The sequence below is a fragment of the Kitasatospora sp. NPDC058190 genome, assembly GCF_042883685.1.
Lineage (GTDB): Bacteria > Actinomycetota > Actinomycetes > Streptomycetales > Streptomycetaceae > Kitasatospora.
On sequence record NZ_JBHVVI010000080.1, the window covers coordinates 1 to 43,486 of the forward strand.

35 protein-coding genes and 1 pseudogene are annotated in these 43,486 nt (G+C 73.1%); 10 read left to right on the forward strand and 26 right to left on the reverse strand.

Annotated elements, in window-relative coordinates; genetic code table 11:
* Nucleotides 1–55: 55 nt before the first annotated feature.
* The 7 genes and pseudogenes from ACFVWU_RS30215 to nrdR all read right to left on the reverse strand — a co-directional run.
* A pseudogene (locus ACFVWU_RS30215) lies at nucleotides 56–196 on the reverse strand (roadblock/LC7 domain-containing protein); the annotation flags it as partial.
* On the reverse strand, nucleotides 196–1,977 hold the full coding sequence (locus ACFVWU_RS30220; RefSeq protein WP_387626877.1) for a sensor histidine kinase: 1,782 nt from the start codon (nucleotides 1,975–1,977) through the stop codon (nucleotides 196–198). The gene ACFVWU_RS30220 and the pseudogene ACFVWU_RS30215, both read right to left, overlap by 1 nt.
* A gap of 272 nt (nucleotides 1,978–2,249) precedes the next feature.
* Nucleotides 2,250–2,483, reverse strand: a complete 234-nt coding sequence (locus ACFVWU_RS30225; RefSeq protein ID WP_387626879.1) for a Clp protease N-terminal domain-containing protein — start codon at nucleotides 2,481–2,483, stop codon at nucleotides 2,250–2,252.
* A 39-nt stretch (nucleotides 2,484–2,522) separates the two neighbouring features.
* Nucleotides 2,523–2,759 carry an RNA polymerase subunit sigma-70 gene (locus ACFVWU_RS30230; protein ID WP_387626881.1) on the reverse strand — a complete coding sequence of 79 codons (237 nt, stop codon included), beginning with the start codon at nucleotides 2,757–2,759 and terminating at the stop codon, nucleotides 2,523–2,525.
* Between the two features lie 58 nt (nucleotides 2,760–2,817).
* A complete protein-coding gene (locus ACFVWU_RS30235; protein WP_387626883.1) occupies nucleotides 2,818–3,579 on the reverse strand; it encodes an SDR family oxidoreductase in 762 nt (253 codons plus the stop codon).
* Nucleotides 3,580–3,738: 159 nt separating this feature from the next.
* Entirely contained in the window at nucleotides 3,739–6,612 is a 2,874-nt protein-coding gene (locus ACFVWU_RS30240) for a vitamin B12-dependent ribonucleotide reductase (RefSeq protein WP_387626884.1), read from the reverse strand.
* Between the two features lie 204 nt (nucleotides 6,613–6,816).
* Nucleotides 6,817–7,314 carry a transcriptional regulator NrdR gene (gene nrdR, locus ACFVWU_RS30245; RefSeq protein ID WP_380611943.1) on the reverse strand — a complete coding sequence of 166 codons (498 nt, stop codon included), beginning with the start codon at nucleotides 7,312–7,314 and terminating at the stop codon, nucleotides 6,817–6,819.
* Nucleotides 7,315–7,842: 528 nt separating this feature from the next.
* On the opposite strand from nrdR, the gene lexA reads away from it, so the two are divergent.
* Nucleotides 7,843–8,538: a transcriptional repressor LexA gene (lexA, locus tag ACFVWU_RS30250; RefSeq protein WP_387626928.1), complete on the forward strand. Its 696-nt coding sequence runs from the start codon at nucleotides 7,843–7,845 to the stop codon at nucleotides 8,536–8,538.
* Nucleotides 8,539–8,629: 91 nt separating this feature from the next.
* Here lexA and ACFVWU_RS30255 read toward each other — a convergent pair whose 3' ends face one another.
* From ACFVWU_RS30255 to ACFVWU_RS30275, 5 genes are read right to left on the reverse strand one after another with little or no spacing between them, the layout of a single operon-like run.
* Complete coding sequence (locus ACFVWU_RS30255; RefSeq protein ID WP_387626885.1) at nucleotides 8,630–10,738, reverse strand: ATP-dependent DNA helicase; 2,109 nt, start codon at nucleotides 10,736–10,738, stop codon at nucleotides 8,630–8,632.
* Nucleotides 10,739–10,750: 12 nt separating this feature from the next.
* On the reverse strand, nucleotides 10,751–12,574 hold the full coding sequence (locus tag ACFVWU_RS30260) for an IucA/IucC family protein (protein ID WP_387626887.1): 1,824 nt from the start codon (nucleotides 12,572–12,574) through the stop codon (nucleotides 10,751–10,753).
* A complete protein-coding gene (locus tag ACFVWU_RS30265; protein ID WP_387626889.1) occupies nucleotides 12,552–13,946 on the reverse strand; it encodes a lysine N(6)-hydroxylase/L-ornithine N(5)-oxygenase family protein in 1,395 nt (464 codons plus the stop codon). The genes ACFVWU_RS30260 and ACFVWU_RS30265 overlap by 23 nt, the downstream gene beginning before the upstream one ends.
* Before the next feature lie 9 nt (nucleotides 13,947–13,955).
* Complete coding sequence (locus ACFVWU_RS30270) at nucleotides 13,956–14,627, reverse strand: GNAT family N-acetyltransferase (RefSeq protein WP_387626929.1); 672 nt, start codon at nucleotides 14,625–14,627, stop codon at nucleotides 13,956–13,958.
* Nucleotides 14,519–16,330: an IucA/IucC family protein gene (locus ACFVWU_RS30275; protein ID WP_387626891.1), complete on the reverse strand. Its 1,812-nt coding sequence runs from the start codon at nucleotides 16,328–16,330 to the stop codon at nucleotides 14,519–14,521. Before ACFVWU_RS30275 ends, ACFVWU_RS30270 begins: the two co-directional genes overlap by 109 nt.
* A 336-nt stretch (nucleotides 16,331–16,666) precedes the next feature.
* Here ACFVWU_RS30275 and ACFVWU_RS30280 point away from each other — a divergent pair, with 336 nt between their 5' ends.
* Together ACFVWU_RS30280 and ACFVWU_RS30285 are read left to right on the forward strand one after the other, a co-directional pair.
* Nucleotides 16,667–17,872: a trypsin-like serine peptidase gene (locus tag ACFVWU_RS30280; RefSeq protein WP_387626892.1), complete on the forward strand. Its 1,206-nt coding sequence runs from the start codon at nucleotides 16,667–16,669 to the stop codon at nucleotides 17,870–17,872.
* Nucleotides 17,873–17,900: 28 nt separating this feature from the next.
* A complete protein-coding gene (locus tag ACFVWU_RS30285) occupies nucleotides 17,901–19,019 on the forward strand; it encodes a trypsin-like serine peptidase (RefSeq protein ID WP_387626893.1) in 1,119 nt (372 codons plus the stop codon).
* Between the two features lie 63 nt (nucleotides 19,020–19,082).
* On the opposite strand, the gene hflX is transcribed toward ACFVWU_RS30285, so the two are convergent.
* The 5 genes from hflX to miaA form a co-directional block, all read right to left on the reverse strand.
* Complete coding sequence (hflX, locus tag ACFVWU_RS30290; protein WP_387626895.1) at nucleotides 19,083–20,585, reverse strand: GTPase HflX; 1,503 nt, start codon at nucleotides 20,583–20,585, stop codon at nucleotides 19,083–19,085.
* Nucleotides 20,582–22,921 carry a RelA/SpoT family protein gene (locus ACFVWU_RS30295; RefSeq protein ID WP_387626896.1) on the reverse strand — a complete coding sequence of 780 codons (2,340 nt, stop codon included), beginning with the start codon at nucleotides 22,919–22,921 and terminating at the stop codon, nucleotides 20,582–20,584. The genes hflX and ACFVWU_RS30295 overlap by 4 nt, the downstream gene beginning before the upstream one ends.
* A 196-nt stretch (nucleotides 22,922–23,117) precedes the next feature.
* Entirely contained in the window at nucleotides 23,118–24,029 is a 912-nt protein-coding gene (gene dapF, locus ACFVWU_RS30300) for a diaminopimelate epimerase (RefSeq protein WP_387626898.1), read from the reverse strand.
* Nucleotides 24,030–24,113: 84 nt separating this feature from the next.
* Nucleotides 24,114–24,626 carry a hypothetical protein gene (locus ACFVWU_RS30305; protein WP_387626900.1) on the reverse strand — a complete coding sequence of 171 codons (513 nt, stop codon included), beginning with the start codon at nucleotides 24,624–24,626 and terminating at the stop codon, nucleotides 24,114–24,116.
* Between the two features lie 230 nt (nucleotides 24,627–24,856).
* Complete coding sequence (gene miaA / locus ACFVWU_RS30310; RefSeq protein WP_387626901.1) at nucleotides 24,857–25,831, reverse strand: tRNA (adenosine(37)-N6)-dimethylallyltransferase MiaA; 975 nt, start codon at nucleotides 25,829–25,831, stop codon at nucleotides 24,857–24,859.
* Nucleotides 25,832–25,993: 162 nt separating this feature from the next.
* On the opposite strand from miaA, the gene ACFVWU_RS30315 reads away from it, so the two are divergent.
* Entirely contained in the window at nucleotides 25,994–26,239 is a 246-nt protein-coding gene (locus tag ACFVWU_RS30315) for an antitoxin (RefSeq protein WP_387626903.1), read from the forward strand.
* 3 nt (nucleotides 26,240–26,242) lie between these two features.
* On the opposite strand, the gene ACFVWU_RS30320 is transcribed toward ACFVWU_RS30315, so the two are convergent.
* Together ACFVWU_RS30320 and miaB are read right to left on the reverse strand one after the other, a co-directional pair.
* Nucleotides 26,243–26,941: a hypothetical protein gene (locus tag ACFVWU_RS30320; RefSeq protein WP_380611930.1), complete on the reverse strand. Its 699-nt coding sequence runs from the start codon at nucleotides 26,939–26,941 to the stop codon at nucleotides 26,243–26,245.
* 301 nt (nucleotides 26,942–27,242) lie between these two features.
* Nucleotides 27,243–28,745: a tRNA (N6-isopentenyl adenosine(37)-C2)-methylthiotransferase MiaB gene (gene miaB, locus ACFVWU_RS30325; RefSeq protein WP_387626905.1), complete on the reverse strand. Its 1,503-nt coding sequence runs from the start codon at nucleotides 28,743–28,745 to the stop codon at nucleotides 27,243–27,245.
* A gap of 153 nt (nucleotides 28,746–28,898) precedes the next feature.
* Here miaB and ACFVWU_RS30330 point away from each other — a divergent pair, with 153 nt between their 5' ends.
* Nucleotides 28,899–29,918, forward strand: a complete 1,020-nt coding sequence (locus ACFVWU_RS30330; RefSeq protein ID WP_387626907.1) for a TAXI family TRAP transporter solute-binding subunit — start codon at nucleotides 28,899–28,901, stop codon at nucleotides 29,916–29,918.
* 10 nt (nucleotides 29,919–29,928) lie between these two features.
* Here ACFVWU_RS30330 and ACFVWU_RS30335 read toward each other — a convergent pair whose 3' ends face one another.
* Nucleotides 29,929–31,365, reverse strand: a complete 1,437-nt coding sequence (locus ACFVWU_RS30335) for a sensor histidine kinase (RefSeq protein WP_387626909.1) — start codon at nucleotides 31,363–31,365, stop codon at nucleotides 29,929–29,931.
* A 6-nt stretch (nucleotides 31,366–31,371) separates the two neighbouring features.
* Nucleotides 31,372–32,130 (reverse strand): response regulator transcription factor, encoded by a 759-nt coding sequence (locus ACFVWU_RS30340; protein WP_387626911.1) that lies wholly within the window; start codon nucleotides 32,128–32,130, stop codon nucleotides 31,372–31,374.
* A 428-nt stretch (nucleotides 32,131–32,558) separates the two neighbouring features.
* On the opposite strand from ACFVWU_RS30340, the gene ACFVWU_RS30345 reads away from it, so the two are divergent.
* From ACFVWU_RS30345 to ACFVWU_RS30365, 5 genes are all read left to right on the forward strand, one after another.
* Nucleotides 32,559–33,287, forward strand: a complete 729-nt coding sequence (locus ACFVWU_RS30345; RefSeq protein WP_387626931.1) for an amino acid ABC transporter ATP-binding protein — start codon at nucleotides 32,559–32,561, stop codon at nucleotides 33,285–33,287.
* A gap of 119 nt (nucleotides 33,288–33,406) precedes the next feature.
* On the forward strand, nucleotides 33,407–34,312 hold the full coding sequence (locus ACFVWU_RS30350) for a glutamate ABC transporter substrate-binding protein (RefSeq protein WP_387626913.1): 906 nt from the start codon (nucleotides 33,407–33,409) through the stop codon (nucleotides 34,310–34,312).
* Nucleotides 34,313–34,368: 56 nt separating this feature from the next.
* Complete coding sequence (locus ACFVWU_RS30355) at nucleotides 34,369–35,019, forward strand: amino acid ABC transporter permease (RefSeq protein WP_387626915.1); 651 nt, start codon at nucleotides 34,369–34,371, stop codon at nucleotides 35,017–35,019.
* Nucleotides 35,016–35,864, forward strand: coding sequence for an amino acid ABC transporter permease (locus tag ACFVWU_RS30360; RefSeq protein ID WP_387626916.1), 849 nt, complete (start codon nucleotides 35,016–35,018; stop codon nucleotides 35,862–35,864). The genes ACFVWU_RS30355 and ACFVWU_RS30360 overlap by 4 nt, the downstream gene beginning before the upstream one ends.
* A 122-nt stretch (nucleotides 35,865–35,986) precedes the next feature.
* Nucleotides 35,987–37,720 carry an FAD-dependent monooxygenase gene (locus ACFVWU_RS30365; RefSeq protein WP_387626918.1) on the forward strand — a complete coding sequence of 578 codons (1,734 nt, stop codon included), beginning with the start codon at nucleotides 35,987–35,989 and terminating at the stop codon, nucleotides 37,718–37,720.
* A 50-nt stretch (nucleotides 37,721–37,770) separates the two neighbouring features.
* Here ACFVWU_RS30365 and rny read toward each other — a convergent pair whose 3' ends face one another.
* The 5 genes from rny to ACFVWU_RS30390 form a co-directional block, all read right to left on the reverse strand.
* Nucleotides 37,771–39,240, reverse strand: a complete 1,470-nt coding sequence (rny, locus tag ACFVWU_RS30370; protein WP_387626920.1) for a ribonuclease Y — start codon at nucleotides 39,238–39,240, stop codon at nucleotides 37,771–37,773.
* Nucleotides 39,241–39,370: 130 nt separating this feature from the next.
* A complete protein-coding gene (recX, locus tag ACFVWU_RS30375) occupies nucleotides 39,371–40,420 on the reverse strand; it encodes a recombination regulator RecX (protein WP_387626921.1) in 1,050 nt (349 codons plus the stop codon).
* A gap of 4 nt (nucleotides 40,421–40,424) precedes the next feature.
* On the reverse strand, nucleotides 40,425–41,537 hold the full coding sequence (gene recA / locus ACFVWU_RS30380) for a recombinase RecA (protein ID WP_387626923.1): 1,113 nt from the start codon (nucleotides 41,535–41,537) through the stop codon (nucleotides 40,425–40,427).
* A gap of 199 nt (nucleotides 41,538–41,736) precedes the next feature.
* Nucleotides 41,737–42,948, reverse strand: a complete 1,212-nt coding sequence (locus ACFVWU_RS30385; protein WP_387626924.1) for an AI-2E family transporter — start codon at nucleotides 42,946–42,948, stop codon at nucleotides 41,737–41,739.
* 36 nt (nucleotides 42,949–42,984) lie between these two features.
* Nucleotides 42,985–43,179, reverse strand: a complete 195-nt coding sequence (locus ACFVWU_RS30390) for a DUF3046 domain-containing protein (RefSeq protein ID WP_387626926.1) — start codon at nucleotides 43,177–43,179, stop codon at nucleotides 42,985–42,987.
* Nucleotides 43,180–43,486 lie beyond the last annotated feature (307 nt).

Below are 43,486 nucleotides of genomic sequence, written 5' to 3' on the forward strand. Positions count from 1 at the left end.
GGCGGGTACTTCATCTGAGCAGCCATCACAAAGGCTCCCTTCTCATGACCCATCAGGCCATCTCGGGCAACCTTCCGCACCTCGGGGGAACCTCAAGGCCGTCGGCGGAGAGAACCAGGGCGTGCCGGGTACCGGGGGTCGCCGCCAGCAGGTTTTCCAACAGCCAGTCGAGGTCGCGGTCGGTGGCGCTGCTCATCAGAAGTCCTTGTCAGTGGCGGGGGAAGCGTCGGGCGTGGTGTCGGTGTCCGCGGTCGGCGTCGCCGCGGGTACGGGCGTGGCGGCCGGTGTCGGCACTGCGGCCGGTACGGGCACTGCCGACTGGGCGGCCCGGCGGAAGGCACCGAACCGGGCGGCGGCGCCCGCCGCGTCGTTCCGTACGGGCTTCGTGGCGGGAGCGGCCGCCGGGGTGGTGGTGGACAGCGTCTGCCCGCGTCGGCGCTGCGGCAGGCCGCTGTCGGTCATCCGGGCGGGCGCGGCCGGGCTCTGGGCGGGGACGGTGGGCGCCGGAACCGCCGTGGCGGCCGGTACCGCGGCGGGTACCGCCATCGGGGCGGCGCTCGGTGCGGCGGGCGCGGGCGGCAGCGAGGCGGGCGCCGGGCGGGCGGGGGTGAGCGCGGGGCGCAAGGACTCCACGGCCGGCGCGGGGGTCTGGACGGGCGCCTGGGCCTGGTGGGTGACCAGCTGCTGCGGAATCAGCATCACCACTCCGGTGCCGCCGCGCGCCGACGGCCGGAAGGAGATCTGCAGCCCGTGCTTGCGCGCCAGCATGCCGACCACCGCGAGGCCCAGCCGGGTACCGGCGGAGAGCGTGGTGAGGTCCTGCGGCTCGGCGGAGACGGCCCGTTCGGCGCGGCGCAGCCAACTGTCGCTCAGGCCCAGCCCGCTGTCCTCGACGGCGACCGCCAGACCGGCCGGCACCTCCTCGACGTAGACGTGCACCTCGGCCGGCGGGGCGGAGAAGTTGGTGGCGTTGTCCAGCAGTTCGGCCAGCGCGTGCATCACGCCCTCGGCCGCGTACCCGGCGACCGCGGCGGTGCTGGCGTTGTGCAGCCGCACCCGCTGGTAGGCGCCGATCCGGCCGAGCGCGCCGCGCAGCACCGACTCCACCGCGATCGGCTTGGCCCAGCGGCGGCCCGAACGGGCCCCGGTGAGCACCGCGATGCTGTCCGCCATCCGGCCCGCCTGGGCGGTCGAGTGGTCCAGGCGCAGCAGGTCGCCGAGGACCTCCTCGTCGTGCCGGTGCTGCATCTCACGCAGCTCGGCGTGCATGCTCGTGGCCAGCGCCTGCACCCGGCCGGCGGCGGTCGCGCAGACCGCCAGCGCGGCGGCCCGCAGCCGTTCACCCCGGCCGATCTCCTCGCCGACGGCGCGCAGCAGCGCGTACTGGGGGTGCTTGCGGTGGGCGGTCAGCGCGCTGTCCACGGCCGCGCCCCCGCGGAGCTTCTTCACCACCTCGGGCAGCACGCCCTCGGCGATCCGGTCCAGCTCGGCGCGCTCGGCGGCGGCCCGCTCCCGGGCGGCCTCGGCCTCGGCCCGCTCGGCGTCCAGCTCGGCCCGCAGCCGGTCCAGCTCGGCGTGCGCGGCGGTGACGTCCGCCTCGGCGCGGGCCTGCTCGGCGCGGGCGGCGTCCCGTTCGGCCTGCGCGGCGGTGGCGCGCTCCTTGGCGGCCGCCTCGGCCTGCCGGGCGCTGCCGGCCACGACCAGCGCCGTCATCGTTTCCTGCTGCTGCTCCTCCACCGCCTCGGCCAGCCGGCGGGAGCGTTCGGCACCGGACGCGGCCACGCCGACCGCGATCAGCCAGAGCACCGTGACAGCGCCCACCGCGAGGGCGGTGAGCGGCTGGTGCGCGCTCAGGGCCCGGCCGACGCCGACCGGTGCGGCGACCAGGGCCAGCAGGACGGCGGCCGCCGTGAGGGCGACGGTGCGCGGCGCGGGACGGCGGCGCGGTCGACCGTCGGGGCTGGTGGCTTCTCTCATCGGGGCGGTCCTCGGCAACGTCGGCGGGCGGCGGCGCGGGCGGCGGATCGGCGACGGTTGCGGCCGCCGACAGCGGGTCGAGCGCATACGAGCCGCCCGGCGACGTCGTGAAACGTCTCCGGGCGGCTGATCCGTTCACGCTTTCGGCCGATCATATCGATTCAGACATTGGCCTCAAGCCGCTAGTTGACGGTCAATCTCCTTCATTCACGCCTCGCACACCGGTCCGCGACACGACCGACGCCTCACCGCAGGCCCCACCGGGGCCGGGCTCAGGCCAGTCCGGCCTCCACCGCCCGCCGCACGACCGCCGTGTCCAGCCCTTGCTCGGCGACCACCAGCGCCCCGAGCCCCTCCCCCTCGCGCAGCACCCCGAGCAGCAGGTGCCCCACCCCGATCTCCTTCGACTTCAGCCGCAGCGACTCGCGCAACGACAGCTCCAGCGCCTTCTTCGCCGGGGGCGAGAACTGCCGCAGCTGCCGCGCCTCCTCCTGCGCGATGACCACAGCCCTCCGGGCTCCGCAAGCGAACCGTTCGAACGTCGCTCAGCCTCCGTCCTCGCCCCTGCCGGGCCCCCGCCGTGCGTACTTCTTGTGCACCGCCTGCCTGGTCACCCCGAGGCAGACCGCGATGTCCTGCCAGGACCAGCCCTGCGACCGGGCGTTGCCCACCTGCAGGGACTCCAGGCGGTCCGCCAGATCACGCAGGGCGCGGACCGCCCGGAGCCCCACGGCGGGGTCACGACTGCTCGCGGCGGCCGCGAGCTCTCCGCTCTCGCTCATGCCGTCAACTTTGGTTGACAACTGCGGGAGTGTCAACCCTGGTTGACGACTGCGGGACTCACCCGAACCGCCGCGCCAACGCCTCCTCGAAGGTCCCCCGCCCCACCGCCCGCTCCGGTGCCGTGAGCCCGCCCGCCCGCAGCGCCCGTCCCACCGCGCCCGGCACCCGCAGCGGCAGCAGCACGCGCCGCCGGCCCGCCGCCCGCAGGTACGCCTCGGCCAGCTCCCGGTACGACCGCGCCCGCGGCCCGCCCACCTCCGGCGCGAACCCGGCCGGCTCCGCCCCCACCAGCCGCGCGACGTGCGCCGCCACCTCCCGGACGTCCACCGGCTGGATCCGGGCGCCGGTCACCACCGGGAACACCGGCAGCTTCGCGCTCACCCCGAAGGCCTTGAACAGCAGGTCGTGGAACTGCGTCGCCCGCAGCACCGTCCACCCCAGCCCCGACTCCCGCACCACCCGCTCACAGGCGAGCTTCGCCTTGTAGTACGCGATCGGCACCCGGTCGATCCCCACGATCGACACGTACACCAGGTGCCGCACCCCGGCCTGCCGGGCCTCCGCCACCAGCCGCTCGACCCCGGCCACGTCCTGCTTCCCCTGGGTGGTCGCGCAGTCCACCACCGTCTCGACCCCGGCGACCGCCTCCGCGATCCCGGCCCCGGTCACCAGGTCCCCGACCACCCACTCGACCCCGTCACCCCCGCCGCGCGCCCGCCGGCTCAACCCCCGCACCGCCACCCCGCGCGCGACCAGCAGCCGCACCACCTCCCGCCCCAGCGTCCCCGTCGCCCCGGTCACCAGCACCGTCCCCGTCACCACACCGCTCCTCTCGGGAAAAGCCGTCACCCCCTACGGACCGGACACCGCCCGCATCCGTGACATCGGCTTCCCGGGAACGCGAGAAAGCGGGGCGAGGACCGTGAAGTCCTCGCCCCGCTTCAGCGGTTCACCTCACCGAGGTGAACGCCGGGATCGTCAGCTGCAGCCGCTGGTGGAGCCGCAGCCCTCGCAGAGGTAGCAGCTGCCGGCGCGGCGCATCTTGGTGCCGCAGGAGAAGCAGAGCGGCGCGTCGGCGTTGAGGCCGAGCTGGATCTCCATCAGCTCCGTGGAGTTGTGGGCCTGCTTCGGAGCCGCCTTGGGCGCCTCGACGACCGGGACCGGCTTGGCGGCGGCCACCGGGGCGGACTGGGCCAGCGACTCGGTGTCGATCTCCTCGGCCTCCAGCGGCTCGTACGAGCCCGTCTCCAGGTGGCGCGTGCGCTCCTCGACGGAGTGGATGCCGAGCGCCGAGCGGGTCTCGAACGGCAGGAAGTCCAGCGCCAGGCGGCGGAAGATGTAGTCGACGATCGACTGCGCCATCCGCACGTCCGGGTCGTCGGTCAGACCGGCCGGCTCGAAGCGCATGTTGGTGAACTTCGAGACGTAGGTCTCCAGCGGCACGCCGTACTGCAGGCCGACCGAGACGGCGATGGAGAAGGCGTCCATCATGCCCGCGAGGGTCGAGCCCTGCTTGGACATCTTCAGGAAGACCTCGCCGAGGCCGTCGTCCGGGTAGGAGTTGGCGGTCATGTAGCCCTCGGCGCCACCGACCGTGAAGGAGGTGGTGATGCCCGGACGACCCTTGGGCAGGCGCTTGCGGACCGGGCGGTACTCGACGACCTTCTCGACCACGGCGGCCGGGGCCTCCTCGGCCTTGGCCTCGGAGTCCTTCTTCTTCGCCGAGAGCGGCTGGCCGACCTTGCAGTTGTCACGGTAGATGGCGAGCGCCTTGACGCCCATCTTCCACGCCTCGAAGTAGATCTCCTCGATCTCCTCGATGGTGGCGGTCTCCGGCATGTTCACCGTCTTGGAGATGGCGCCGGAGATCCACGGCTGGATCGCGGCCATCATCCGCACGTGGCCCATGGCCGAGATGACGCGCTCACCCATCGCGCAGTCGAAGACCTCGTAGTGCTCGGTCTTCAGGCCCGGCGCGTCCACCACGTTGCCGTGCTCGGCGATGTGGGCGACGATCGCCTCGATCTGCTCGTCCTGGTAGCCGAGGCGCTTGAGGGCGCGCGGGACGGTGCCGTTGACGATCTGCATCGAGCCGCCGCCGACGAGCTTCTTGAACTTGACCAGGGCGAGGTCGGGCTCGACGCCGGTGGTGTCGCAGTCCATCATCAGGCCGATGGTGCCGGTGGGGGCGAGCACCGAGGCCTGGGCGTTGCGGAAACCGTTCTGCGCGCCGATGCGCAGCACGTCCTGCCAGGACTTGTTGGCCGCGAGCCAGACCGGGGCGTCCAGGTCGTCGAAGGAGACGGCGTCCAGCGAGGCGTCGGCGTGCTGCTTCATGACCTGCTGGTGGGCGGCCGCGTTGCGGGCGTAGCCGTCGTACGGGCCGACCACGCCGGCGAGTTCGGCGCCGCGGCGGTAGGCGGTGCCGGTCATCAGCGAGGTGATGGCGCCGGCCAGGGCGCGGCCGCCCTCGCTGTCGTAGGCGTGGCCGGTGGCCATCAGCAGGGCGCCGAGGTTGGCGTAGCCGATGCCGAGCTGGCGGAAGGCGCGGGTGGTCTCGCCGATCTTCTCGGTCGGGAAGTCGGCGAAGCAGATGGAGATGTCCATCGCGGTGATGACCAGCTCGACGACCTTGGCGAAGGTCTGGGCGTCGAACGAGTCGTCGTCGCGCAGGAACTTCATCAGGTTCAGCGAGGCGAGGTTGCAGCTGGAGTTGTCCAGGTGCATGTACTCCGAGCACGGGTTGGAGGCGTTGATGCGGCCGGACTCGGGGCAGGTGTGCCAGCGGTTAATGGTGGTGTCGTACTGGATTCCGGGGTCGGCGCAGGCCCAGGCGGCCTCGGCCATCTTGCGGAACAGCTTCTTGGCGTCGACGGTCTCGATGACCTCGCCGGTCATCCGGGCGCGCAGGCCGAATTCGGTGCCGTTCTCGACGGCGGTCATGAATTCGTCGTTGACGCGGACCGAGTTGTTGGCGTTCTGGTACTGGACGGACGCGATGTCGTCGCCGCCGAGGTCCATGTCGAAGCCCGCGTCGCGCAGGGCGCGGATCTTCTCCTCCTCCTTCACCTTGGTCTCGATGAAGGCCTCGACGTCCGGGTGGTCGACGTCCAGCACGACCATCTTGGCCGCGCGGCGGGTGGCGCCGCCGGACTTGATGGTGCCGGCCGAGGCGTCGGCGCCGCGCATGAAGGAGACCGGGCCGGAGGCGTTGCCGCCGGAGGAGAGCAGTTCCTTGGAGGAGCGGATGCGGGAGAGGTTGAGGCCGGCGCCGGAGCCGCCCTTGAAGATCATGCCCTCTTCCTTGTACCAGTCGAGGATCGACTCCATGGAGTCGTCGACGGACAGGATGAAGCAGGCGCTGACCTGCTGGGGCTGCTTGGTGCCGACGTTGAACCAGACCGGCGAGTTGAAGCTGAACACCTGGTGGAGGAGGGCGTGGGTCAGCTCGTGCTCGAAGACGTCGGCGTCGTCCTTGGTGGCGAAGTAGCCGTGCTTCTCGCCGGCCGCGCGGTAGGTGAGGACCACGCGGTCGATGATCTGCTTGAGGCTCCACTCGCGCTGCGGGGTGCCGACGGCGCCGCGGAAGTACTTGGACGTGACGATGTTGACGGCGTTGACCGACCAGAAGTCGGGGAACTCGACACCGCGCTGCTCGAAGTTGATCGAGCCGTCGCGCCAGTTGGTCATGACGACGTCCCGCCGCTCCCAGCGGACCTCGTCGTAGGGGTGCACGCCAGGGGTGGTGTAGATGCGCTCCATCCGGAGACCGCCCTTCGAGGCCTTGGCGCCCTTGGCCACGGCCTTCTCGGACTTCGACCCGCGTGCGGAACCGCTCGTGGTGTCTGTCACTTCTCGCTCCTCCTCCTGGGCAAACGCCCGAAGTGCCCCGAAAAATCCGGGCACCGCTGGTTCGTTCTTCCGGTGTGCGGGCAGGCGGAGACCTCGCCCGCTTACGCACGGTTTGTAGTGTTCTGTGCCCCGTTTTCGGGCACGCGTGGGCCCCGTGGGGCCATGTGGTGCTGGCTGGAGGGCCCTCGTGGGGCCCGGCGCCGCCTAGGGCGCGGTGGCGGGAACGGGCACGGGAGTGCCGTCCGCCTCGGGGACGGGCCGCTCGGCGCGGAGTTCCGCGATGGCGGCCTCGAAGTCTTCGAGTCCGTCGTACGCCTGGTACACGCTGGCGAAGCGCAGGTAGGCGACCACGTCGAGCTCCTTGAGCGGGCCGAGTATGGCCAGCCCGACGTCGTGGGTGGTCAGCTCGGCGTTGCCGCTGGCGCGCACGCACTCCTCGACCCGCTGGCCGAGCTGGGCCAGGGCGTCCTCGGTGACCGGGCGGCCCTGGCAGGCCTTGCGGACACCGGTGATGACCTTCTGCCGGGAGAACGGCTCGGTGACGCCGCTGCGCTTGATGACCATGAGCGCGGCCGTCTCCACGGTGGTGAAACGGCGGCCACAGTCCGGGCACTGTCGACGACGGCGGATGCAGCTGCCGTCCTCGGTGGTCCGACTGTCGACAACGCGGCTGTCGGAGTGCCGGCAGAAGGGGCAGTGCACCTGGGGATCCCTCCCTGGCAGGACGTGCGGACGTGTCGAGTCTAAGCGATGCGCCCCCGCCCTCGGCAAGCTGATCATGCGACGCGACCACTAGTACTGGGCACGGAGAGGACTCTAGCCACTACATGTAGGTCTCAGGGGGAAGTGACACCCCTGGCGTGTCGGCGCCGATTAGACTTCCGGAGTCGGCATCCAGTCGAACATTTACTCGATGTACAACAAAGCCTTGATCGAGTCAGCCAACTCCCGAATAATTCACTCGAACGTGTGTTTGGCGCAACCTTTCGATAGGAGGTGCGTTGGGCTGGAAAAGGGAGAGGACAGCCGTCGAGAGGGGCCGCCGTGAACACCATCGAAACCAACACCATCCCGGTGCAGGAACACTCCCAGTTCAAGGTGGGGCAGCGCACCACGAATCAGCAGAGTGTGGACATCAGCATGGACCGTAGCGAAGACCACCGCCTCTCCGGCGCGGCCCTTTCCACCGTGAGCCGCGTTCCCGACCAGCCGATCGAACACTCCTCCGTCATGGACGAAACCCACCCCTCCCCCGCCCGCGCGATGCCCGGACGCCCCCCCGGCATCCGCACCGACGAGGCCGGCCTCACCGAGCGCCAGCGCCGGGTGATCGAGGTCATCCGCGACTCCGTCCAGCGCCGCGGCTACCCGCCGTCCATGCGCGAGATCGGCCAGGCCGTCGGCCTGTCCAGCACCTCCTCCGTGGCCCACCAGCTGATGGCCCTGGAGCGCAAGGGCTTCCTCCGCCGGGACCCGCACCGCCCGCGCGCCTACGAGGTCCGCGGCGTCGAGGTGGCCCGCCCCAACACCGCCGAGACGGCCGGCCGCCCGTCCACCTCCTACGTGCCGTTGGTCGGCCGGATCGCCGCCGGCGGTCCGATCCTGGCCGAGCAGACGGTCGAGGACGTCTTCCCGCTGCCCCGCCAGCTGGTCGGCGAGGGCGAGCTGTTCGCGCTCACCGTGCGCGGCGACTCGATGATCGAGGCGGCCATCTGCGACGGCGACTGGGTCACCGTGCGCCGCCAGCCGGTCGCCGAGAACGGCGACATCGTGGCCGCGATGATCGACGGCGAGGCCACCGTCAAGCGGCTCAAGCGCGAGGACGGCCGGATCTGGCTGATGCCGCACAACCCGGCGTACGAGCCGATCAACGGCGACAACGCGACCATCCTGGGCAAGGTCGTCGCGGTCCTGCGCCGCCTCTGAGAAGCTCCCGGGCCCGGAACGGGAAGGGGCTCCACCGCGTCAGCGGGGAGCCCCTCCGTCGTCGCGCGGGTGAACGCGGCGGCGGCCGCCCTCAGCCCCGCTTCACCACCGGCCGCACCGGCGCCGCCGAGGCGTCGATCGCCGCCAGCGAGCGGCGCACCTGGTTGCGGTCCGTGGTGTACCAGAACTCCGGCATCGAGGACCGGAAGAAGCCCCCGTACCGCTTGGTCTCCACCCGCGGGTCGAGCACCGCCACCACGCCCCGGTCGTCTGCCGCCCGCACCAGCCGGCCGGCGCCCTGCGCCATCAGCAGCGCCGCGTGCGTCGCCGCGACCGCCATGAAGCCGTTCCCGCCGTGCTGTTCGACGTCCTTCTGGCGGGCGCTCATCAGCGGGTCGTCCGGTCGCGGGAACGGGATCCGGTCCATCACGACCAGTTGGCAGGCCGAGCCGGGCACGTCCACGCCCTGCCAGAGCGAGAGGGTGCCGAACAGACAGGTGGTCGCGTCCGAGGCGAATTCGCGGATCAACTCGCCCAGGGTGTCCTCCCCCTGGAGCAGGATCCGGTTGTCGAGCCGCTCCCGCAGCGCCTCCGCGGCCGTCTGGGCACCGCGCATCGAGGAGAACAGGCCCAGCGTCCGGCCGCCGGCCGCACCGATCAGCTCGGCCAACTCGTCCAGCATGTCCGGCCGTTCGGGGTCGCGCCCGGGGTCGGCGAGGTGCTTGGCGACATACAGGATGCCCTGCTTGGGGTACTTGAACGGCGAGCCGACGTCGATGCCCCGCCAGTACGGGACGGCGTCCTCCCCGAAGCCGGGCTCCGGGTTGTCGCCGGACGTGCGATCGTCCGGCAGTCGGGTCTCCTTGGGCAGGCCGAGCGAGCCGGCCACGCCGTTGAAGTCCCCGCCGAGCTTGAGCGTGGCCGAGGTGAGGACGACCGAGCGCTCCTTGTACAGCCCCTCGCGCAGCAGTCCGGAGACGCTGAGCGGGGCCACCCGCAGCGAGGCGGTGCCCAGCCCGTAGCGGTCGCTGCGCTCGATCCAGACCACGTCGTACTCGGAGTCCTCCAACAGCCGGTCGGCGGTCTCGTGCAGCGTCTCGGCCGAGGCCATCGCCTGCTTGCGGACCGCGTCCTCGTCGCTGAGTCCCTTGTCCCGGGTCTCACCGAGCGAGGTGATCACCTGCCGGGCGGCGTCGCGGATCGCGGTGACCGCGTACGCCAGGTACTCGGGCAGCTCCTCGACCCGGCCGGGCTGGGCGGTCTCCATCAAGCCGTGGTAGTTCTCGGCGGCGGCCTGCAGCGCGTCCACGGCCTTCTCGTTGGCCAGCCGGGCCGCCCGCTTCACCGCCCGGTTGACCGCGCCGACGGTCAGCTCGGCGGTGGCCGCGCCGGTGACCCGGTTGACCAGCTCGTGCGCCTCGTCCACGATCAGCAGCCCGTGCTCGGGCAGCACCGGCGCGCCCTCGATCGCGTCGATCGCGAGCATCGCGTGGTTGGTCACCACGACGTCCGCCAGCTTGGCCCGTTCCCGCGCCTTCTCCGCGAAGCACTCCTGCCCGTACGCGCAGCGGGTCGCGCCCAGGCATTCCTTGGAGGTGACCGACAGCTGGGCCCAGGCCTTGTCCGAGACGCCGGGGCTGAGGTCGTCGCGGTCGCCGGTCTCGGTCTCGTCCGCCCACTCCCGCAGCCGCAGCACCTCCTGCCCGAGCTTGCCGGTGGGCCCGCCGAGCGCGTCCACCGGGTCGAACAGGCCCTCGCCCTCGTCGCTCGGGGTGCCCTCGTTGGCCCGGTGCAGGCACAGGTAGTTGGAGCGGCCCTTGAGCATCGCGAACAGCGGGCGGCGGCGCAGCACCGGGTGCAGCGCGTCGACCGTGCGCGGCAAGTCCCGCTCCACCAGCTGGCGTTGCAGCGCCAGGGTGGCGGTGGCGACCACCACGCGGTCCCCGTGGGCGAGCGCCGGCACCAGGTAGGCCAGGGACTTCCCGGTGCCGGTGCCGGCCTGGACGAGCAGGTGCTCGCTGTGGTCGACGGCGTCGGCGACGGCCTCGGCCATCCGCATCTGGCCGGGGCGCTCCACGCCGCCGACGGCCGCCACCGCGGCGTGCAGCAGTTCGGGGATCCGCGAGCGCGGGACGGCGACGGCTTCCTCGGCCTCGTCGCCGAGGTCCGTCGCGGGCAGGGGTTCGGAGTCGTTCGTCATGGCCCTTCCACCCTACGGGGCGGGGGTGACAATCCGGTCCCGCCCAGCCGGAAGGCGCACGTCCACAACGACCAGCGCGTTCGGCACCGTCCCGTGCCGAGCCGCGTGCGGGCGGTGCGGGCGGTCCTGGTAGCCGTCCAGCAGCAGCCGGTTGCGGTTGAGGCAGAGCCGGGTGATCCGCGGCTGGAACAGGTCGAACAGCTCGAAGCGCTCGCGCAGCTCGGGGAAGCGGGCCTGGTAGCGGTGGATCTCGGCGCGCAGCAGGGCCCAGAACTCGGTCTCGGGCAGTCCGGCCTGCGCCTCCAGCAGCGGGGCGAGGTAGCGGAAGACGCCGATGAACAGCCCGGAGTGGATGAACTGGCAGAGCCCCTGCGGGCTGTCCCGCAACAGCACGTCGGCGACCTCGGCGGGCAGGCCGCGCAGCTCGGGCAGGTCCTGGTCGCTGAGGTTGACGTCGTCGACGAAGTCCTTGACCGCGAGCCGGGTCGGGGTGCCGCGGTCGTCGAAGACCACGATGGCGTTCTCGCCGTGCGGGGAGAAGACCAGCCCGTAGCGGTAGAGGAAGTGCAGCAGCGGCGGCAGCATCGCGGCGAACAGCCGGCCGGTCCACTCGGCGGGGGTGAGGCCGGAGCGGGCGATCAGCTCGGCGGCCAGCGCCCGCCCGTCCGAGCCGGTCTGCAGCAGGGCGGCCAGGGTGCGGGCGCGCTCGTCCCCGGCGAGGAAGGGGCCGAGCGGTTCGCGCCAGATCGCGCCGAGCAGCTCCTTGTACTGGTACGGCGATTCGGGCATCTCCCGGTAGACCGGGTGGTCGACGGTGACGGAGGCGATCTCGCCGAGCAGGATCACCCGGCACTCGTCCCGCAGGTACGGGTCGGCGTCGCGCAGCCCGTGCAGCCAGGCGGTGACGGCGGGCGCGGCGAGGGTGCGCTCGACCGGCAGGCCGCGCCAGACCAGGGTGTTGAGGATGGACAGCGGCAGCTTGACGGTGCAGCGCTCGGGGTGGGCGGTGTTGAAGAAGGAGCGGATGGACTGCTGGGGCAGCCGTGGGTCGCCGTCGGAGGGCAGCGGGACGATCTCGCCGGAGGCGATCCAGGGCGCGAACAGCGGCAGGACCGTTTCGTCCCACTGCCAGGGGTGGACGGGCAGCAGCAGGTAGTCGTCGGCGTCCGCGCCGAGCTGGGCGCGCAGCGCGTCCGGGTCGTCCAGCTCGCGGGCGTACAGCTGCTCGGGCTGTTCCAGGCCGGGCACACCGCGGTACTGGGCGAGCCGGCGGTGGACGGCGATCCAGGGCAGCGGGCGCGGGCTGCGGGCCTCCGGGGCCCAGCGGGCGGTGTCGGCGCCGGAGAAGCCGATCCGGCCCTTGTTCGGGACGATCCACGGGTGGCCGCCCTGCCGTCCCTCCAGCGCCGGGTGGTCGAGCTCGGCGAGTTCGGCCGCGGTGAGCGCGGTGGCGAGCTGGCGGGCGTCGGCGGTCAGGGTGGCGGAGAGTTCGCGGATCAGGTGGGCGGTGGTCTCGCCGCGCATCCCGAGGGTCTGCCGGGCGTACGGGAGGAAGCGCAGCGGGTCCAGGCCGTCCGGGCGGGAGCAGCGGATGGACTCCGGGTCGACCTGCCAGCTGCCGTAGGCGCCGCGGCGGGCGGTGAAGCGGTACTCGGCCTCGGGCAGCTTCAGCAGGTAGTCGCCGTCGAGGGCCCCGGGGACGGGCGTGAGCAGTTCCTCGTAGGCGAACTCGCCGAACATCTTGGCCAGCAGGGCGCGGCCGGCCCGCTGCCAGTGCCCGGCGGTGAGGTGCGGGGGTAGGTAGAGCGGCGGTTCAGCGGCCGACGGTTGCGGCACGGGTCAGCTCCTGGGGACGGGGGACGACGGGGGTGGACTGTGCGGCGCGACCGGCGGGGGCGGGCGGCGCGAAGCCGGTCCAGGCGGTGCGGTCGGGCAGTCGGTGGACGGTGCGGCCGGTGACGGCGTTGAGGATGACGGCGGCCCGGTGGGCGCCGAGGCCCAGGTCGGGGGTGCCGACGCCGTGGGTGTGCAGTTCGGCGTTCTGGACGTAGAGGCCGCCGGTGAGCTCGGGCCGGGTGGCGACCCGGTGGTCGAGGTCGACCCGGTAGCGCCCGGTCCCGTCCCAGTCGATCAGGTGGGCGAGCGGTTCGAGCGCGGCCGGACGGGCGGCGCGGTAGCCGGTGGCGAGCACCACGGCGTCGGTGCGCAGCAGGTGATCGGTGCCGGAGTCGGTGTGCCGGCAGCGCAGTTCGAGGCCCCCGCAGGGGCCGGGGCGGGCGTCGGTGACGGCGGTGCCGGGGGTGATCTCGACCGGGGCGGCGTCGATCGGGCGGCCGATGGTGCGCTCGTAGAGGTGGTCGTGGATCTCGGCGAGGGTCTCGGCGCTGGCGGCCTTGTGCAGCTGCCACTGGGCGGTGACCAGGGCGTCCCGGACGGGCCCGGGCAGGCCGTGGAAGTAGCGGGTGTAGTCGGGGGTGAAGTGCTCCAGGCCGAGCTTGGAGTACTCCATGGGGGCGAGCGCCCGGGTGCGGGTGAGCCAGCGCAGCCGGACGCCGTCGTCCTCGTGGCGGCGGAGCAGGTCGAGGAAGACCTCGGCGCCGGACTGCCCGCTTCCGACCACGGTGATGTCCCGGGCGCGGGCCAGGTCGGCGCGGCGGTCGAGGTACTCGGCGGAGTGGAAGGCCGTCGGGTGGCCGGCCAGCCCCGCGAAGGCCTCGGGCAGTACGGGCCGGGTGCCGACGCCGAGCGCGAGGTTGCGGGCCCGTACGGCGGAGCGCCGGCCGGTCGCGGTGTCGGTCAACTCGACCCGGTAGTGGGGATCCTCCCAGTGCAGCGCGGTGACCTCGGTGCCGAAGCGGCAGTTGGGCAGCCGCTCGGCGGCCCAGCGGCAGTAGTGGTCGTACTCGCGGCGGGGCAGCTGGAAGCGCTCGGCGAAGTAGAACGGGAACAGCCGGTCCTGGGCGCGCAGGTAGTTGAGGAAGGACCACGGGTTGGTCGGGTCGACCAGGGAGACCAGGTCGGCGAGGAAGGGCACCTGCATCCGGGCCCCGTCCACCAGCATCCCGTGGTGCCAGCGAAACTCCGGGCGCTGGTCGCAGAAGAGCGTGCGCAGGCCGGGTACGGGTTCGGCGAGTGCGGCGAGCGAGAGGTTGAACGGGCCGATGCCGACGCCGAGCAGGTCGTAGGGCGGGGGTGTCGAGGTGTCCACAGGGGTGTCCTAGGCGGGAGTCGAGTCTCGTTCGCGGACCATCAGGGCGGCGCGCTTGTCGGGGAGGTGGAGTTCGGCGGTGGCCCGGAATCCGGCCCGCTCGAAGGCCCGGACCGAGCGTCGGTTGCGGATGTCCGGTTCGGCCACCACGCGTTCGCACCGTGGTCGTTGCCGGAGGATCAGGTCGGCGAGGGCGGCCAGCAGGTGACCGCCCAGGCCCCGGCCGCGGCTGGCGGCGGGGCCGAGCAGCAGGTGCACGCCGGTGTCGTGCGGCCGGGCCGGGTAGTGCCCGGCGAGCGCGTCGAGGTCGGCGCGGTAGACCTCCCAGTAGCTCATCGGCGCGCCGTCGAGCAGGCCCAGGCAGGGCACGCTGCGGCCGTCGCCGTCGAGTTGGGCCCGGACGTGCCGTTCGGTGACGGCGGGCGGCCCGGCGAGCTCCCAGAACTCGTCGACCTCGGGGTCGTTCATCCAGCCGGCGAGCAGGTCCAGGTCGGCGGGCAGCCGGACCGGGCTGAGCCGGAACCCGCCGGCCGGGGTGGGGACTTCGCCCCACCCGGGCAGGTCGTGGAACATCAGGCGCCCGCCACCGGGTTGGGGATGTCCACGTACACGGACTGGGTGGCGACCGGCCCGACCAGTTCGTCCAGGCCGTTGATCCGGGTGAGCAGGTTGGCCTTGCAGGGCAGGGTGGGCGCGTCCAGCAGCAGCGCCGGCAGTGCCGAGCCGGTGGCGGTCGCCTGCGGGCCGGCCAGGAACCGGCGCAGCGCGGCCAGCAGCACCGTCTCGTCGGCCAGCCCCTGGGAGCCGAGGGCGCCGATCAGGCCGAGGACGTGGTTGATGCCGAGGTAGTAGGCGAAGTGGTGGTCGATCACCGGGTCCGGCAGGAAGGTGTCGCTCTCCGTGCCGAGCCCGGGCAGCCGGGCGGTGAGCCGCTCGGCGGCACTCTCCCGGTAGTAGTAGCCCTGGTTGTCGCGGTAGCGGCCGCCGCAGGGCCAGCCCTCGGCGTCCAGCAGCACGATGCTGTTCTGCTGGTGCGCCTCCAGGGCGATGCCGCCCCGGCCGTCCAACCACAGGACGGGCAGCACGACGGCGTCCAGGTAGCGCAGGAACCATTCGGCGGCCACCGTGCGCAGCGGGCGGCCCGTGCGGGCGGCGAGCGAGCGCAGGGTGTCACCGATCCGTGACGGCACGGTGGCGCCGGTGCCGAGCGGCTGTTCGGCGACCAGACCGGCCACGCACAGCGCCCGGTCGGTGGGCGCGAAGGGCTGGGCGCGCAGCACGGTGTCCAGGCCGCCGGGGTCGCCGAGGTCGGGGTGGTCGACACCGATCCAGGCCGGGTCGCGGACGATGTCGAAGCCGGGGTGGGCGGCGCGCCACTCGGCGGCCAGCCCGCTCTCCAGCAGCCGGTGCATCTCCAGGCCGCGGTGCAGCTCCTTGCGCAGGTTCTCCCGACGGGAGTTGGTGATCCGCAGGCCGAGCGAGAGCTTGAGCATCCACGGTGTGCCGGGGCGGTAGACGGTGCGCACCGAGGAGGTGGGGTACCAGGGCTCGCCGGCCGGGCCGAGGTCGTGCAGCAGCCCGTCGGCGAGGAGGGCGGCGACGGCCGGGCGGTGGGCGAGTTCGCGGGCCTGCCAGGGGTGCAGCGGCAGGGCGGCGGTCCCGGACGGCAGGGCGGTGCGGCCGCCGAGCAGGGCGGCGGTGAGCCGGTCGGCGCTGTCGGCGACGGCGGAGCCGGCCGCGAGCAGTTCGCGCTCGACCGCGTACCAGTGCAGTTGGAAGGAGCCGTGCAGTTCGGGCGAGTAGGCGGCGCTCTGGGCCGGGCCGAGGCCGTCGCGGCTCTTCGGGGTGGGGTGCAGCGGGTGGCCGAGCAGCAGGGACTGTTCGGCGGCGAGGAAGTGTGAGCGCTCCGGCCCGCCGGGTTCGGCGGCGGTACGGCGGTGGGCGAGGATCTCGGCGGTGCGCACCACCGAGTCGGCCACCCGGGCGGCGAGGTCGGCGACCTGCCCGGGGTCGGGCCGTTCGGCGGCCGCGGCGGCGAGCAGCGCGGCGGCGGTGACGGCGTCCACCGGGGCCTCGGCCCCCTCCCCCGCGACACCGCCCTCCCCGGCCGAGAGCGTGGCCGGGCCGAACCGGTGCCAGCCGCCGGGCGACCAGTAGCGGACCGGCGCGGTGAGCCGGGCGGCGCCGCCGAGGACGTCGATCCGCAGCCGCCCGTCCGGCCCGGGCCGGGCGCCGGTCTCCCGCGTCCAGCAGCGCAGCAGGCCCTCCAGGGCGGCCTGTTCGGCGGCGACGGCGGGATCCGGGTGCAGCAGCGGGTCGGGCCCGAGGGGCTGGTCCATGAACAGCGGCGATTCGGGCGGGGCTCCGGTGAGGGCGGTGCTCAAGGCTGCTCCTTGGTGCGCGTGGGGGTGCGGACGCGCGCTGGTGGTGGAGAGGATCGGCGGGCGCTCGCACCGTCGCGTCAGGTAAGGGTTACCTATCCCTGACGGGTGATCACAAGGGCGGCTCACTCGTCCAGGTGAAGATCGAGGATTGTCCACCCCGGGGGCGGAAGGCCTTGCTGCGCCGAAGAGCCGCCTGGTCGCGCGTCACGGATCGGTGACCTCCGGCCGGCCCCGCAACCCTGGGGGCGGCCACGGCCGTCCTGTACGGCGATGGAAGACTCCGGAGCGGTGAGCCGCCACACCGAAGTCCGACCGAGCACAGGGGGAAGCGCACAGATGCCATCGATCCACCGGTCAGCCCTGGCCGCCGCCCTGGTCACCGGAACGCTGCTCGCGGCGAGCGCCTGCGGACCGGACGGCCAGGCCGGCGACGGCGGGAAGACCGCCGCGCCGCCGCCCGGTGTCACCGCGGCGAGCGGCGCGGCCACCCCGGGCGGCGGCGCCATCGGCGGGATCACCCTGCCCTCCGGCCTGCCGACCAGCCTGCTGGACGGCCTGCCGAAGAGCTGGGACGACCTGAAGAAGTGGAAGTTCGACGACTGGGACAAGTGGGCGTCCAAGCACGTCTTCAACAACCCGGTGGTGAAGGACTTCTGGGACCCGGACAAGATGGGCGACGCCAAGCCGGCCGACCCGGCCCCGCCCACCGCCAAGCCGGCCCCCGCCACCCCCAAGCCCTCCACCGACGACGGTGTGACCGACCCGGAGCCCCCGGTGGTCAAGGCCGTGCAGGTGCCCCGCCCGTACCTCAAGCAGCCCTCCGGCAAGGTGTTCTTCTCCGCCCAGGGCGGCCGGGGCAACTGCTCGGCCACGGTGGTCGCCGACCCGCAGCACCCGGGCAAGAGCAACCTGGTCTGGACGGCCGCCCACTGCGTGCACGAGGGCAAGGGCGGCAACTTCTACAAGGACCTGGTCTTCGTCCCCGCCTACAACAACTCCGGTGCCTCCAGCGGCGGCAAGAAGGCCCCGCTGTCCGAGCTGGCCCCGCTCGGCACCTGGTGGGCCGACCAGGTCACCACCTCGCCGCAGTGGATGGTCGAGGGCGGCCAGACCGGTGACGCCGCCAACCAGTACGACTTCGCCGTGATGCGCGTGCACAGCCAGAACGACACCGGCAAGTCCCTCGAGGAGACGGTCGGTTCGGCCGTCCCGGTGTGGTTCGACGCGCCCCGCGACCAGCTCAAGGTCTCGGCCGTCGGCTACCCGCTGGTCAAGCCGTTCGACGGCCAGGAGCTCTACAAGTGCGACGGCGGCAAGCCGACCCGGCTGTCCTTCGACGCCAAGCGCCCGACGATGCTGACCATCGGTTGCGACATGACCCAGGGCGCCAGCGGCGGCGGCTGGTTCGCCACCATGCCGGACGGGAGGACCGCCCTGGTCAGCAACACCTCGATCGGCACCCAGGAGCACACCTCGCTGAGCGGCCCGTACCTGGAGTCGGTCGCCAAGCAGGCCCTGGACTGGATCTCCAGGAAGCAGTGACCGGTACCACCACGGGGGACGAACCAGCTTGCGCACGATCAGCAGCAGTGGGCGCCGGGCCGCGACGGCCGGCGCCGCACTGCTCGCCGCCCTGACGATCACCGCGGCCGCCTGCGGGCCGGACGGCCCCGCCGCCCCGGCCACCCCGCCCGCCGCGCTGCCCAAGGCCGCGCCGACCAGCCTGGGCGACCTGAGCGGCTGGAAGCTGGAGGACTGGGCCCGGTACGTGACCGACAGCGGCTTCGCCAACCCGGCGGCCCCGGGCTACTGGTCGCCCTCCCGGATGGAGGCCGCCAAGGCCAGGCCCACCCCGGAGTACTCGCTGACCGCCACCGCGCCGAGCACCGTCCAGCGCGACGCCCCGCCGGCCGCCGTCCAGGCCAGGGCGCAGCAGCACCCGTACGGCCCTGACTCCGCGGTGGTCGGCAAGCTGCTGATGACCACGCCCCAGGGCGACGCGGCCTGCTCCGGCACGGTGGTCTCCGACCCGGTCAACCCGGGCCGCAGCAACCTGGTCTACACCGCCGCGCACTGCCTGACCGACGGCAAGGGCAGCGGCTGGGTGAGGAACCTGGTCTTCGTGCCCGGCTTCAACCGGGACGGCCGGGCGAGCCGCGGCAAGCCGTACGACGACCAGCAGGCCGCCCCGTACGGCCGGTGGACGGCGGTGCGCGCGCTGGTGTCGCCGACCTGGCTGCAGGAGGGCGGCGTCGGCGCCCACAGCCAGTACGACTACGCGATGGTCCGGGTGCGCGGCGAGTCGGACTCCGGTCCGTCCCTGGAGGAGACGGTCGGCGGTTCCGTCCCGGTCTGGTTCAACGCCCCGCGCGAGCAGGTCGGCTCCGCCGTCGCCTACGGCTACCCGGTCGAGCGGCCCTTCGACGGCATGGAGCTGAACCGCTGCGACTCCCCCGCCGCGCCGGGCGCGCTCTCCTTCGACCGCAGCCGCCCGCCGATGTACGTGATCGGCTGCACCATGACGGGCGGGGCGGGCGGCGGCGGCTGGTTCATCACCAAGGACGGCAAGCCCAACCTGGTCAGCGTCAGCGCGATCGGCGACCGCAACCCGGTCGGGTACCTGGCCGGGCCGTCGTTGCAGGACCAGGCGAAACAGGCCTTCGACTACTTCACCAAGAACGTGAGGTGACGCGCCCCGGCAAGCGCGGAGGGCCCCCGGACGCGACGTCCGGGGGCCCTCCGACGGAACCGGTCAGCCCTGCAGGGCCACCGCGAAGTGCTCCAGCTCCGCGGCCAGCTCGGCCGGCACCTTGGCGTGCAGCAGTGTGCCCTCGCCGGTGTGCTCGGTGGCGAGCAGCTCGCCCTCCTTGTGCACCCGGGAGACCAGGGCGCCCTGGGTGTAGGGCACCAGGGCCCGCACCTCGACGGCCGGGCGCGGCAGCTCGTCGTCGATGAGCTTCAGCAGCTCGTCGATGCCCGCGCCGCTGCGGGCCGACACCACGATGGCGTGCGGCTCGCGGCGCAGCAGGCGCTGCAGCACGTGCGGGTCGGCGGCGTCCGCCTTGTTGATCACCACGATCTCCGGCACGTTCTGTGCCTCGACCGAGACGATGACCTCGCGGACGGCGGCCAGCTGCGTCTCCGGCTCGGGGTGCGAGCCGTCGACCACGTGCAGGATGAGGTCCGCGTCGGCGACCTCCTCCATGGTCGAGCGGAAGGCCTCGACCAGGTGGTGCGGCAGGTGCCGGACGAAGCCGACGGTGTCGGCCAGGGTGTAGAGCCGCCCGCTCGGGGTCTGGGCCCGGCGCACGGTCGGGTCCAGGGTGGCGAACAGCGCGTTCTCCACCAGCACGCCCGCGCCGGTGAGCCGGTTGAGCAGGGACGACTTGCCGGCGTTGGTGTACCCGGCGATGGCCACGGACGGCACCTGGTGGCGCTTGCGCTCCTGGCGCTTGGTGTCGCGGCCCTTCTTCATGTCGGCGATCTCCCTGCGGAGCTTCGCCATCTTCTCGCGGATCCGACGACGGTCGGTCTCGATCTTGGTCTCACCGGGACCACGGGTGGCCATGCCGCCGCCCGAGGAGCCGGAGCCACCGCCACCCATCTGCCGGGACAGCGACTGACCCCAGCCGCGCAGGCGCGGCAGCATGTACTGCATCTGCGCGAGCGAGACCTGCGCCTTGCCCTCCCGGGACTTGGCGTGCTGGGCGAAGATGTCCAGGATCAGGGCCGTCCGGTCGACGACCTTGACCTTGACCACGTCCTCCAGGTGGATCAGCTGGCCGGGGGTGAGCTCACCGTCGCAGACCACGGTGTCGGCGCCGCTGGAGGCGACGATGTCCCGCAGCTCCTGCGCCTTGCCGGAGCCGATGTAGGTGGCCGCGTCGGGCTTGTCGCGCCGCTGGATGACGCCGTCCAGCACCTCGGAGCCGGCCGTCTCGGCGAGCGCGGCGAGCTCGGCCATCGAGTTCTCCGCCTCCTCCAGCGTGCCGTCGGTCCAGACACCGACCAGCACCACGCGCTCCAGGCGCAGCTGGCGGTACTCGACCTCGGTGACGTCTTCGAGTTCGGTGGAGAGGCCGGCGACCCGGCGCAGGGCCGCACGCTCACTGCGGTCGTACTGGTCGCCGTCGTAGCTGTGGCCGAGGTCCTCGTCGATGGCCGCGAGGTCCTCGTCCATGAGGGCTTCCGCCCGCAGACCGTCGATGCGGCGCGGGGCGTCGGCGTGGTCGCGGGTGTCGAACGTGGAGGTCATTCTGTCCTTTGGTCGCTGTGAGGCTGCGGTGCGGACCCTCGGCTGTCACCGGGGCCCCTGTGCCCTGTGAACGCCGTGGACCGGTCGTGAATTCCCCACGATGGTCGCACGCCCGGCGCGGGCCGGTCACCCCCATTTCCCCCGGAGTGCCGGGGTCGAGCCCCTTCCGGGGCGTGCGGGCGGCTCACGTCGTACACCCCGGAGACCTTGAGCATCGCCCGCATCAGCGCCGGCAGCGTGCCCGGCTCCGGCAGTTCGACGGTGTAGGTGTGCCGTACCCGCAGCTCCTGCGGCGGCTCGACCTCGGCCGAGACGATGCCGACGCCCTCGCCCGAGATCGCCGCGGTGAGGTCGGCGAGCAGCCGGGGCCGGTTCAGCGCCTCGGCCAGCAGGGTGACCCGGTGCCCGGCCGCCGGGGCGCCCTCGGGCCGCCAGCGGACCTCCAGCTCGGCGCGGCCGTCCGCGCGCAGCCGCTGCCCGGCGGGGCAGCTGGTGCGGTGCACGGCCACCGCGCCGCCGCGGATCGGGTAGCCGGCCACCTCGTCCGGCGGGACGGGCGTGCAGCAGCGGGCCAGCCGCACCGGCGCGCCGGGCCGCCCGGCCACCGTGACCGGGGCGGCCCGGCGCTCGCCGGCCCGGTGCGCGGGCGGAGCGGGCTGGCCGCCCGCCGGGCCGGTGCGCACCACCGGCAGCCGGGCCGGATGGTCGGCCAGCCAGCGCTCGATGGCCAGCCGGGCGGCGGGGGTGCGGGCGTGCGCCAGCCACTCCGGCGAGGGCCCGGACGGCTGGCTCCCACCCGCCGGGAGGTTCTCGGTGAGCACCGCGAGCACGTCCCCGTCCTGCAGGACGGTGGACAGCGCGGTGAGCCGGCCGTTGACCCGGGCGCCGATACATCGGTGGCCGGTCTCCTCGCCGAGCAGGTAGGCCGCGTCCACACAGCTGGCCCCGGCCCTCAGCTGAAGCGTTTCGCCGGTCTCCGTCACCACGGTGATCTCGCGGTCGCCGGCCAGGTCGGCCGTGAGCGCGGACCAGAAGGCGTCCGGGTCGGGCGTCTCCTGCTGCCACTCCAGCAGTCGGCTGAGCCAACCGGGCCGGGCCGGGTCGGTGCGGTCCAGCTCGTCGGCGTCCTGGGCGGTGCCGGCCGGAGTCGGGTCGCCGAGCGCGACCACCCCGGTCTCGGCCACCTCGTGCATCCGCCGGGTCCGGACCAGCACCTCGACCACCGCACGGCCCTCCAGCGCCACGGCGGTGTGCAGCGACTGGTAGAGGTTGAACTTGGGGGCGGCCACGAAGTCCTTGAACTCCCCGGGCAGCGGCGTCCAGCAGGTGTGCAGTTCACCGAGCACGGCGTAGCAGTCGGCGTTCTCCTCGACCACCACCAGCAGCCGCCCGAAGTCGGCCGGCTGCGGCCCCTGCGGCCGCCCGTCCGGCCCGGGCGCGGCGGCCCGCTCCAACAACACCCGGTGCAGCGAGACGCAGTGCCGGGGCCGGACGGTCACCTCGGCGGCGACCCCGGTCTCGGCCAGCTGGCGGGCCAGCTGCCGGGCGAACGGCTCCAGCAGGGTGTCCGGCTCGGCCTCGTGACCGGCCATCAGGGCGCGGGTGCGGGCGTGCTCCTCGGGGTGCAGGGTGGCGAAGACGATGTCCTCCAGCTCCGCCTTGAGCACCTGGATGCCGAGCCGTTCGGCCAGCGGGATGAGCACGTCCCGGGTGACCTTGGCGATCCGCACCTGACTGGCCGGCTTCATGTGCCGGATGGTGCGCATGTTGTGCAGCCGGTCGGCGAGCTTGATCACCATCACCCGCACGTCGTCCCCGGTGGCGACCAGCATCTTGCGGAAGGTCTCGGCCTCGGCGGCGGCGCCGAAGTCGACCTTCTCCAGCTTCGTCACCCCGTCGACCAGGTAGGCGACTTCGGGCCCGAACCCGGCACCCACCTGGTCGAGCGTCAGATCGGTGTCCTCGACGGTGTCGTGGAGCAGCGAGGCGACCAGGGTGGTGGTCCCGGCGCCGAGTTGGGCCAGGATCATGGTGACGGCCAGCGGGTGGGTGATGTACGGCTCGCCGCTCTTGCGTTTCTGGCCGCGGTGGCTGGCCTCGGCCAGCCGGTACGCCCGGGCGAGCAGCCCGAGGTCGGCCTGCGGGTGATGTCGGCGGTGGACCCGGACGAGCGGTTCGAGGGCGTCCGGCACGGGCGGCCGGCCGGTGGCCAGTAACGCGGCCCGCCCGGCCCGGCCCAGGGCGGCCCGGCCGAGCTCTCCAAGGGGCCGCCTGGCCCCGGCCTGCCGTGCGGTCGTCGGCTGTCCCGCGAGGGACTGCCCGGCTTCGATGGTCATCGGCGCACCTCCGGCAACGGTCGCCGGGCGCTGCCCCTCCCGAGGGAGGGTGATCTTGCCACCCCTCCCAGGGGGATCGACCCGGTGGTCCATGCTACCGAGCAGAGCACGTTCTGCGATGCCGTGATTCCCGTCCGCGACCGGTATCACCCGATCGGGGGGATTCGTCGCCGTACGAAATGGGCAAACCGGGCCCTCAGCCGCGGCGCAGCGACTCCCACCAGCGCGCGTCGACCCGTCCCTCGGCCACGATCACCGCCGGTCCGGTCATCTCCACCTGGCCGTCCGGGTGCTCGGTGATGACCAGTCGGCCGCCCAGCACGTCCACGGTGTACGAGACCGCCTCGCCGGTGGTCGCCGGGTCCAGGCCGTCCCGGCGGATCGCCGCCACGGCGACGGCGCAGGCGCCGGTGCCGCAGGAGCGGGTCTCGCCGGAGCCGCGCTCGTGCACCCGCATCGCGACGTGCCGCGGGCCGCGGTCCACCACGAACTCGACGTTCACGCCCTCCGGGTAGACGCCCTCGGGGCTGGTCAGCGGCGCGGTGCGCAGCTCGCCGGCGTGGTCCAGGCTCTCGACGAAGGCCACCGCGTGCGGGTTGCCCATGTTGACGTTCAGGGCGGGCCAGCGCCGGTCGCCGACCGCGACCTCGATGCCGTCCGGTCCGGGCAGCCGGGCGCGGCCCATGCCGATGGTGACGTCCCCGGGGGTGCCGTCCCCGGCGTCGTCGGCGACCTTCGCGGTGAGCACCCCGGAACGGGTGGCGATCGCCTGCTCGCCGGGCTCGGCCAGGCCGGCCTCGACCAGGAAGCGGGCGAAGACCCGCAGGCCGTTGCCGCACATCTCGGCGATGCTGCCGTCGGAGTTGCGGTAGTCCATGAACCACTCGGCCCGGTCGGCCAGGTGGGCGGCGGCCGGTTCGGCGGCGGCGCGCACCACGCGCAGCAGCCCGTCCGCGCCGATGCCGGCCCGTCGGTCGCACAGCGCGGCGACGGCCTCCGGGCCGATCTCCAGCACGCCGTCCGGGTCCGGCACGATCACGAAGTCGTTCTGGGTGCCGTGCCCCTTGAAGAAGGGGAGACCGGCCTGCTGGGGAGAGGATGCGCTCACCCCTCCGATGGTACTGATCGTCGCCCGCTCGCCTCCGGGCGCTCCTGCCCTTCGACCCGGGGCGGGAAAGGGCGCGCGGCCTGCTCAGCGCAGGTAGGCGACCCGCCAGACCGCGAGCGCGCAGGCGGCCAGCGCGATCAGGGTGTAGACCACGATCGCCTTCCAGCCGGCCCGTTTCCCGGAGCCCCGGCGCGGCAGCCCCGGCCACTTGTATCCGGCGTGCCGGGCGGCCATCGCTCCCCAGCCGACCGAGGCGGCGGTGAACAGCAGCCCGAGCATCCCGACCATGGTGGCGCGCGCGCCGGCCGAGCCGAAGGCGAGCGGGAAGGCGAACATCAGCGAGCCGAGGGTGCCCAGCAGGGCGATCGGCAGGGTCTGCCACCAGCGCAGCCGGCGCAGCGGCCGGATCTCCCGTTCGTGCACCGCGGCGTCCGGCGGGGTGCGGGTGTCCAGCGCGGGCACCGCGGCCGCGTACGAGGTCGGCGCCCCCAGGCCGGTCAGCACCGGAAGGTCCCCCATCGTCGACTCGTCGAACTCCTCGGCCGGTGCGGTGACACTCCCGCCCTGACCGGGTTCGGGGCCGGTACCCGTTGACACACGGCCTCCCCTGACAGTTCGACACGAGCGGACTCGCGGCCGGGCACGGTCGGCCCGCACGGGCCGACCCCTATGGCATCGATGATGGCATGTCCAGAGGGGCCGTTCGGGACGTGACCGGGGTCCTCGGGTGATCCGTGGCCATCACGTGATCGGGCCGTGACCCCCGGTTCGTCCTGCACGGTGCACCTGCGCGCGCAGGTGCACCGCCGAATTGGCCAAAACCGCTCCTACACGGCCGGAACTCCCTGACGTCCGATCAGTTCGAGGGATCGGTCCAGCAGCTCGACCGGGTCGATGCCGGTCGGGCGGGAGAGCCAGTGGATCCGGTCGTCCCGGCGGAACCAGGACTCCTGACGGCGGGCGAAGCGCTTGGTGGCCCGTACGGTCTCGGCCCGCGCCTCGTCCTCGGTGCACTCGCCGGCGAAGTGGTCGAGCACCTGCTGGTAGCCGAGCGCCCGGGAGGCGGTCCTCCCCTCGCGCAGTCCGACCTTCTCCAGCTCCCGCACCTCGTCCAGCAGTCCGGCCTCCCACATCCGGTCGACCCGCAGGGTGATCCGCTCGTCCAGTTCGGGGCGCGGCACCGCGACGCCGATCTGCACCGCCTCGTACACGGCGGTGTTGCTCGGCAGGTTGGCGGTGAACGGCTGCCCGGTGAGCTCGATGACCTCCAGCGCCCGGACGATCCGCCGCCCGTTGCTCGTCAGGATCGCCTCGGCGGCCGCCGGGTCCAGCTCGGCCAGCCGCCGGTGCAGCGCGTACGGGCCGTGCTGCTCCAGCTCGGCCTCCAGCCGGGCGCGCACCGCCGGGTCGGTGCCGGGGAACTCCATCTCGTCGATCGCCGCCCGGACGTACAGCCCGGAGCCGCCGACCAGGACGGGCGTGCGCCCGGCCGCGAGCAGCCGGTCGATCTCGGCCCGGGCCAGCCGCTGGTACTCGGCGACGCTGGCGGCCTCGGTGACCTCCCAGACGTCCAGCAGGTGGTGCGGCACTCCGCCGCGCTCGTCCATGGTGAGCTTCGCGGTGCCGATGTCCATGCCCCGGTACAGCTGCATCGAGTCGGTGTTGATCACCTCGCCGCCGAGGGTGCGGGCGATGGCGACGGCCAGGTCGGACTTGCCGGCGGCGGTCGCGCCGACGATCGATACGACGCGCGGGGTACGGGAGCTGCTCACCGCTCCAGTCTCGCAAAACCCTTGGAGCATCGGAGACCGGGCTGCCGCCCGCCCCCGGCTGCGCGAGGATATGACTGTCCGAGGACTGCTCCCGTGACTGTTTCCGGCCACCCGGCCGGCCGGGGCCGTTTTTGCGAACGCTTTACCGGTCGCGGGCGTTGTAACGGGAGACTGGGAGAGAAGGAGATCGCCATGGGTCTGATGGACAACCTCAAGGGCAAGGCCGAGGAGCTCAAGGAGAAGGCCAGCGAGCTCGCCGGCAAGCACAGCGACCAGATCGATCAGATGGTGGACAAGGCCGGCGGCGCGATCGACAAGGCGACCAAGGGCAAGTACAGCGAGAAGATCGAGCACGGCACCAGCAAGGCCAAGGACGCGGTGGACGACTTCGCCCACAAGCCGAAGCCGGGTGACGGGGGCGAGGCCCCCCGGTCCTGAGGCTCAGCTCCAGGACGCCACGAAGTACCCGACCCCGTACGGCGCGTCCTGGTAGCCCAGCCGCGCGGTGAGGCCGGCGCCCTCGGCAGCGCCGGCCAGCACCTGCCAGGGCGCCCGGCCCTCGGCCTTGAGCTCGGCGGCGAGCACGGCGTCCAGGGCGGCGAGGGCGGGCAGGTCGGCCGAGCCCAGGGCGGCGGCCAGCGCCGCGTCGAAGCCCTCGGCCCGCTCGTCCAGGTAGCCGGGCGCCTTCACCGAGCGGCAGGCGCTGCCGTCGCCCACCACCAGCAGGGCGACCCGGTCGGCGAGCCCGGCCAGGCCCTGGCCGAGCCCGAGCATCCGGTCGGCGGGCGCGTCGGCGGGCACCGCGCAGGCGTGCGTGGGCAGGGTGACCCCGGCGCGCTCCAGCAACCAGGCCCCGACGGTCAGCGAGGGCGCCAGCTCCGGCCCCTCCACCCGGCCGCCGGGCAGCTTGGCGACCAGCGGCACCCCGTACCGCTGGAAGGACCCGGCCCCGCCCTCGGTCCACACCTCGGCCTCCGGCCCGGCGCCGACCACCACGACCAGCTGCGGCTCGGCCGCGACCAGCGCCGCGAGCGCCTCGTCGCAGGCGGCGCGCAGCTCGTCCAGCTCGGGCGCGGCCCCGGCGGCGACCTCGGGGACGAGCAGCGGCGGACAGGGGCACACGGCGGCGGCTACCAGCATGTGGATCACTCTAGCCGGGACGACCGACGGCCCGGCGGGAGCTGTGACTCGCGCGCTCGCCTCCGGAGCGCTCAAACCCGGCGCCGACGCTCGTCACTCCGGCGCTCGTCCCTCGCTAGTCGCTCCTCACTTTCAACACCGGCGCGCCCCTTCGGCTCGGCGCGGGGACTCGCGCGCTCGCCTCCGGAGCGCTCAAACCCGGCGCCGACGCTCGTCGCCCCGACGCTCGTCCCTTTCGGCACCGGCGCGCCCCTTCGGCTCGGCGCGGTTCCCACCGGGCCGCACCGAAGGGGCACGCGGGTCAGTCCCCGCAGCAGGCGCCGCCCGCCGGCGCGGCCAGCGGCAGCTCGGCCGGGGCGCCGATCTTCGGCAGGCCGAGCAGCACGCCGGCCGGCTTGTCGGCGGGCTTGGCCTGGCGCTTCTCCCAGGCGTCGCCGGCCCGGGTGCGGCGCACCGCCAGCGCCGGGCCCTCGGCCAGCAGGTGGTGCGGGGCGGCGTAGGTGATCTCGACGGTCACCATGTCGCCCGGGCGCACCGGCTCGTCGGGCTTGCTGAAGTGGACGAGCCTGTTGTCCGGGGCGCGCCCGGACAGCCGCTGGGTCCGGTCGTCCTTCTTGCCCTCGCCCTCGGCGACCAGGACCTCCAGGGTGCGGCCGACCTGCTTCTTGTTCTCCTCCCAGGAGATCTCCTCCTGGAGGGCGATCAGCCGGTCGTAGCGGGCCTGGACGACCTCCTTCGGGATCTGGTCCGCCATCTCGGCGGCCGGGGTGCCGGGGCGCTTGGAGTACTGGAAGGTGAAGGCGTTGGTGAAGCGGGCCTCGCGGACGACGTGCATCGTCTCCTCGAAGTCCTCCTCGGTCTCGCCGGGGAAGCCCACGATGATGTCGGTGGAGATGGCCGCGTCCGGCATCGCCTCGCGGACCTTGCGGATGATCCCGAGGAAACGCTCCTGCCGGTAGGAGCGGCGCATCGCCTTGAGCACGCGGTCCGAGCCGGACTGCAGCGGCATGTGCAGCTGGTGCATCACGCTCGGGGTCTCGGCCATCGCGGCGATCACGTCGTCGGTGAAGTCGCGCGGGTGCGGCGAGGTGAAGCGGATCCGCTCCAGGCCCTCGATCTGGCCGGCGGCGCGCAGCAGCTTGGAGAAGGCCTCGCGGTCGCCCAGGTCGGAGCCGTAGGCGTTGACGTTCTGGCCGAGCAGGGTGACCTCGATGACGCCCTCGTCCACCAGCGCCTCGATCTCGGCGAGGACGTCGCCGGGCCGGCGGTCCTCCTCCTTGCCGCGCAGCGCGGGGACGATGCAGAAGGTGCAGGTGTTGTTGCAGCCGACCGAGATGGCGACCCAGGCGGCGTACGCGGACTCACGGCGGGTGGGCAGCGTGGAGGGGAAGGTCTCCAGCGACTCCAGGATCTCGACCTGGGCCTTGCGCTCGACCGCGGCCCGCTCCAGCAGGGCCGGCAGGTGGCCGATGTTGTGGGTGCCGAACACCACGTCGACCCAGGGGGCGCGCTTGACGATGGTCTCGCGGTCCTTCTGGGCCAGGCAGCCGCCGACGGCGATCTGCATGCCCTGGTGGCGGCTCTTGACCGGCGCGAGCTGGCCGAGGTTGCCGTACAGCTTGTTGTCGGCGTTCTCGCGCACCGCGCAGGTGTTGAACACGACCAGGTCCGGGTCGCCCTCCGGCCCGGCCTTGACGTAGCCCGCGTCCTCCAGCAGGCCGGACAGCCGCTCGGAGTCGTGGACGTTCATCTGACAGCCGTGCGTGACGACCTTGTAGCTCTTCAATCCGCTCTCACCGCTCACCAGACCAGGGTACGGGCAGCCGCGAGCCGGTTTTCCCGGCCGTGTTCGCGCACTCGCCTCCGGGGCGCTCGGACCCGGCGCCGACGCTCCTCGCTCCGGCGCGGGTGCCGATTACCCCTCCCGTTCGGCCGGAGCGCCTGGCAGTATCCCTGCATGGCCCCCACCAATCCGTCACGTCTCGGCGCCGCCGTCCGCCGCGCGGCCCGCAGCCCGCTGTGGCGGACGGTGCTGGTGCTGGTGCTGCTGGTCGCCGGACTGGGCGGCTGGTGGCTGTCGGCGGGCCGCGCGCCCGGCTACCCGCGCGGGGAGACCCGCTTCGCGACCGGTGTGCAGCGCGGCGTCTACGACCGGTACGGGCAGTTGCTGCAGGCCCACGTCTCCCGGACCATGCCGGGGGTGCGGCTGGTCCTGGACAACACCGAGGGCTCGATAGACAACCTCACCCGGGTGAGCACCGGCCAGGACACCTTCGCGATCGCCACCGCCGACGCGGTCGCCGACTACCAGGGCCCCGGCAAGGACAGGCTGCGGGCGATCGCCCGGCTGTACGACGACTACCTGCAACTGATCGTCCCGGCCTCCTCGACCGTGCGCCGCACCGCCGACCTCAAGGGCCTGCGGGTGGGCGTGGGCCTGCCGCAGTCCGGGGTGAACCTGGTGACCAGACGGCTGCTGGCCGCGGCCGGCCTGGACCCGGACCACGACATCACCCCGGTGATGGCCGGCGTCGGCGACGCCGCCGACCAGCTGCGCGAGGGCAAGCTGGACGCCTTCTTCTGGTCCGGCGGCCTGCCGACCAGCGCGCTCACCGACCTCTCCGACCACGTCAGGATCCGGCTCGTCCCGCTGAGCGACCTGTCCGAGGCCCTGCACAAGGCCGAGGGTGGCGGCACGGACGCCTACCGGGCGGCCACCATGCCCAAGGGCACCTACCCGAACGCCGAGCCCAAGGACGCCGTCGCCACCGTCGCCGTGCCCAACCTGCTGATCACCCGGGACGACGCGAACCCGGAACTGGTCGAGGGCATGACCCGGGCGGTGATCGACAGCCGCGACCAGATCGGCGCCCAGGTGCACGCCGCCCAGCTGGTCGACCTGCGCACCGCCGTCTACACCGACCCGCTCCCGCTGCACGAGGGCGCCGCGCGCTACTACCGCTCGGTGAAGCCCTGAGAAGCCACGGCTAGCAGGGCTTCTCCGGCCGCGGCACCGCCAAGGTCACCGCGAGACCGGTCGGCTTGACCGGCGCGAAACCGAGCGAGCCGCCGCCGGCCGCCAGCAGGGTGCGGGCGATGGACAGGCCCAGCCCGGAGCCGTCCACGTTCTGGTGCCGCGGGCTGCGCCAGAACCGGTCGCCGGCCCGGGACAGCTCGTCCTCGGTCAGGCCCGGCCCGGCGTCCGTGACGGTCACCGCGACCTCGTCCCGGCGCACCGCGACCCGCAGCCGCACCCGGCTGCCGGACGGGCTGAACTTGAGCGCGTTGTCCAGGACGGCGTCCAGCGCGGAGCCGAAGCCGATCGGGTCCGCCATGCCGATCGCCAGCGCCGGGCCGTCCCAGCGCAGCTCGATCCCGCGCTGCTCGGCCACCGGCTGCCAGCCGTCCGCCCGGGCCAGGGTCAGCTGGGTGAGGTCGGTCTGCTCCGGTTCGGGGCGGGCGTGCTCGGCGGTGGCCAGGCCGAGCAGGTCGTCCAGCACCCGGGCCAGCCGGGTGCCCTCCTCCCGGACGCCGCTGAGCTCCTCCTCATGGCCCTCGGGCAGTTCCAGGCCGAGCACCTCGACCCGCAGCAGCAGGGCCGACAGCGGGTTGCGCAGCTGGTGCGAGGCGTCCGCGACGAAGGCCTTCTGCTGGTCCATGGCGTGCACCACGTGGTCCGCCATCTCGTTGAACGAGCGCGCCAGCCGCTGGAGTTCGGGCGGTCCGCCGCCGGGCGCGACCCGGGCGGCCATCCGGCCGGTGGCGATGTCGTGGGTGGCCCGGTCCAGGGTGCGCACCGGGCGCAGCACCCACTCGGTGAGCCGGACGGCCAGCAGCACGGCGACGATCATCGCGACCGCCTCGCCACCGGCCACCACCAGCCACTTGTGCAGCACCCGGGTGCGCAGCGCCCCGGTCGGGGACTCGCTCAGCACCACCGCGACCACGTCGCCGTCGCGCACCACCGGGGCGGCGACGGTGATCGTCCGGTCCTCGGTCCACGGCCAGACCTGCGGCGGGTTGTGGCTGCGCCGCCCGTCCAGCGCCTCCTGGAAGGCCGTGGCGCCCCAGCCCGCGGCGGGCACCCGCCAGTCCGCGGGGGCCACCGCTATCGGCATGCCGTCGCGCTGGAAGATGCCCAGCCGCACGCCGTACAGGTCGAAGTAGCGCCGGACCTCGGCGTCGATCGCGTGCCGGCGGCTGAGGTCGCCGGGGGCGGGCTCCGGGTCGCCCTTGCGGGCGGAGTCCAGCGAGGAGGCGCCGGAGGTGGGCAGGTCCTGGGCGAAGCGGGCGGCGTCGTCGAGCCGGTCGACGACCACCTTGCTCTGCTCGGCCGCCGCGAACGCCGCCGCGAGCGGCAGCCCCAGGGCGGCCAGGACACAGAGCATGAGGGCGATCAGGATGCCGAGCAGGCGGGTGCGCACGTGCGGTCAGTGCTCCGCGGGGGCGGGCGGGGCCGGGTCGGCCGCGGTGGACGTCGGGCAGTCGGGGATCAGCCGGTAGCCGACGCCGCGGACGGCCTCGACCAGGCCGGGCAGCGCGAGCTTGTTGCGCAGCGAGCCGATGTGCACCTCCAGGGTGCGGCCGTTGCCCTCCCAGCCGCTGCGCCAGACCTCGCTGAAGATCTGCTCGCGCCGGTAGACCACACCGGGGCTCTGGGCGAGCAGGGCCAGCAGGTCGAACTCCTTGCGGGTGAGCGGCACGTCGCGGCCGTCCACGCTGACCCGGCGGCGCTCCCGGTCGATCCGGATGCCGCGGGATTCCAGCGGGCCGCGCTGCTGCGGTACGGCGTCGGGCGCGGGCACCGCCGCCGAGGAGGGCGGGGCGCCGCGGCGGGCCACCGCGTGGATGCGGGCGAGCAACTCGCCCATGTCGTACGGCTTGGTGACGTAGTCGTCGGCGCCCAGGTTGAGGCCGTGGATCCGGGAGCGGATGTCCGCGCGGGCGGTCACCATGATCACCGGCACTCCGCTGCCGGCCCTGATCCGGCTGCACACCTCGAAGCCGTCACGGTCGGGCAGCCCGAGGTCGAGCAGCACCACCCGGTACGGCTCGTTGCCGTCCGGCACCAGGGCGTCCAGTGCCTCGTGCCCGCTGCGGGCGTGCCGCACCTGGAAGCCGTGCCGACCCAGCACCGCGACCAGCGCCGCGGCCACGCGTTCGTCGTCCTCGACGAGCAGCAGTCGCATCCTGTTCTCCTCCTCTCCCCACGCGGTCCCCGGACCCGATCGGTCGGGGCCCGGCTCCTGCGCAGTATGGGCCAGCGGGCGGCCCGGCGCCAGGTTCGACCGCGCACCGGGCCTTGGGGAGACGGGGAGCACCGGCGCGGATTCCCGCTGTGACATGCCCCGTAGGCGCCTTCGCGAACAGCACGTACCCACCGTGTGGCCGTTTTGTGATCCTCAAGTTCCGCTCAGATCGGCTGACGGGGCACCGTCAGCGCTCCTAAGGTCGCCCCACCGGGGGCTGCGGCTCCGCCGGTCGCGGCTCCCGGATTCGTACCACCATTGCCACCCAAGGGAGTTGAGTACTTCTCGGGTAGGCACGATCCGACACAGAGGGAGCAGGCGCGATGACCGAGAGCCCTGTCGAGGACTCCACCCCCGCAGCCGCCCCGCTGGTCGTGCTGGACGGCGTCAACAAGCACTACGGCGCACTGCACGTGCTGCAGGACATCGACCTCGAGATCCGCCAGGGCGAGGTGGTCGTCCTGATCGGCCCGTCCGGTTCGGGCAAGTCCACGCTCTGCCGGACGATCAACCGGCTGGAGACGATCGACTCCGGCATGATCACCGTCGACGGCCGCCCGCTGCCCGCCGAGGGCAAGGAGCTGGCCCGGCTGCGCGCCGAGGTCGGCATGGTGTTCCAGAGCTTCAACCTGTTCGCGCACAAGACCGTGCTGGAGAACGTGGTCATCGGCCAGGTCAAGGTGCGCAAGGTGATCCGCTCGCACGCCGAGAAGACCGCCCGCCAGCTGCTGGAGCGGGTCGGCCTCGCGGCGCACGCCGACAAGTACCCGGCCCAGCTCTCCGGCGGCCAGCAGCAGCGGGTGGCGATCGCCCGGGCGCTGGCGATGAAGCCCAAGGTGATGCTCTTCGACGAGCCGACCTCGGCGCTCGACCCGGAGATGGTCAACGAGGTGCTGGAGGTCATGCGCCAGCTGGCCGCCGACGGCATGACGATGGTCGTGGTCACCCACGAGATGGGCTTCGCCCGCTCCGCCGCCAACCGCGTGCTGTTCATGGCCGACGGCAGGATCGTCGAGCAGAACACCCCGGACGCCTTCTTCACCGCGCCGCGCTCCGAGCGCGCCAAGGACTTCCTCTCGAAGATCCTGCACCACTGACGCTTCGAGACCACGCGGGGCCACCCCCGGCAACGCCGCCGGTCGGCCCTGCCCGCGCACAACTTCCAGACGCCAGAGCCCGGTTGAAGCCGTGGCCCAGCCCCAGGAGAACAACCCTCATGAGGACTTCTCGCACCCTCGCCGTAGCGCTCTGTGCCGTCGCGCTCACCGCCACCGCCGCCTGCGGCAAGGACGGCTCCCCCGGCGGCTCGACCGACGCGAGCGCGAGCAACGCCCCGGCGCTGCCGACCTACACGGTCAAGACCGACGTCAAGATCGACTCCGCGGTCATCGCCGAGGCCAAGAAGCGCGGCCAACTGATCATCGGCGCCAAGGCCGACCAGCCGAACCTCGGCTGGGAGGACGTCGCCAGCGGCGACCGCAGCGGCTTCGACATCGAGATCGCCAAGATGGTCGCCGCCGACCTCGGCTTCACCCCGCAGCAGATCAAGTGGCAGACCCTGGTCTCCTCGCAGCGCGAGCCGGCCATCGCCAAGGGCCAGATCGACTTCTACGTCGGCACCTACAGCATCAACGACGAGCGCAAGAAGACGGTCTCCTTCGCCGGCCCGTACTACATCGCCGGCCAGGACCTGCTGGTGAAGAGCGACAACACCTCGATCACCGGCCCGGAGAGCACCAGCGGCAAGAACGTCTGCACCGCGACCGGCTCGACGTCGATCCAGAACATCAAGCAGTACAACCCGAAGATCACCCAGTTCGACACCTACTCGGCCTGCGTCGAGAAGCTGATGTCGGGCGAGGTCGACGCGGTCACCACCGACGACGCGATCCTCAAGGGCTACGCCTCCAAGTACAAGGGCAAGCTCAAGGTCGTCGGCAAGCCGTTCACCAAGGAGAACTACGGCGTCGGCCTCAACAAGGACGACAAGGCGCTGCGCGACGCGATCAGCGACGCCCTCAAGGCCCACGAGGACAACGGCGACTGGAAGAAGGCCTACGACGCGACCCTGGGCGCGTCCGGCTCCGCCGCGCCCGAGATCCCGACCCTCGACCGCTACTGATCCGACCGCCGTACCCGACCACCCGTTCTGACCATCTGTGAGAGGAGGGCCGCCGGATGGGGTTCCTGTTCGAGCAGGACAACTTCGCGTTGTTCCGCGACGGCTTCCTGCAGACGATCGAGCTGAGCGCGCTCAGCGCCCTGCTCGCCCTGCTGCTGGGCACCCTGCTGGCGGCCTTCCGGGTCTCCCCGGTGCCGGTCCTGCGCGCCTTCGGCACCACCTGGGTGACGCTGTTCCGCAACACCCCGCTGACCCTGTTGTTCTTCGCCGTCACCTTCGGCCTGCCGCCGCTGGGCGTGCACTTCAGCCACCTGGTCTTCGCGGTGCTGGCGCTCGGCGGGTACACCGCCTCGTTCGTCTGCGAGGTGATCCGCTCCGGCATCAACACCGTGCCGCTCGGCCAGGCCGAGGCGGCCCGCAGCCTGGGCATGACCTTCGGCCAGACCCTCACCCTGGTCGTCCTGCCGCAGGCCGGCCGGACCGTGCTGGCCCCGATGAGCAGTGTGTTCATCGCGCTGCCGAGGAACTCGGCGATCGCCGGCGCGTTCAGCGTCCCCGAGCTGTACAGCGCCCAGCAGACCTTCTCCGAGCGCGGCTACTCGATCTTCGCGATCTTCTTCTGGGTGGCCTGCGCCTACCTGCTGATCAGCGCGGCGGTCGCCACCCTCTTCCGCTTCCTGGAATCCCGACTGGCGGTGGTCCGATGAGCGTGTTCCAGCGCCCTGCCTCGGCGAGCGTCCTCTACGACGCCCCCGGCCCGAAGGCCCGCGCCCGCTACCGCTTCTTCGGCGTCCTCGCACTGATCGGCGTCGCCGGACTGCTCTGGTACGTCGTCTCCGCCCTGGCCGACAACGGCCAGTTCGACGCCGACCTCTGGGACCCGTTCCAGTACAACGCCGTCCAGCAGATGATCGTGGACGGCCTGCTGGCCACCCTGGAGGCGTTCGGCCTGGCCGCCGTCTTCTCGCTCTCCCTGGGCGCGCTGCTGGCCTCCGGCCAGCTGTCCGACCACAAGCCGGTCCGCTGGGCCTGCACCGCCGTCGTCCAGTTCTTCCGGGCGATGCCGCTGCTGATCCTGATCGTCGCGCTCTACTACGCGTTCTTCGCCAAGAACCCGATGTGGGCGCTGGTGCTCGGCCTCGCCCTCTACAACGGCTCGGTCCAGGCCGAGATCATCCGCAGCGGCGTCAACGCCGTCCCGCGCGGCCAGGGCGAGGCGGCGTACGCCCTCGGGATGCGCAAGACCCAGGTGATGTCCTCCATCCTGGTGCCGCAGGCCGTCCGCTCGATGCTGCCGTCGATGATCGGCCAGCTGGTCGTCACCCTCAAGGACACCTCGCTCGGCTACATCATCACGTACAACGAGCTGCTGTTCATGGGCAAGAAGATCGCCACCCAGCCGCTGAACGCCGCGGGTTTCCCCTACATCCCCGTGGTGCTGGTGATCGGGCCGATCTACATCGCCCTGTGCCTGCTGCTGACCGCGCTCGCGCGGTGGATCGAGGCACGCGGCCGTCGCGGCGCGAACCGGCGCACTTCATCTGCTGCTTGACGGACACGCAGGTGAACTGTTGCATTGCTCTTCGTGACACCTCCCGGGAGCATCCACGCGGCATATGCGGCAGCGGTAACTGACGCCGGCCCATGGGCCGGTTCGTGCCCGGAGGTCCCCGCATGGACCCGGTGATCGTGGTCGGGGCCGGACCGGTCGGTCTGGCCCTGGCCCTCGCACTGGCCCGGCACGAGGTGCCGACCGTCGTCCTGGACGAGGGCTCCGGGCTCTGCCCCGAGGGCCCTCGCAGCGTCGTCCTCGGGGCCGACACCGCCGCCTTCCTGACCCGGATCGGCTACTCCCGGGCTGTCTCCGACTCGGCCCTGTGGGACTCCTTCGCCATCTGGCGGCGCCGCCAGGAGGTGCTGCGGGTCGACCTCACCGACTCCCCCACCTTCCACCTGCCCCAGCACCGCCTCCAGCGCGGTCTGCGCGACGCCCTGACCGGCACCCCGCTGGTCAGGCTGGTCCCGCTGAACCGGGTCGTCGAACTCGAACAGGACCGCGACGGCGTCAGCGTCCGCACCCACGGCACCCAGGACGGCTCCGCCACCTGGTGGCGCGGCAGCCACCTGGTCGGCTGCGACGGCGCCCGTTCCACCGTCCGCAAGCTGCTGAAGATCCGCTTCCCCGGCCGCCCGGCGGTCGACCGCAACGCCATCGCCACCGTCCGGGTCGACCTGCCCTTCGACGGGGCCAGGCTGCACCGCGAACCCCCGTGGCGCGGCGACCGCGAGGCCTCCGCGCGTCCGCTGCCGGACGGCGTCTGGCGGCTCGACTGGCGGCTTCCCCCCGGCCGGCCCGCCCCCACCGAACAGGTCGACCCGCACGCCACCTGGCCCGGCATCGTCACCGGCGACACCCTGCTCACCCGGGTCACCTCCACCCTCACCGGCTGGTGCGGCGAACTGCCCCGCTTCGAACTGCTCGCCGCCGCCGACCACACCGCCCAGCAGCGCCTGGCCGCCCGCTTCCGCAGCGGCCGCTGCTTCCTGGCCGGCGACGCCGCCCACCTGCACGGCGCACTCGGCATGCAGAACCTGGCCGACGGGCTGCGCGACGCCGACAACCTCGCCTGGCGGCTCGCCCTCGCCTGGCACCTCCACTCCGGCGGCCCCCAGCCCGGCGGCTCGCTGCTGGACGGCTACGAGGCCGAGCGGCGCGGCGCGGTCGGCGCCCGGCTGCGCGCCGTCGACCAGTCCATGCCGCTGCTGCGCCCGCTGCGCGGCTGGCAGCAGACCCGCCGCTCGCTGCTGGTCGGCGGCTTCCGCAAGCACGCCCCGCTGCTCGCCGACGGCCAGCTGGGCACCGGCCGCTTCGGCGGCGCGCCCGCCTACCCGGCGGCGCCCTCCGGCGTCCCCGGCCGGGTGCCGGCGCAGCGCGGCGCGCGCGGCACCACCTCGCTCAGCGAGCTGCTGCCCGCCACCGCCCCCGGGGTGCTCGTCCCGGACCTGCCGGTGCTCGCCGCCGACGGCACCCCGGACCACCTGCACGCCCGGCTCGGTGCCACCTTCCTGCTGCTGCTGGTCGCCCCCGGCACCGCCGTCTGGTCCTCCGAGCACTGGCTCGGCGCCGGGCTGATGCCCCGGCTCGCCGAGGTCGCCGCCGCGCTGCCGGTACCGGCCGAGGTACTGGTCACCGAGGAGTACCCGGGCGCCGGGCCGCACACCGTGCTGCTGATCCGGCCGGACGGCCACCTGGTCGGCGTCACCCAGGGCGCGGCCGCCGAGGACCTGCTGATGCTCGCCGACCGGGCCCGCGGCGGCCCGGCCCCGATCGCCGGCGCGCCGGAGCCCGCGCCCGGGGCGTCGCCGGAGCCCGCTCCGGAGCCTCAGCAGGTGGACTCAGCGAGCTAGGGCCGGCCTCCTGGACCCCCGCCGAGCCGCCGGAACCCAGGGGACAAGCCCTAGCCGGCCACCGCCGTGGCCCGGCTCTCCCGGACCACCGTCACCCGGATCTGGCCCGGGTAGGTCAGCTCCGCCGAGACCTGCCGGGCCACCTCACGGGCGATCAGCTCCGCCCCCAGGTCGTCCACCGCCTCCGGACGCACCATCACCCGCACCTCGCGCCCGGCCTGCATCGCGTACACCTCGGACACCCCGGTGTGCGAGCGCGCGATCTCCTCCAGCCGCGCCAGCCGCCGCACGTACACCTCCAGCGACTCCTTGCGCGCCCCGGGCCGCCCGCCCGAGCAGGCGTCCGCCGCCTGGGTCAGCACCGCCGTCACGCTCCGGGGCTCCACCTCGCCGTGGTGCGCGGCGATCGCGTGCACCACCTCGGGGGACTCTCCGTACCGCCGGGCGAGGTCCGCGCCGACCGCCGCGTGGCTGCCCTCCACCTCGTGGGTGCGCGCCTTGCCGATGTCGTGCAGCAGCGCCGCCCGGCGCACCGGCTCCGGGTCCACCCCCAGCTCGGCGGCCATCATCCCGGCCAGGTGCGCGGACTCCAGCAGGTGCCCCAGCACGTTCTGCCCGTACGAGGCCCGGTAGCGCAGGGAGCCCAGGGTGCGGACGAGTTCGGGGTGCATCCCGCCGACCCGGGCGTCCAGCAGGGCGTCCTCGCCGGCCCGGACGCAGCGCGCCTCGACCTCGGCGCGGCTGCGCTCGTGGATGTGCTCGATCCGGGTCGGGTGGATCCGGCCGTCCTCGACCAGCTGCTCCAGGGTGAGCCGGGCGGTCTCCCGGCGGACCGGGTCGAAGCAGGAGAGCTGCACCGAGGCGGGGGTGTCGTCGACGATCAGGTTGACCCCGGTGACCGCCTCGAACGAGCGGATGTTGCGGCCCTCGCGGCCGATGATCCGGCCCTTCATCTCCTCGCCGGGCAGCCGGAAGACGGTGACGGCGGTCTCCGCGGTCTGCTCCGAGGCCAGCCGCTGGATCGTCCCGGCCAGGATGTCCCTGGCCCGGCGTTCGCCCTCCTCCTTGGCCTCCCGCTCGATCTCCCGGACCGTGACGGCGGCCTCCCGGCGGGCCGACTCCTCGGCCTCGCGCAGGAGTCGGGCGTGCGCCTGCTCGGCGGAGAGCCCGGCGGCACGCTCCAGCGCGGCCGTCCGGCGGGCCACCAGCTCCTCGGCCTCGCCCCGGGAGCGCTCCAACTCCACGGAGCGCTCGGCCAGTTCGTCCTCCCGCCGGCGCAGACGGCGCAGCTCCTCGGCCACGCCGTCCTCGCGCCGGGCGAGTTCGGCCCGCTGCCGGCCGGTCTGCTCCTCGGCCCACCGGCGGACCCGCTCGACCTCGGCGAGGGCCTGCCGGCGGTCCGCCCGCAACCGTCTGACCAGCAGCGCGGCCAGCACCGCGAGCACCAGCAGGACGACGGCGGCCGACCCGACGATCGGCAGCACGGACTCGCCCGTGCCGGTGCCCGCCGAGATCCCCATGCCGCGCCCCCTCCCGTCCCTGCGCGGGCGCGTCCGGAAGCGCCCCCCGCACTGAGTGCGAGGCTAGGTGCGGGTCACGAGAGGGTCAAGACTTGATCTGGTCCGGACCAAGAAGTGCGCGGAACTGCCACTACTCCCACCCGGGTTCCGACAGTCCGTCGGCCGCCTCCTCCTCCAGCGCTCCCCGCACCACCCGGAAGGCCAGCCCCTCGGAGTAACCGCGCCGGGCCAGCATGCCCACCAGCCGCCGGGTCCGGACCTGCGGGTCCAGCCCCCGGGTGGAGCGCAGCTTGCGCTCGACCAGCGCCCGGGCCGCGTCCTCCTCGTCGTCGTGGTCGAGCCGGGCGACGGACTGCTCGACCAGCTCGGCGGCCACGCCCTTGGTGCGCAGCTCCTGGGCCAACGCCCGCCGGGACAGGCCCCGGACGGCGTGCCGGGACTCCACCCAGGCCGCGGCGAAGGCCGCGTCGTCGATCAGCCCGACCTCTTCGAGCCGGGTGAGCACCTCGTCGGCGACGTCCTCCGGGATCTCCCGCTTGCGCAGGGCGTCGGCGAGCTGCTTGCGGGTCTTGGCGGCGCCGGTCAGCAGCCGCAGGCAGATGTCCCGGGCGCGGGTCTCCGGATCGGCCTGCTCCTCGGCCCGCTTGCGGGAGGTACGGGCGGCGCCGTCCTCCTCCTCCGGCAGGCCATCGGCGGACCGCCCGCCGCGCCGACCGCGGCGCGGTCCCGCGCCGGAGCGGGCCGTCGAGGCGGCCGCACCCCCGTGACCGGCCGCCTCCGCCTCGCCCCAGCCGCTCTCCGCGGGCACGGCACCGCCCCCGGCGGCTTCGAACTCCTCGGCCGCCAGCGCCGACCGGCGCCGACGGCGGCCGGTGCGCAGCTCGGAGGCCGAGACCAGCCCGAGCGCCTCGACCGAGGCCTCCGCCGGCCCCGGACCGGACGCCGCGCCGCGCACCGCCCGGACCGGAGCCTGGTCGAACTCCGGCTCCGGGCCGGATGCCCACTGTGTGGTGGACGCGCGCTCCCGCCGCCCCTTACGGGACTGCGACCGCGGCCGGGCCGCCGACGGCCGCGGTTCCGGCTCCGGCTCCTCCGCGGCCGCGGCGAACCAGTCCGGCGGGCCGTAGTCGTCGTCCTCGGGGCCCGCCGGGCCGCCGCCCACCGTGTCGTGCTGCGTCAACGGCTCAGGCCTTGGCAGCCGCCGTCTTCTTCGCCGCGGCCGTCTTGGCGGCGGTCGCGGTGATCGGCTTGGCGGCGCCGTCGGCAGCGGCCTCCGCCTCTCCCTCGGCGGGCTCCTCGGTCTTCGGGCCGATGCCCAGCTTGCCCTTGATCTTCCGCTCGATCTCGTCGGCGAGCTGCGGGTTGTCCCGCAGGAAGTTGCGGGCGTTCTCCTTGCCCTGGCCGAGCTGGTCGCCCTCGTAGGTGTACCAGGCGCCGGACTTGCGGATGAATCCGTGCTCGACGCCCATGTCGATCAGGCCGCCCTCGCGGCTGATGCCGATGCCGTAGAGGATGTCGAACTCGGCCTGCTTGAACGGCGCGGCGACCTTGTTCTTGACGACCTTGACCCGGGTGCGGTTGCCGACCGCCTCGGTGCCGTCCTTCAGGGTCTCGATCCGGCGGATGTCCAGGCGGACCGAGGCGTAGAACTTCAGCGCCCGGCCACCGGTCGTGGTCTCCGGCGAACCGAACATCACGCCGATCTTCTCGCGCAGCTGGTTGATGAAGATGGCGGTGGTGTTCGACTGGTTCAGCGCACCGGCGATCTTGCGCAGCGCCTGGCTCATCAGCCGGGCCTGCAGACCGACGTGCGAGTCACCCATCTCGCCCTCGATCTCGGCGCGCGGGACGAGCGCCGCGACCGAGTCGATGATCACCAGGTCGATCGCGCCGGAGCGGATCAGCATGTCGGTGATCTCCAGGGCCTGCTCACCGGTGTCCGGCTGGCTGACCAGCAGGGCGTCGGTGTCCACGCCGAGCTTCTTGGCGTACTCCGGGTCGAGCGCGTGCTCCGCGTCGACGAAGGCGACCGTGCCGCCGGCCCGCTGGGCGTTGGCGGCCAGGTGCAGGGTCAGGGTGGTCTTACCGGAGGACTCGGGGCCGTAGATCTCGATCACTCGGCCGCGCGGGATGCCGCCGACCCCGAGGGCGACGTCCAGGGCGGTGGATCCGGTGGAGATCACCTCGACCGGCTCATTGGCCTTCTCACCGAGGCGCATCACCGAGCCCTTGCCGAACTGCCGCTCGATCTGGGCGAGAGCGGTCTCCAGGGCCTTCTCGCGGTCCGTACCTGCCATGGCTTTTTCCCTCGGGTTCTGTGCTGTGCGCTTCATCGTCACCGACGCTAGCGCGTCCCACTGACAAACGAGCCCCACCCGGCTCAGCCTGTGGAAAACTCCTGGCCGGAGAGTACAAAGAACATCTGTTCGATTCAAGCCTCGCACGTCCGACCCCGACGCGGGGCGGGCCCTCGGACCGACCGTGCCCCGCCACCGGTCACTCGCCGTCGCCCCCGACCATCCGCCGCAGCCGCCGCGCCGCGTCCCGCCGCAGCTCCCGACGGGCCCGCCGCTGCTCACCGCGGTCGATCCGCGGATCGGTGGCCACCTCGTACCGCCGCACGTACGTCCCGACGAAGCCCTGCAGGGTGGCCGCCGCCGGGATCGCGATCAGCGCGCCCACCGCGCCCAGCAGGGCGGCGCCCGCGATCACCGCGCCGAAGGCCACCGCCGGGTGCACGTCCACCGTCCTCGCGGTGATCCTCGGGTGCAGCACGTAGTTCTCGATCTGCTGGTAGACCACCGTGAACACCAGCACCCAGAGCGCGTCCACCGGCTCCACGGTGAGCGCCACCAGCACCGGCAGCGCCCCCGCCAGGTACGTCCCGATGGTCGGCACGAACTGCGACATGACGCCAACCCAGATCGCCAGCGCCGCCGAGTACGGCAGGTCGATCAGCTCGAACATCACCCAGTGCCCGGCCGCCGACACCACCGCGAGCACCGCCCGCGAGTACAGGTAGCCGCCGGTCTTGGCGAGCGCGATCTCCCAGGCCCGCAGCACCTCGCCCTGCTTCGACGGCGGCAGCAGGGAACACACCGTCCGACGCACCCGAGGGCCCTCGGCGGTGAAGTAGAAGGTGAACAGCCCGACCGTGAAGGTCTGGAAGAGCCCTCCGATGAGGGTGGAGGAGACGCCCCAGACATTGTCGGCGGCCTGCTGGGCGTAGCCCTCGATGGTGCCGGAGTCCTTGAGCAGCCGCTTCTGCAGCTCACCCAGCGAGAGGTCCTGATGGAAGGTCCGGTTGACCCAGCCGATCAGGTTGTCGACCAGGTGCGGCATGTCCCCCGCGATCTTCGCCACCTGATCCACCAACAACGTGCCGAGCGCCGCCAGGAACCCGATCACCGCGACCCCGACCGCGACGAACACCAGGAAGGTGCCCACCCCACGACGCACCCCGCGCGCCGCCATCCGGTCCACCGCCGGCTCCAGCGCCAGCGAGAGGAAGAAGGCCACCAGCAGCATCACGAACAGGTCGATCAGCTGCCGGAACGCCCAGTCGGCGAGCTGGAACAGCCCGACCAGCACCAGGAACAGCACCATCGCCCGGGGCAGCCAGCGCGGCATCCCACCCCACAGGGCCCGCTCCTCGTCGGCGGCCCGCACCGACCCTTCCTCGTTCTTCCGCTCTCCGCTGATCGTCACCCCGACAGTCTGTCCCACCACCCCCGGGGGAAAGGCTCAGCGCAGCAGGGTGGAGACCCCCTGGGTCCCACAGACCACCCGCCAGACGTCCTTGGCCTCCCAGCCCGCCTCCAGCGCCTGGCGCACCGTCCGCCCGCCCAGCTCGCTCATCACGTGGTCGGACGCGAAGGACTCCGCGTACGCCTCCCCGAAGTGCTCGTACATCCGTCGCCAGAACTCCGTCAGCCTCATGCCCCCAGTATCCCGGACCCCGCACCGAACCCCCGGGGCTGCCACTCCTCCGCCGTCACCACCACCTCGCGGGCGCGCAGGGCGAAGCCCGCGCGTCCGCACAAAGACAACCCCCAACCCGCACCACCCCACCCACCCCCACCACCCCTCACCCCTCCCCGCCCTCTGGCGAGAGGGACGCGCTGCGGGAGGGGGCGGCACAGGGGGTGGCCCGGAGAGGGGCGTGACAGGTGATTTTCAGACTGCCACCCCACCCCACGCCCCACCCCACCGAATGGGCAGTCCGAAAATCACCCAGCCCCCGGAC

Excerpts from the sequence above, each read along its gene's own strand:
- ACFVWU_RS30220 (WP_387626877.1), bottom strand. The coding sequence starts at position 1,977 with ATGAGAGAAGCCACCAGCCCCGACGGTCGACCGCGCCGCCGTCCCGCG.
- ACFVWU_RS30320 (WP_380611930.1), bottom strand. The coding sequence starts at position 26,941 with ATGCTGGTAGCCGCCGCCGTGTGCCCCTGTCCGCCGCTGCTCGTCCCC.
- ACFVWU_RS30355 (WP_387626915.1), top strand. The coding sequence starts at position 34,369 with ATGGGGTTCCTGTTCGAGCAGGACAACTTCGCGTTGTTCCGCGACGGC.
- hflX (WP_387626895.1), bottom strand. The coding sequence starts at position 20,585 with ATGACCTCCACGTTCGACACCCGCGACCACGCCGACGCCCCGCGCCGC.
- rny (WP_387626920.1), bottom strand. The coding sequence starts at position 39,240 with ATGGGGATCTCGGCGGGCACCGGCACGGGCGAGTCCGTGCTGCCGATC.
- recA (WP_387626923.1), bottom strand. The coding sequence starts at position 41,537 with ATGGCAGGTACGGACCGCGAGAAGGCCCTGGAGACCGCTCTCGCCCAG.
- ACFVWU_RS30350 (WP_387626913.1), top strand. The coding sequence starts at position 33,407 with ATGAGGACTTCTCGCACCCTCGCCGTAGCGCTCTGTGCCGTCGCGCTC.
- ACFVWU_RS30365 (WP_387626918.1), top strand. The coding sequence starts at position 35,987 with ATGGACCCGGTGATCGTGGTCGGGGCCGGACCGGTCGGTCTGGCCCTG.
- ACFVWU_RS30280 (WP_387626892.1), top strand. The coding sequence starts at position 16,667 with ATGCCATCGATCCACCGGTCAGCCCTGGCCGCCGCCCTGGTCACCGGA.
- ACFVWU_RS30295 (WP_387626896.1), bottom strand. The coding sequence starts at position 22,921 with ATGACCATCGAAGCCGGGCAGTCCCTCGCGGGACAGCCGACGACCGCA.
- miaA (WP_387626901.1), bottom strand. The coding sequence starts at position 25,831 with ATGCTCCAAGGGTTTTGCGAGACTGGAGCGGTGAGCAGCTCCCGTACC.
- ACFVWU_RS30360 (WP_387626916.1), top strand. The coding sequence starts at position 35,016 with ATGAGCGTGTTCCAGCGCCCTGCCTCGGCGAGCGTCCTCTACGACGCC.
- ACFVWU_RS30315 (WP_387626903.1), top strand. The coding sequence starts at position 25,994 with ATGGGTCTGATGGACAACCTCAAGGGCAAGGCCGAGGAGCTCAAGGAG.
- ACFVWU_RS30390 (WP_387626926.1), bottom strand. The coding sequence starts at position 43,179 with ATGAGGCTGACGGAGTTCTGGCGACGGATGTACGAGCACTTCGGGGAG.
- lexA (WP_387626928.1), top strand. The coding sequence starts at position 7,843 with ATGGACGAAACCCACCCCTCCCCCGCCCGCGCGATGCCCGGACGCCCC.
- ACFVWU_RS30340 (WP_387626911.1), bottom strand. The coding sequence starts at position 32,130 with ATGCGACTGCTGCTCGTCGAGGACGACGAACGCGTGGCCGCGGCGCTG.
- ACFVWU_RS30230 (WP_387626881.1), bottom strand. The coding sequence starts at position 2,759 with ATGAGCGAGAGCGGAGAGCTCGCGGCCGCCGCGAGCAGTCGTGACCCC.
- ACFVWU_RS30255 (WP_387626885.1), bottom strand. The coding sequence starts at position 10,738 with ATGACGAACGACTCCGAACCCCTGCCCGCGACGGACCTCGGCGACGAG.
- ACFVWU_RS30330 (WP_387626907.1), top strand. The coding sequence starts at position 28,899 with ATGGCCCCCACCAATCCGTCACGTCTCGGCGCCGCCGTCCGCCGCGCG.